The organism is Chloroherpetonaceae bacterium, assembly GCA_025056565.1.
Classification (GTDB): Bacteria; Bacteroidota; Chlorobiia; order Chlorobiales; family Thermochlorobacteraceae; genus Thermochlorobacter.
In genome coordinates, this window is record JANWWA010000005.1 from 64,890 (window position 1) to 121,033 (window position 56,144).

The 56,144-nt window shown below is 49.4% G+C and carries 56 protein-coding genes and 1 tRNA gene (2 of these 57 cut by a window edge); 23 read left to right on the forward strand and 34 right to left on the reverse strand.

Features of this window, described 5'->3' with window-relative positions:
• The 7 genes in view from NZM05_05505 to NZM05_05535 are tightly spaced (at most 40 nt apart) and all read left to right on the forward strand, a layout consistent with a single transcriptional unit that may run on beyond the window.
• Positions 1-672, forward strand: the 3' portion of a protein-coding gene (locus NZM05_05505; protein MCS7013071.1) for a hypothetical protein. It extends 18 nt beyond the left edge of the window; 672 of the gene's 690 nt are visible here — the last part of the coding sequence; its start codon lies off the left edge, out of view; it ends in the stop codon at positions 670-672.
• A gap of 40 nt (positions 673-712) precedes the next feature.
• Entirely contained in the window at positions 713-1,357 is a 645-nt protein-coding gene (locus NZM05_05510) for a hypothetical protein (protein ID MCS7013072.1), read from the forward strand.
• A gap of 28 nt (positions 1,358-1,385) precedes the next feature.
• Entirely contained in the window at positions 1,386-2,393 is a 1,008-nt protein-coding gene (gene gvpN, locus NZM05_05515; GenBank protein ID MCS7013073.1) for a gas vesicle protein GvpN, read from the forward strand.
• Between the two features lie 18 nt (positions 2,394-2,411).
• Positions 2,412-2,666: a hypothetical protein gene (locus NZM05_05520; GenBank protein MCS7013074.1), complete on the forward strand. Its 255-nt coding sequence runs from the start codon at positions 2,412-2,414 to the stop codon at positions 2,664-2,666.
• Positions 2,663-2,989 (forward strand): gas vesicle protein, encoded by a 327-nt coding sequence (locus tag NZM05_05525; protein MCS7013075.1) that lies wholly within the window; start codon positions 2,663-2,665, stop codon positions 2,987-2,989. Before NZM05_05520 ends, NZM05_05525 begins: the two co-directional genes overlap by 4 nt.
• A gap of 7 nt (positions 2,990-2,996) precedes the next feature.
• The gene (locus tag NZM05_05530; protein ID MCS7013076.1) at positions 2,997-3,296 is read left to right on the forward strand and encodes a hypothetical protein; all 300 of its coding nucleotides are present in this window, start codon (positions 2,997-2,999) and stop codon (positions 3,294-3,296) included.
• A gap of 13 nt (positions 3,297-3,309) precedes the next feature.
• Entirely contained in the window at positions 3,310-3,834 is a 525-nt protein-coding gene (locus NZM05_05535) for an Hsp20/alpha crystallin family protein (protein MCS7013077.1), read from the forward strand.
• Between the two features lie 35 nt (positions 3,835-3,869).
• Here NZM05_05535 and ggt read toward each other — a convergent pair whose 3' ends face one another.
• Positions 3,870-5,579 (reverse strand): gamma-glutamyltransferase, encoded by a 1,710-nt coding sequence (ggt, locus tag NZM05_05540; protein MCS7013078.1) that lies wholly within the window; start codon positions 5,577-5,579, stop codon positions 3,870-3,872.
• A 111-nt stretch (positions 5,580-5,690) separates the two neighbouring features.
• Here ggt and NZM05_05545 point away from each other — a divergent pair, with 111 nt between their 5' ends.
• Positions 5,691-5,858, forward strand: coding sequence for a hypothetical protein (locus NZM05_05545; protein MCS7013079.1), 168 nt, complete (start codon positions 5,691-5,693; stop codon positions 5,856-5,858).
• A gap of 12 nt (positions 5,859-5,870) precedes the next feature.
• On the opposite strand, the gene NZM05_05550 is transcribed toward NZM05_05545, so the two are convergent.
• Positions 5,871-6,398, reverse strand: coding sequence for a hypothetical protein (locus NZM05_05550; protein ID MCS7013080.1), 528 nt, complete (start codon positions 6,396-6,398; stop codon positions 5,871-5,873).
• 347 nt (positions 6,399-6,745) lie between these two features.
• Positions 6,746-8,197, reverse strand: coding sequence for a BCD family MFS transporter (locus NZM05_05555; protein MCS7013081.1), 1,452 nt, complete (start codon positions 8,195-8,197; stop codon positions 6,746-6,748).
• 263 nt (positions 8,198-8,460) lie between these two features.
• Between NZM05_05555 and NZM05_05560 the strand changes: the two genes are divergently transcribed.
• Entirely contained in the window at positions 8,461-9,630 is a 1,170-nt protein-coding gene (locus tag NZM05_05560) for a cysteine desulfurase (GenBank protein MCS7013082.1), read from the forward strand.
• Positions 9,631-9,632: 2 nt separating this feature from the next.
• Here NZM05_05560 and chlG read toward each other — a convergent pair whose 3' ends face one another.
• Genes chlG through NZM05_05575 form a run of 3 tightly spaced genes read right to left on the reverse strand, consistent with a single transcriptional unit; the run spans position 9,633 to position 11,819 of the window.
• Entirely contained in the window at positions 9,633-10,640 is a 1,008-nt protein-coding gene (chlG, locus tag NZM05_05565; protein MCS7013083.1) for a chlorophyll synthase ChlG, read from the reverse strand.
• Positions 10,641-10,699: 59 nt separating this feature from the next.
• Complete coding sequence (locus NZM05_05570; GenBank protein ID MCS7013084.1) at positions 10,700-11,617, reverse strand: alpha/beta hydrolase; 918 nt, start codon at positions 11,615-11,617, stop codon at positions 10,700-10,702.
• A gap of 19 nt (positions 11,618-11,636) precedes the next feature.
• On the reverse strand, positions 11,637-11,819 hold the full coding sequence (locus tag NZM05_05575) for a hypothetical protein (GenBank protein ID MCS7013085.1): 183 nt from the start codon (positions 11,817-11,819) through the stop codon (positions 11,637-11,639).
• A gap of 166 nt (positions 11,820-11,985) precedes the next feature.
• On the opposite strand from NZM05_05575, the gene NZM05_05580 reads away from it, so the two are divergent.
• Positions 11,986-12,717 carry a silent information regulator protein Sir2 gene (locus NZM05_05580; GenBank protein ID MCS7013086.1) on the forward strand — a complete coding sequence of 244 codons (732 nt, stop codon included), beginning with the start codon at positions 11,986-11,988 and terminating at the stop codon, positions 12,715-12,717.
• An 85-nt stretch (positions 12,718-12,802) separates the two neighbouring features.
• Here the strand turns inward: NZM05_05580 and NZM05_05585 are convergent, their stop codons facing one another.
• The 9 genes from NZM05_05585 to NZM05_05625 form a co-directional block, all read right to left on the reverse strand.
• Complete coding sequence (locus tag NZM05_05585; GenBank protein ID MCS7013087.1) at positions 12,803-13,756, reverse strand: hypothetical protein; 954 nt, start codon at positions 13,754-13,756, stop codon at positions 12,803-12,805.
• Positions 13,757-13,798: 42 nt separating this feature from the next.
• The gene (locus NZM05_05590) at positions 13,799-14,611 is read right to left on the reverse strand and encodes a dihydroorotate dehydrogenase electron transfer subunit (GenBank protein MCS7013088.1); all 813 of its coding nucleotides are present in this window, start codon (positions 14,609-14,611) and stop codon (positions 13,799-13,801) included.
• Position 14,612: 1 nt separating this feature from the next.
• The gene (locus NZM05_05595) at positions 14,613-16,772 is read right to left on the reverse strand and encodes a tetratricopeptide repeat protein (protein ID MCS7013089.1); all 2,160 of its coding nucleotides are present in this window, start codon (positions 16,770-16,772) and stop codon (positions 14,613-14,615) included.
• A 309-nt stretch (positions 16,773-17,081) separates the two neighbouring features.
• Positions 17,082-17,167 (reverse strand) — tRNA-Ser (locus NZM05_05600).
• A gap of 315 nt (positions 17,168-17,482) precedes the next feature.
• On the reverse strand, positions 17,483-18,460 hold the full coding sequence (locus tag NZM05_05605; GenBank protein ID MCS7013090.1) for a threonine/serine dehydratase: 978 nt from the start codon (positions 18,458-18,460) through the stop codon (positions 17,483-17,485).
• 69 nt (positions 18,461-18,529) lie between these two features.
• Complete coding sequence (locus NZM05_05610) at positions 18,530-20,608, reverse strand: ferrous iron transporter B (protein MCS7013091.1); 2,079 nt, start codon at positions 20,606-20,608, stop codon at positions 18,530-18,532.
• 19 nt (positions 20,609-20,627) lie between these two features.
• The gene (locus tag NZM05_05615; protein ID MCS7013092.1) at positions 20,628-20,855 is read right to left on the reverse strand and encodes a ferrous iron transport protein A; all 228 of its coding nucleotides are present in this window, start codon (positions 20,853-20,855) and stop codon (positions 20,628-20,630) included.
• Positions 20,856-20,938: 83 nt separating this feature from the next.
• Entirely contained in the window at positions 20,939-22,825 is a 1,887-nt protein-coding gene (locus NZM05_05620; protein MCS7013093.1) for a glycoside hydrolase family 3 protein, read from the reverse strand.
• A gap of 166 nt (positions 22,826-22,991) precedes the next feature.
• On the reverse strand, positions 22,992-23,489 hold the full coding sequence (locus NZM05_05625; GenBank protein MCS7013094.1) for a YajQ family cyclic di-GMP-binding protein: 498 nt from the start codon (positions 23,487-23,489) through the stop codon (positions 22,992-22,994).
• Positions 23,490-23,746: 257 nt separating this feature from the next.
• Between NZM05_05625 and NZM05_05630 the strand changes: the two genes are divergently transcribed.
• From NZM05_05630 to NZM05_05640, 3 genes are read left to right on the forward strand one after another with little or no spacing between them, the layout of a single operon-like run.
• On the forward strand, positions 23,747-26,350 hold the full coding sequence (locus NZM05_05630) for a sodium:solute symporter family protein (protein MCS7013095.1): 2,604 nt from the start codon (positions 23,747-23,749) through the stop codon (positions 26,348-26,350).
• A 17-nt stretch (positions 26,351-26,367) separates the two neighbouring features.
• Positions 26,368-27,363 carry a UDP-glucose 4-epimerase GalE gene (gene galE, locus NZM05_05635; protein ID MCS7013096.1) on the forward strand — a complete coding sequence of 332 codons (996 nt, stop codon included), beginning with the start codon at positions 26,368-26,370 and terminating at the stop codon, positions 27,361-27,363.
• 33 nt (positions 27,364-27,396) lie between these two features.
• Positions 27,397-27,840 (forward strand): M67 family metallopeptidase, encoded by a 444-nt coding sequence (locus NZM05_05640; GenBank protein MCS7013097.1) that lies wholly within the window; start codon positions 27,397-27,399, stop codon positions 27,838-27,840.
• A gap of 158 nt (positions 27,841-27,998) precedes the next feature.
• On the opposite strand, the gene NZM05_05645 is transcribed toward NZM05_05640, so the two are convergent.
• The 6 genes from NZM05_05645 to NZM05_05670 all read right to left on the reverse strand — a co-directional run bounded on the left by NZM05_05645 (position 27,999) and on the right by NZM05_05670 (position 33,869).
• On the reverse strand, positions 27,999-28,496 hold the full coding sequence (locus NZM05_05645) for a hypothetical protein (protein ID MCS7013098.1): 498 nt from the start codon (positions 28,494-28,496) through the stop codon (positions 27,999-28,001).
• Positions 28,497-28,638: 142 nt separating this feature from the next.
• Entirely contained in the window at positions 28,639-29,646 is a 1,008-nt protein-coding gene (locus NZM05_05650; protein ID MCS7013099.1) for an ABC transporter six-transmembrane domain-containing protein, read from the reverse strand.
• Between the two features lie 155 nt (positions 29,647-29,801).
• Positions 29,802-31,103 carry an ATP-dependent Clp protease ATP-binding subunit ClpX gene (clpX, locus tag NZM05_05655; GenBank protein MCS7013100.1) on the reverse strand — a complete coding sequence of 434 codons (1,302 nt, stop codon included), beginning with the start codon at positions 31,101-31,103 and terminating at the stop codon, positions 29,802-29,804.
• A 29-nt stretch (positions 31,104-31,132) separates the two neighbouring features.
• Positions 31,133-31,564, reverse strand: coding sequence for a hypothetical protein (locus tag NZM05_05660; protein MCS7013101.1), 432 nt, complete (start codon positions 31,562-31,564; stop codon positions 31,133-31,135).
• A gap of 46 nt (positions 31,565-31,610) precedes the next feature.
• Positions 31,611-32,270, reverse strand: a complete 660-nt coding sequence (locus NZM05_05665; protein MCS7013102.1) for a DUF3299 domain-containing protein — start codon at positions 32,268-32,270, stop codon at positions 31,611-31,613.
• Between the two features lie 15 nt (positions 32,271-32,285).
• Positions 32,286-33,869 carry an ABC transporter permease gene (locus NZM05_05670; GenBank protein MCS7013103.1) on the reverse strand — a complete coding sequence of 528 codons (1,584 nt, stop codon included), beginning with the start codon at positions 33,867-33,869 and terminating at the stop codon, positions 32,286-32,288.
• Between the two features lie 463 nt (positions 33,870-34,332).
• On the opposite strand from NZM05_05670, the gene NZM05_05675 reads away from it, so the two are divergent.
• The 3 genes from NZM05_05675 to NZM05_05685 are packed head-to-tail and all read left to right on the forward strand — an operon-like array spanning position 34,333 to position 37,866.
• Positions 34,333-34,731, forward strand: coding sequence for a cytochrome c maturation protein CcmE (locus tag NZM05_05675; protein ID MCS7013104.1), 399 nt, complete (start codon positions 34,333-34,335; stop codon positions 34,729-34,731).
• Positions 34,732-34,778: 47 nt separating this feature from the next.
• Entirely contained in the window at positions 34,779-37,130 is a 2,352-nt protein-coding gene (ccsA, locus tag NZM05_05680) for a cytochrome c biogenesis protein CcsA (protein ID MCS7013105.1), read from the forward strand.
• On the forward strand, positions 37,108-37,866 hold the full coding sequence (locus NZM05_05685; GenBank protein MCS7013106.1) for a hypothetical protein: 759 nt from the start codon (positions 37,108-37,110) through the stop codon (positions 37,864-37,866). Before ccsA ends, NZM05_05685 begins: the two co-directional genes overlap by 23 nt.
• A 59-nt stretch (positions 37,867-37,925) precedes the next feature.
• Here NZM05_05685 and NZM05_05690 read toward each other — a convergent pair whose 3' ends face one another.
• From NZM05_05690 to NZM05_05700, 3 genes are read right to left on the reverse strand one after another with little or no spacing between them, the layout of a single operon-like run.
• Positions 37,926-39,143: an aspartate aminotransferase family protein gene (locus tag NZM05_05690; GenBank protein ID MCS7013107.1), complete on the reverse strand. Its 1,218-nt coding sequence runs from the start codon at positions 39,141-39,143 to the stop codon at positions 37,926-37,928.
• 5 nt (positions 39,144-39,148) lie between these two features.
• Entirely contained in the window at positions 39,149-39,760 is a 612-nt protein-coding gene (gene coaE / locus NZM05_05695) for a dephospho-CoA kinase (protein ID MCS7013108.1), read from the reverse strand.
• Between the two features lie 2 nt (positions 39,761-39,762).
• Positions 39,763-40,149 (reverse strand): hypothetical protein, encoded by a 387-nt coding sequence (locus NZM05_05700; GenBank protein MCS7013109.1) that lies wholly within the window; start codon positions 40,147-40,149, stop codon positions 39,763-39,765.
• Positions 40,150-40,338: 189 nt separating this feature from the next.
• On the opposite strand from NZM05_05700, the gene NZM05_05705 reads away from it, so the two are divergent.
• Positions 40,339-40,944, forward strand: coding sequence for a superoxide dismutase (locus NZM05_05705; GenBank protein MCS7013110.1), 606 nt, complete (start codon positions 40,339-40,341; stop codon positions 40,942-40,944).
• Between the two features lie 417 nt (positions 40,945-41,361).
• Here NZM05_05705 and NZM05_05710 read toward each other — a convergent pair whose 3' ends face one another.
• From NZM05_05710 to NZM05_05725, 4 genes are all read right to left on the reverse strand, one after another.
• Positions 41,362-42,468 carry a bacteriochlorophyll a protein gene (locus NZM05_05710; GenBank protein ID MCS7013111.1) on the reverse strand — a complete coding sequence of 369 codons (1,107 nt, stop codon included), beginning with the start codon at positions 42,466-42,468 and terminating at the stop codon, positions 41,362-41,364.
• A 283-nt stretch (positions 42,469-42,751) separates the two neighbouring features.
• Positions 42,752-42,949 carry a 30S ribosomal protein S21 gene (gene rpsU, locus NZM05_05715; GenBank protein MCS7013112.1) on the reverse strand — a complete coding sequence of 66 codons (198 nt, stop codon included), beginning with the start codon at positions 42,947-42,949 and terminating at the stop codon, positions 42,752-42,754.
• An 88-nt stretch (positions 42,950-43,037) separates the two neighbouring features.
• A complete protein-coding gene (locus NZM05_05720; protein ID MCS7013113.1) occupies positions 43,038-43,724 on the reverse strand; it encodes a hypothetical protein in 687 nt (228 codons plus the stop codon).
• A gap of 121 nt (positions 43,725-43,845) precedes the next feature.
• Positions 43,846-45,216, reverse strand: coding sequence for a pyridoxal-phosphate dependent enzyme (locus NZM05_05725; GenBank protein ID MCS7013114.1), 1,371 nt, complete (start codon positions 45,214-45,216; stop codon positions 43,846-43,848).
• A 144-nt stretch (positions 45,217-45,360) separates the two neighbouring features.
• On the opposite strand from NZM05_05725, the gene NZM05_05730 reads away from it, so the two are divergent.
• From NZM05_05730 to NZM05_05740, 3 genes are read left to right on the forward strand one after another with little or no spacing between them, the layout of a single operon-like run.
• On the forward strand, positions 45,361-46,065 hold the full coding sequence (locus NZM05_05730; protein MCS7013115.1) for a YggS family pyridoxal phosphate-dependent enzyme: 705 nt from the start codon (positions 45,361-45,363) through the stop codon (positions 46,063-46,065).
• A 12-nt stretch (positions 46,066-46,077) separates the two neighbouring features.
• Positions 46,078-46,656 (forward strand): ribosome biogenesis GTP-binding protein YihA/YsxC, encoded by a 579-nt coding sequence (gene yihA / locus NZM05_05735; GenBank protein ID MCS7013116.1) that lies wholly within the window; start codon positions 46,078-46,080, stop codon positions 46,654-46,656.
• Positions 46,657-46,671: 15 nt separating this feature from the next.
• Positions 46,672-47,961: an adenylosuccinate synthase gene (locus NZM05_05740; GenBank protein ID MCS7013117.1), complete on the forward strand. Its 1,290-nt coding sequence runs from the start codon at positions 46,672-46,674 to the stop codon at positions 47,959-47,961.
• A gap of 141 nt (positions 47,962-48,102) precedes the next feature.
• Here NZM05_05740 and NZM05_05745 read toward each other — a convergent pair whose 3' ends face one another.
• The 3 genes from NZM05_05745 to NZM05_05755 all read right to left on the reverse strand — a co-directional run bounded on the left by NZM05_05745 (position 48,103) and on the right by NZM05_05755 (position 50,231).
• Positions 48,103-48,402 (reverse strand): hypothetical protein, encoded by a 300-nt coding sequence (locus NZM05_05745; protein MCS7013118.1) that lies wholly within the window; start codon positions 48,400-48,402, stop codon positions 48,103-48,105.
• Positions 48,403-48,481: 79 nt separating this feature from the next.
• A complete protein-coding gene (locus NZM05_05750) occupies positions 48,482-48,619 on the reverse strand; it encodes a hypothetical protein (protein MCS7013119.1) in 138 nt (45 codons plus the stop codon).
• Between the two features lie 22 nt (positions 48,620-48,641).
• The gene (locus tag NZM05_05755; protein MCS7013120.1) at positions 48,642-50,231 is read right to left on the reverse strand and encodes an OFA family MFS transporter; all 1,590 of its coding nucleotides are present in this window, start codon (positions 50,229-50,231) and stop codon (positions 48,642-48,644) included.
• A gap of 24 nt (positions 50,232-50,255) precedes the next feature.
• Here NZM05_05755 and NZM05_05760 point away from each other — a divergent pair, with 24 nt between their 5' ends.
• Both NZM05_05760 and NZM05_05765 read left to right on the forward strand, forming a co-directional pair.
• Positions 50,256-50,870, forward strand: a complete 615-nt coding sequence (locus NZM05_05760) for a sulfite oxidase-like oxidoreductase (protein ID MCS7013121.1) — start codon at positions 50,256-50,258, stop codon at positions 50,868-50,870.
• A gap of 31 nt (positions 50,871-50,901) precedes the next feature.
• Positions 50,902-52,116 carry a molybdopterin molybdotransferase MoeA gene (locus tag NZM05_05765; GenBank protein ID MCS7013122.1) on the forward strand — a complete coding sequence of 405 codons (1,215 nt, stop codon included), beginning with the start codon at positions 50,902-50,904 and terminating at the stop codon, positions 52,114-52,116.
• 153 nt (positions 52,117-52,269) lie between these two features.
• Here NZM05_05765 and NZM05_05770 read toward each other — a convergent pair whose 3' ends face one another.
• Genes NZM05_05770 through NZM05_05780 form a run of 3 tightly spaced genes read right to left on the reverse strand, consistent with a single transcriptional unit; the run spans position 52,270 to position 54,110 of the window.
• A complete protein-coding gene (locus tag NZM05_05770) occupies positions 52,270-53,046 on the reverse strand; it encodes a PspA/IM30 family protein (protein MCS7013123.1) in 777 nt (258 codons plus the stop codon).
• A gap of 27 nt (positions 53,047-53,073) precedes the next feature.
• A complete protein-coding gene (locus NZM05_05775) occupies positions 53,074-53,496 on the reverse strand; it encodes a YbjN domain-containing protein (protein MCS7013124.1) in 423 nt (140 codons plus the stop codon).
• A gap of 32 nt (positions 53,497-53,528) precedes the next feature.
• Positions 53,529-54,110, reverse strand: coding sequence for a J domain-containing protein (locus NZM05_05780; protein MCS7013125.1), 582 nt, complete (start codon positions 54,108-54,110; stop codon positions 53,529-53,531).
• Positions 54,111-54,252: 142 nt separating this feature from the next.
• Between NZM05_05780 and NZM05_05785 the strand changes: the two genes are divergently transcribed.
• Positions 54,253-56,144 carry the 5' portion of a carbohydrate binding family 9 domain-containing protein gene (locus NZM05_05785; GenBank protein ID MCS7013126.1) on the forward strand. Its footprint extends 337 nt past the window's final position, so 1,892 of the gene's 2,229 nt are visible here — the first part of the coding sequence; its start codon is at positions 54,253-54,255; its stop codon lies beyond the right edge, outside the window.

The window sequence follows — 56,144 nt, forward strand, 5'->3', positions numbered from 1 at the left end:
CCAGCGTCTATGACTGTACCTATTTCCTCAAGTGAAGCGACGGCATTATATCAAGAAGCTTTGCAGATTCTTCAGAGCGCGCTGTGCTCAACGGGAATGCTTGTGAAAGCATTTGAAGAGACAACCACACAAGCACGCACGATGCATACTGAGTACGATGGAGTGTTGCGTGCGTCCTTAGCCCAGCACTGCTCGGTGCGCTACAAAGATTTTGATCAGATGTTGCAACAGGCGCTGGCAGCGCAGCACCAATGCGAAAAAGAGCTATCGCTATCTTTACAGCAATTTCTGCAGGAGCAAACTGAGATAAGCCAAGAAGTCCTCACTGAGTTGGCGGCTTTGCCAGCAGCTCAGCAATCTGAGCGCCAGCGACGTGCTGAAGAGGTAGCAGCACTCACTAAAAAGTTTGCAGAGTTGCATCAAAGGCGCCGTGAAGAGCTATTAGAAATGCTAAGTGCGTTCAAGGCGGAGCAAGAGGCGTTTTCTATGCGCCTGCGCGAATGCTTGGCAGAGGCAAAGAAAATGCGTCTAAGAGACCTTCGAGAAATGTTCCAAGCTTTTGAGCGTGCGACGGCTGCACGCATTGCGCAAACTAAAGCTCGCCGGCAAGAAGTTGCCGAAATGCTCCAGCGCTTCAGGCAGCAACGCAAGAACAATTCTAAAAACCCGTAACATAATGACTTCGACGATGACCGTTTCAAGCAGCCCAACTATGCACGCCATTGTGGAAGGCATTAAAGTCGCTCGCCAAGAGCGAGCACGCAAAGCAATTGAGCGCGCAGAGTTTGTCAAGCAAATGCAAACAGAGACGGCTCGGCTGCGCAAAACTTTTGCTCACCAGCAAGAACAAGTTCGCAAAGAGAATGCAGCAAGAAAACAGCAAGTTGAAACAATGTTGGCGCAGCATCAAGCTGAGCTAAAAGCCGCCGTCAAGCAGCTCTCACAAAGGCATCAACAGTTAAGAGAGCGTTGCCGAGCTGAGCACAAAACCCTGCAGCTAATGATAAAACAGCAAGCCGTAGCGCTGCGTACCAACCTGAAAACAGCTGAGCAAACACGCCTGCAACAGCAGCAGGTCTTAATGAATCGCATTCACGATGTAATTTGCAGCAAGCAAGAAGAGGTGAAGCGCATTCAGCAAGAAGTTACGAAGCTAAGACAGCGTGCAAGAGAAGTGGTGCAAGCGTTTGCGCAAGAACACAAGCAAAATCAAGCAATTTGGGCTGAGCTATCACAGCAAAAGGCACTGAGTGTGCCAAAATCGACAAAGGTGGCAACAACCAAAGCAATGAATGAACTAAGCGAGCTGGAAAAGCAATTTGCCATCAATATCCCATTTGCAAAGCCAAAAAAATAACCACTAACCTGACTGTCTTGTGAAAACGATGAACGAAGAGATTAGCACCGTTATAGAGGCGTCGCCATTACCAGACTTTGTGGAAACCAAGTATGTCAAAGATTTGACCTACCGTGCTCTGACTTACATTGAGGCAGGTTTCCCAATTCACTTGCGTGGCGCCAGTGGCACAGGGAAAACCACACTAGCAATGCACATTGCAAGCAAGATTGGTCGCCCGATTGTGATGATTCACGGCGATGCAGAATACAAGACAAGCGACCTTGTTGGAGGTGAGTATGGCTACCATAGCCGGCGTGTTGTTGACCGCTTCCAATCACGAGTGCTCAAGGTGGAGGAAGATTTTGCCAAGCGTTGGGTCGACAGCCGCCTCACAGTGGCGTGCAAGTATGGCTTTACGCTGCTTTACGACGAATTTACACGCTCCCGCGCCGAAGCGAACAATGTATTGCTGTCAGTGTTGCAAGAAAAAATTTTAGACATTCCCGCAGCACGTGCAGGGGAAGATGGCTACCTGAAGGTGCACCCAAACTTTGTAGGCATCTTCACTAGCAATCCAGAAGAATACGCAGGGGTGCATAAGGCGGCCGATGCGCTCCGTGACCGAATGATTACCATTGATTTGGACTATCCTGATTTTGAGACCGAAGTGGCAATTGTCATGGCAAAATCTAAGCTCTCGCAAGCTGATGCAGAAGAAATTGTCTCAATTGTGCGGGCGCTACGCGAGAGCGGTCGCTGTGAATTTGCACCAACGGTGCGTGCCGCGATTATGATTTCTAAGACCTTAGCCGTGCAGCGCACCAAAATCTATCAACCGCCTGATTTCTTTTTGCAAATCTGTCAGGATATCTTGGCATCGGAGACTAGCCGCATTGGCTCAAAGACCAATCAAGAAGAAGTTCGTAGCCTTGTAAAAAAACTGGTCGAGCGGTCGCGCCTCTATCGTGAAACCGCTATCGCCAGCAAAGTGCCACTGCCGCGAAGTGCGGAAGCAAACTTGCATGTATTGCGCTCAGAAAAACTCGCTAAGTAACTGCTCGCCAATCGTGCTATGAACTTTGAAGAAGCGGCAAAAAAGGTGATTACATTTGTCGGTGCGATGACGGGTAGCACGGCAAAGCTCATTCGGCTCGAGAAAGTGTCAGATGGTTGGCTGGGTTACGCAGAGGTGTATGAAGAAAGTGCGTTCATCAAATCAATCGGTCTGCCAAGCCGCGTAATGGATCGCAACATTTATGAGGTAAAGCTCAATCCATCGCTGGAAGTGGTCGCCTTTGCGCGCAAAACCGACAGTGAGGTGCTATGAGCAAAGATGGCATCACCTACTCCACTGGCAGCAGCTCACTGGCCGATATTTTGGAGCGCGTCTTAGACAAAGGCGTGGTCATTGCTGGCGACATTAAGGTCAATCTGGCAGATGTAGAGCTGCTTAGCATTAAAATTCGTCTGGTAATTTGCTCCGTCGAGAAAGCAATGCAAATGGGCATCAATTGGTGGCAGAGCGACCCAATGCTGTCCAGCGAAGCACGCACCAAAGAATTAGAGCAAGAAAACATAGAACTCAAAGCGCGGCTTGAAGCGCTCGAGAAGCAACTTTCAACGCTTTTGCCGCCGCAACCTAAACCCTAAGTAGGCAATGGCAACCATGAAGACGATTAGCGCTATTAAGTCAGCTCGCAGCCTCAAGCGCATCCCAAGATCCAAAACTGCAAAGCCTGTCGGTCCTAGCGGCAACTATCTCAATCTTTATGTGCTCTCCACCGAAAAAGAACGCTTGGAAAAGGAACTGGCGGCAGTAGAGCGACGACGCAGTGAAATCATCAAGCAACTAGCGAATGTAATGAAAGAAATCGAGGAGCTGACGAAAAAGCATCTGAAAGAGAGTGAAAAAAAACAGCCTGATAAGCCGTTCAAGACAATGTCGCTAAACTACTAACGAGGATAGAACGATGGCACAAGAAAAGTCCAAGGATCCAGTTAGCACCATTCTGGAAGGCATTGAGCGACTGGCACAGCTGGCAGAAACTCTGCAGCAGAAAGCAGAAACCTTCTCAAGAGAAGGAGAGATTGATTTAAGTGCCCTTAAAGAGGGAATGAAGGCTCGATACAGCATTGCTCTAAAGACGGTTTCAGGAGGAAATGCAGCGCGTGCTGCACGCTTTACCACTAAGTTTACTTCATCGGCAAGCGTGCGCCAGCAGCCAAGTAACTCTGCTTCTGTGCCAAAAACTATTGAGCCTGACACAGACCTCTTCGTAGAAGCGACGGCAATTAAAATCTATGTGCAGTTGCCCGGTGTGCAAGAAAAAGATATTCGGCTCGTGCTGCGAGGTGACATTTTAGAGCTGGAAGCGAAGGGTACACGGCAACATTTTTACAAGGAAATTTTGCTGCCTAAGCCTGTTCAGCCCAGTTCGCTGGAAAAGCATCTACGCAATGGTGTGTTGGAGATTAGCCTGTGGCTGTCGGTCTAATCTCTTTCAAAAACAAAAGGTAGCTCAGTGAGTGACTAATATCCTGCGGCTTGCCCATCTTTGCGTGATTCTGAAGCGCCGTAGTAGACCTTATTTTTCGCATCATACATTATGGCTTGGTAACCGCCATAGCTGCTCAAACCGTAGCCAACACGATGACCGAGCTTCAGAAGCTCGCGTATGGTTTCGTGTGCAAATCCAGTTTCCAGCAGAACCGTGCCGCCATCTGTCATTTTTTCGCCCGTAGGTTCAGAGGAGCCTTCGTGTGCAATGCGAGGAGCATCACCTGCTTCTTGAATGTTCATTCCGTAGTCAATAATGTTCATCAAGATTTGCACATGTCCAAGCGGTTGAAATTCACCGCCCATTACGCCAAAGCTCAGGAAAGGCTCTCCGTCTTTGGTAACGAAAGCAGGAATAATCGTATGGAATGGACGCTTATGAGGGGCATACACGTTTGCATCGCCTTCATTTAGCGAGAACAGTTCTCCACGGTTCTGTAGCATAAAACCAAGTCCATCTGGCACCATACCTGACCCCATGCCACGATAATTGCTCTGAATCAGCGAGACCATATTGCCGTCTTTATCCGCTGTGGTAAGGTAAATGGTGCCACCCTCTTTAAGGGCAGGATTCCCTGCTTCAATGCGGCGTGCTGCACGCTCCATGCTGATGAGTTTGCGCCGTTCATTGGCATACTCTTTCGAAATCAGTGCAGCAACTGGCACCTTGGCAAAGTCAGGGTCAGCGTAATATTTGGCGCGGTCTTCAAACGCAAGTTTCTTTGCTTCTACGAATAAGTGGATATGCTCTTTGCTGCCAAAAGGGATTTTCTGAAAGTCGTATCCTTCCAAGATGTTTAGCATCTGCAAAGCAGCAATGCCTTGACTATTGGGCGGCAGTTCCCAAACCGTATAGCCACGATAAGTGGTAGAAACGGGCTCGACCCACTCAGACTTATGGTCTTCAAAATCTTTTGCGGTCAGAAAGCCACCTTGCGCTTTCATAAAGGTCTCAATGATTTTGGGAATCTCACCCTTGTAGAATGCGTCTCGGCCACCGTTTGCAATTTTCTCGAGCGTATTGGCAAGAAGAGGGTTTTTGAAGATTTCGCCTTTCTTGGGAGTGCGCCCATTAGGGGCATAGACTTCTTTCACATTTGGAAACTGCGCAAGGGCTGCAACATTACGCTCCCAGTAGTAAGCAATCAGCTCTGAGACAGGGAAGCCCTCGCGGGCATACTTGATGGCAGGGGCGAGCAAAGTTTTCATCGGCAGTTTGCCAAACCGCTTATGTAACTCAAACCAGCCATCTACACAACCGGGCACACTCACAGGCAGCGGCCCGACGGAAGGAATTCGCTTTAAGCCACGGTCTTTGAACTCTTTAAGTGTAAGCGCATAAGGGGAGCGACCGCTGGCATTGAGCCCATAGAGTTTTTTGGTTTTGGCATCCCAGACAATTGCAAACAAGTCGCCGCCGATACCACAGCCTGTCGGTTCCATAAGCCCGAGTGCAGCGTTGGCTGCAATCGCCGCATCAACTGCGGTGCCGCCTTGCCGCAAAATATCAAGCCCAATCTGGGTAGCAAGGGGCTGGCTAGTGCAAACCATTCCGTTCTGTGCAATCACTTCTGAGCGTGTGGCAAAGCTCTTGCCTGTGATACGGTCTTGTGCCCAAAGCAAGAGCGAAATGTTAGCAAGCCATATAAAGAGTGCAAACACAGTCAAAAGTAATTTTCTCATCTTGCTTCTTTGCTGGTTTGTTTGATAACCTGAATATAATCCGTGCAGCCTTGAATGCAACTTTTCGTAAAGAAAAAGTGCCCACTGCAACCTAAACGAAAAGGGACAGCTATGGAACTTATTTTGCTAACCGTCTTCGGTTTTCTCGTGCTGCTCTTCTTAGTGCTATTCTTTGGCTGCGAAAGTGTATCGTCACTGTTCAACGACGAAGCGCGGCAAGAGGCACCATCACGGCTGAGAAAGAAGCGGTATGAAGATTTGCACCAAGTGTCGCGGTAAAGAATGTCTGCATCACGCCGTTTGTCGGTTTAGCACATATCGCCGCAGCAGGTAGTCGACACCGAAGAAAAGCGATACGAAAAGCACATCGCCGAGAACTTGATTGCGGAAAAATGGAATCGCAGCCACATAGCAAGCAATAAGCCCTTCTATGGTATAACCATACCACCCACTGAGCCACACGCCAAAGTTTGTAATCACAAAGAAGCTCACTGAAGAGAGAAGAGTGCCCGCTGCCAACCGCCCGTAGCTAAACTGCGCGCGAATCCAGAAGCCTATTGCAGAAACGCAGGCAAAAGCACCATAGACATACCACATGCCGCTATGAATACCCGGAAAAGGCGACAGCCCTATGCGATACATCAGTTCCAAGATACCGTCGGAAAGCAGCATAGCGGCTAGTGGGATAAGGAAAGCTCGCCTCTTATCCGTGATTTTGTTTGCGCCATAGAGTGCTACAGCGGAAATCGCAGTAAAGTTTGCTGGGTGCGGCAGCACGCGTGAGAGCGCGCCCAAAAAAACTAGAATGGATTCCATCATTTTGAGTTTGCGTTTTAGTAAAGTTACAAAGATTTTGATGCCCAGTGCAAGATAGTAGGCAGAAGCGCGAATTGGGGGAGCGTCGAAGGATATCGCAAGGTGTGTGCAGGAGCGAACGCTGTGGCGTCAGCAAAGACGGGTGTATCGAGGATTTCCCAGTAAGAAAGCCGTGCTGCTGAGTCTGAAAAGTTGTGGTGAGCGTCTAGACAATGCGACGGCACGCCACAGTCGCGACTCCTGGTCTTGATGCTCATCAAGACGTTGGCGCAAAGAACAAAGTCTGGCCTTTGGTTCCGACTCGGTCAGAATTGTCTCCTTCAAAAGATGAGGGGTAATTTTGTATCCCTTCAGTCTTCTCTGCCAACAACGGCAACCAATGTCTCAATCGGGCGCGGCGTTTTAAATTCGTTGATGTTAATCACGCGCAGCAGCGCAATAGCAACAAAGAGCAAAATCATTTCAACGGTAAATGCCGTTGCATAACCAACGTAGTGATTGCTCGAGAGCCAGAGTGAAAGGTCACGAATTGCGCCGCCAGTTGTATTAGCGACGAAGTTGGCTAAGGCTTGTGCAGCACCCCACACGCCCATAAAGACACCCGCATTTTCTTTGGTGGTCATATCCATCATAATCGTGAGTGTGCCAACTGTAAGAGCGCCATTACCGATTCCCAAGAGAAAAACCCCTGCCTTGAACATCGCTTCACTAACCAGCGGCGAGAGGCAGATGACCAAGAACCCAACAGCCGAGGCGGCACAGCCTAAGTAGGTTGTGCGCTTCTTGCCAATGCGATTAACAAAAAAGAGACCCAGTGTCAGAATGCCTAACATCGTGCCCATTCCCCAAAGCTGTGTGAGCTTAGCCGTCTCAGAGACGCTCATGCCGAAGAGTTCAGCACCAAAAGGCTCCAGAATGACATCTTGACCCTGAATGGCGACAACAGTAACGAACATAAAGATGAAGAATTCATAGACGGTCTTGTGCGCCAAAAGTGTTTTCATCGCATTCTTAAAGCTCATGTCGCGTTTCGTGTTCAAAACAATTTCGCTTTCTTTGGCAAATCGCTTCTCTGTGCCAAGCATAGCAAGCCAAGTGAAGAGAATAGCAAAGCCGCTGCCTATCCAAAATAGTGATATAAGGCGCTCCGTTGAAAAATCTTTGAGGTAGTTGCTCACTAGCCCAGAGACCAAAATGACACCAAAGATGAGCACAAACCAACCAACTGTTACCGCCTTTGCTTTATGCTTTTCACCAGCACTATCCGCAAGCAGAGCATAAAACATTGTGCCCGTCATATTGATGCCTAAACCGTAGAGCGTGAAAGCAAGAACAATGATAGCTAAGCCGAGCGCATAGTTATCTTTGACCAGCATTAAGCCGTGAACGGAAATCAGCACACCCATAACCAGAATCAAGTTACCCAAAATCACATGGGGTGTGCGGCGATAGCCGAAAAAGAGATGCGTATCGGAGTAGTAGCCAATGATAGGACGAATCCCAGCCATCAGGTTGTGCAGTCCAATCAAGACACCGACAATCCACGCATCAATTTGATATTCCACAATCATCACGCGATTGAGGGTGCTATTGAGCAGAACAAAGACAATCGCTGTTGAGAATTGCAACAGGCAAATCTGCAAGACACGCGGCAGTGGAATTTCCCGTGACAGGGTCTCTAACTCAAAGTTGCTGAGGCGGGTGTCGTCTCTGTGCAAGTCTATGGGTTGCCCCGTTGAGGGTGCAGCCAGTTTTGTGGAACTGGCGCTCAATGTGCTTGAGTTTGACTGCAGGTGCGACATATTTCTCTCCATTCTGTTTGCAAGGCACGGCAAAAACTTTTGACGCTTCAAATTTATACGCGCCTCTCGCACCAGCGTGATGAAATGGGCGTTTTTTGCAAAAAGCAGTGGTCGAGACGGTCGTTTTAGGAGCTAACTCTTTTCAAGTTTTCAGTCTGCATTGGGGATTCCAAATGGTGATTTTATGTTGACGCAGCTAAGGCATAACTCTGTCAGCGCCAGTTTGGCACGCTGAGTGGAACAAACAGTGCTGTGCGAAGACAATGAAAAAAATTTACCTTGACAGCGCTTCAACCACGCCGCTGGAGCCATGTGTGTGGGAAAAGTTGCAGCCGTATCTATCCACGCACTTTGGCAATGCGTCCTCTATTCATTCATTCGGGCAGCTAACAAAAGCAGTGTTGGAAGAAGCACGAAGCGAGCTGGCAAAGCAACTGGGAGCAAAGCCGGCTGAAATTTTCTTCACATCTGGCGGCACGGAAGCCAATAACTTTGCGCTGAAAGGTTTTGTGTTCTCAGCAATCCGAGAAAATGTGCCCGTGCGCATTATCAGTTCACGCTTGGAGCACAAAGCCGTGCTGGAAAGCCTGTCGTGGATTGAGACGGTGTGTCGCGTACCAGTTTGTTTCATCCAGCACGATACAGCTGGGCGACTCGACCTTGACGATTTGCGAAAACAACTGGCTGCTGAACGCACATCAAGAACATTGGTCAGCTTGATGCACGCAAATAATGAGCTGGGTAATCTCAATCCGATTGAACAGATTGCGGCGATGGTAAAAGAGTATGGTGCAGTGCTGCACACCGATGCCGTGCAATCAGTTGGCAAAGTGAAAATTGATGTAAAGCAGCTGGGCGCAGAGATGCTGTCACTTTCAGGGCATAAGTTCCACGCACCAAAAGGCATCGGAGCACTGTTTATTCGGCAAGGCACTCGAGTAGAACCACTCTTGCATGGTGGCAGCCATGAGCGCAATCTGCGAGCAGGCACAGAAAACTACGCCTTTGCTTTTGCACAAAGTGAAGCCCTACGGCGGGCAAACGAATCCATTGAACAGACAACAGCGCACATTGCAAGGCTGCAGCAGCTCTTTCTAAATGAGCTGGAAAAAAGTGAAGTGCCTTTTGAGCGAAACGGTGACAAGGAGAGGGCGTTGCCGCATATTGTCAATCTCACCTTCAAGTTAGCGGGACAAAGGAAACTGGCGCGTGACGTGCTGCTCTTGGCGTTAGATGCGGCAGGTGTGGCGGTGTCCAGCGGTAGTGCTTGCACCAGCGGCACAGAGAAGCCCTCTCATGTGCTGCTTGCGCTTGGAAAGAGCGAAGCAGAGGCACGTGCCAGCATACGTGTCTCTTTTTCAAAGCTCAACACGGCAGAAGAGGTAGTGGAGGCGGCGCAGCGCATTGCGGAGGTGGTGCGCAAACTGCAGTAGCACTATGGGCGAACGCCAATCGCAGAGACCATCATTGAGAGCACATAGAGCAACGTACCGAAAGAGTTATACCAAATAGCGCGCTCTTTGGGGTGGCGAATGAGAATTTGCTGCATAGGTTGCTGAATAAGCAGCAGAACAAAAGCAAATGTGGCGGCCACAAACTGCGCTTTGATAATGAGAATACCTAATGCAATGACTTGGGCAGCATTCATCACCGCACAGGCAAGCATCGCAGCGCGCCGCTCACCGAGCTGCACGGGAATAGAGCGCACCCCACGAATGCGGTCGCCAATGACCGATTTGAAATCGTTGAGCGTCATAATGCCGTGTGCTCCCAGTGAGAAAACGATAGCCAACCCGATAGATTCAGCGCTTGGCATCCCTTTCGTGAGTGAAAAACTGCCCGTTAGCCACGCCACGCCTTCGTAAGCCAGTCCGACCACTAAATTGCCGAACCAGCCATTGTTTTTAGCGCGTAGCGGCGGTCCTGAATAGATGTGCGACATGAGGACACTTGCGAATGAAATCGCTAGCACAAAGGGGTGGATCCAGTAGGAGATAATAAACGCAAGGCCGATGAGCGTAAAGGTTACAATCCAACTGGCCGATTTGGAAATAAGTCCTGCTGGAATCGGTCGGTCAGGCTCGTTGATGGCATCGACTTCGCGGTCAAAATAGTCGTTCATTGTTTGCGACATAGCGCACATAAGAGGGCCAGCCAAGATTAGGCCTGCAACAACAATGTGCCAGTTTGCAAGCAAATCTGCGCCAGTGGAGACTGCGCCACACAGAAAAGCCCACATCGGTGGAAACCATGTAACGGGCTTCATTAAGCGTGGAATGGCGCGAACATCCAAACGAATGCCGGGACGATTAACATTATCCAAAGCGGCTCTGATTTTAGCAAGTTTTGCTTCATCGAGCGAAGCGCGCTGAATTTCCAGCTGTAAAGCCTGACGGGCTTCATCAGATAGCGTTGGGAGCGACTCAATCGTTGGTGAACTCATACTTCCATCACAGAGAGCGGCGTGGTTGAATGAATAAGACTCTTACAAGTTACGCCTTTTTATGCGTTTTGAAAACGTGATGCATGCGTGTCATAGCAATGTGCAGCCGTCTCAGACTGGAGCACATACTGGCGCAAAACCCCTGCAAAGGCAGGCGTATCTTCCAGCATAGGCAAATGCCCAAGTGATGGGAAACGCACAAATGTAGTGGGTGCTGAGGTGTGTAACTGACGCTTTTCAAAAAGCGTAATCATTCCAGCAGGCGGGATTGTGCGGTCTTTGTCGCCAACGATGAGGCACATTGGCGCATTCGCCGTCAGCAGATGCTCCGTGTAGCGAAGTGAAATATCATGGCGCAGCGAGAATGTGCCGACCGCTGTCGCCGCATCATCATCAACCGTCAAGAAGTCTTCAAGAATGATATTGGCATATTCGGTTGGAATCGGGCGAGAAGCGGCTTTGGCAATAAAGGCGTGCCGAAGCGGCGCATACTTGAAGAGCCGTTTAGCGCTCATCGTGGCGCGCAGAAACGTAGCAAGCATCTGCATCTGAAAGCGCAGGTCAGCGGCGCTGTATTCGAAAATGCCACAGGCAATAATTGTAAGCGAGGCAGCGCGTGAAGCATATCGGTGAAAAAGTTCTGCCGCCACCATTGAGCCCATTGAATGCCCAACGATGTGCAGCGGTGCATCGACACCAAGTCGAAGATGCTCAATGAGAGCACTGGCTTCATCAGCAAAGCCCTCAATAGTGAATGAAGGACGATGCTGACGAAATCGCGTGCGCCCTGTGCCACTCTGGTCAAAGGTAACGGTTCGGCAAGCATCGGCAAGTGCCTCAATCGTTGGTTGCCAGTATCGTCCGGAAAGCGCCCAACCGTTGATGAATAAAATCGTGGGCTTCTGGCGGTGATGTGGGTCATGACTGGCGCTATCTTCGTAGTATAAATCACAGCGCGCCGTAGAAAGTATGCTCATAGTCTCCTCCTAAAATGTACTATGCAAAGTGCTCAATGAAGTGCGAAAGCCGACGCAAAATAGGAAAGTCGGCTATCACAAAGTAAAAGTTGACATAGTAAGTTTGCAAAAAGCTTGAATGAGAAATATGAATTGGCAAAAGTGAAAGAAGCGACCGCCAACGCCAATACCAAAAATCCGTGATGTAGAAAAGAAAGCCCATCGCGCAGTGTGCTTAAATTTAAGTGCGCCCAAAAACATACTGCTTCCTGAACTGCTGACTACGACCGTAGAAAAATTTAGCGAAATTCACTGCGTGCTTCAAAAGCAGTGTCTGTATCACAAATCGGTTTTTGTGCAAAACTAAACTTGACCAAAACGACCAAACAATGCCTATAAAACGCAGAGCCGTAATTTTTAGCGGAGCAGGACTTTCTGCCGAAAGCGGCTTAGCGACGTTTCGCGACAGCGGAGGACTGTGGGAAAATCATCGCATTGAAGATGTGGCATCGCCAGAGGGCTGGCAGCGCAATCCAAAGCTGGTGCTGGACTTCTATGCGGAGCGGTTTCGGCGATACCGTGCCTGCCAACCCAATGCGGCACACTATGCAATTGCGCGTCTGCAGGAAAAATTTGAAGTCATTAATATCACGCAAAACATTGATACGCTCTTGGAGCAAGCAGGCTGCCAGACAGTGTGGCATTTGCACGGGCGCGCCGATATGCAAAAGTGTGAGTGGCATTATGACATTTTTGCTGATGGCGACCCACGTTTTCGGTGCGATTTCAAATCACCAATCACTAAGCCGATAGAGTGGGGGGATAGGTGTCCAAAGTGTGGCGGTCAGCTTCGACCCGATGTGGTCTGGTTTGGTGAAGCCGTTGATATGCGCCGCCCATATTTGGAAGAGCTGATTGACACCGCAGAAATCTTTATCGGTGTCGGCACTTCTGCACAGGTCTATCCTGCTGCAGGCTTGCTGACGCTCTTTGCCGATACACCAAGAAAATTTTTCATTGACCCAAATCCAGCTGTAGAAATGCTCTACGGCTTTCAAGTCTTCAAAGGCAAAGCCGCCGAAGAAATGCCAAAGTTGGTAGAGCAGCTGTTGCAAGATTGAGAAAGAGTGTCGAAAGAGCGCTTCTGAGGCAAGCTTGCTCCAAAGAAGGGCTGCAAGTAACAATGCAGAGGTCGTGCAGTCAGCTTCAAAACGAGAAGCGCACGGTGGTCTGCGGAATAAGCTCGCCTGTGAGAGGGTTGGTTGAAAAGTCCAAACCAGCTTTGAAGCGGCGATTGTATTCGCTCGTGGCAAGCACTGCATCAACCACGCTGAGCAGATGATTGAGAATGATGAAGTAAGAGACCACTGTAGCACGGTTCAAAATGTCGTTGAATTCTTGGCGACGAATGCCATAGTTTAGGAAGTGTTGGCTGGCGGGAGGAAAGGCATTGCTCAGCTGGCGCACATCAAAGTCGTCCCAGCCGATTGCATACTCGCTATATTTGCCGATGAGTTCGTAGTATTGTTGCGTGCCGAAAGGCGAGAGCGTGTGTGAGAAGGTTGCCCCATTTGCAAAAACGGCTTGCCGCTCAAAGGCATTGAGAAAACGAAAGTCTTTGTTGCGAATTTCATTGAGTCGTGCTGTGCTGCCAAGCTCAAGTGCCAGATTACGCAGTGTCGCATTAGGGTGATTGCGGAAAATTTGTGAAAGGCGGTCGGCGTAGCGCACTGCACTCCAGCGGGAAAGACCGTCGTTCAACTCAGAAGGGGCATCAGCAAAGTTTTTGTAATCAATTGCAGCACGATTGCCTTGGTCAAGAAATCGGATGTGCAGCGCCCAAAGCACCGCTTCCAGCACTAAAAAGAGTCCAGCCCGCACATAGCTTTCTGCATAAAACTCACCAGCGCCGGGCAATGCAGCTGAGAACACAGCAGCAAGCACAGGCGAGCGCGGTCTTGCATCACGGTCTTGATATGCCTCAAACAACGGCGAAGGAAAGTGCCCTAAGGTCGGAGGGCGTAGGGTCTGCTCAAATCGGTGCTCAGCCTGAAGCAAAGCACAAAGCTGCAGTTCATCTATGAGCTTGACATGCCAACGTGCCTGTGCAAAAAGTGCGCTACTAAAGCTAAGCACGCAAAGAGTAAGGACAATTTTCATGTTCTTTTGACGCTATTTTCGCTGCTTTTTTGTGAGAACCACCTACTCTTCATCAAATACAATTTCTTTGGCATCTACTACACTTCCGTATCGGCAGAGAAGTTTTTGATGCACTTTACCACTACTGTCACGCACACGAATCGGGCAGCCGTAGCAGATGCCAATGCCGCATCCCATCGTCGATTCAATAGAGACTTCACAAGGAATGCCGTGTGAGTTGCAAAGTTTGCACAGCGCACTTAGCATTCGATTCGGACCACACCCAAACACACGCAACCGCTTGCCTTGAAAGGTAGGCAAGACCTGCTCAAACAAAGCAACCACTGTGCCTTTGTAGCCCAGTGAGCCGTCGTCCGTTGCGACTTGCACATTAGAAAGATAACGCGTAACAATGTCTTCAGCAGTGCGCGCACCGACAAAGTTATAGACTTCTTTTTGACGTGCCTCCAAAGCAGCTTGCAGCAGTGCCATCGGAGCAACACCAATTCCACCAGAGACTAAAAGGGCAAGATCGAAATCATCTTTGTCGTAGCCAAACGCATTGCCAAGCGGTGCAAGCGTTTGTAGAGTCTCACCTTCGCGGGCATCATAGAGCTGCTGTGTGCCAATGCCAACAACTTTGACCATAATTTCTACAATGTCGCCTTCAATGCGGTGCACACTAAATGGACGGCGCAGAAGGGGCACCAGTGAATCACTGGTTTTGATTTCAAGAAATTGACCTGCCTTGAGCACTGAGGCCAAGTACGGTGCATGCAAGCCCAGAATGTTAAGGCTGGGTGTCAGGTGCAAATTTCGCACGACGGGTAAGCGCTCATCGCGCACCAAAGTGTGAGCAGTGATTGTGTCAAACATCTTACTTCCCATTTGATGGTTCTTGCAAAATGCCCTTGCTTGAATCGGCGGCAGGCTGAAAAAGGTTTCTCCGTCTCAATTGTGTCTGCATATCCTCTTCGGATTTCTGCTTTGCCAGATTAGATAGAGAGTCGGGTGGCGTAGTCAATTTTTGCGTACCAAGTTTAGCTGCTCGAGCTTCTTCGACAAAAGCAAGTTTGTCTTTGACCGCGCGTGCCTCCTCTGAGTCTGGGTATTTTTTGACCAGTTGTGAATAAGCCTCAATCGCTGAATCAGGTAGGGCTAAGCCTTTTTCAAAAATAAAACCCCGTAGCAATAGAGCTTTGGGACGCAGCGCAGACTGTGGAAAGAAAACAAGAAGGCTGTCAAGAGTCTTCAAGGCAGTATGCGCGTGGTGGTGCTCGAATTGCTCGAGCGCAAGTGTGTAGAGGGCTTCGTCGTCTTCGTTGAGGTCGGTAGGAATAGGCAGTCCGAAGTGCTCACGGATACGCTTGGCATATTTGCTTTTGGGGTAGCGATCTAAAATAAGGCGGTAAATAGAGTCCTGCAGACGGGACTTTCTTTCTAAGCGATAGATTTCTGCAAGGGCATAAAGCAAAGGCGGTTTTTGAGCCTGTAAGTTTTTTTGCAAAGAGTCAGGAAAGGTGTGAAGGCTATCATCAATCATTTTCAGGGTAGCCTGATACCAGCGCGAGGCAGAATCAGGAATCAGCAGTGAAAGCTGGTAGAAGTTAGCAATTTCAGCGGCACGCAGAATGCGGTCGTATCGGTAGCGTGTGTAAGTTGCGCTATCTTGGGCACGCACGAAACTGACTTTCTGGCGCTTCGGCGCAGTGCGTGATTCAGCAGAGTCGCTAAAACTATCAATGCCGCCCAATTCGAGATATACGCTGCGGCGGTAATCGCGGCGGGTGCGAGGCTGAGTGCGTGAGGGGGCATTGAGACTAAGCATTGGCTTTCGTTCTGGCTTGGTCGCTGCGCTGCCAATACCTAACTGAATGACACTATCGAGCGCCTCGACAGTTTCGTAGAGCCGCAAAATTTTTTCCATCTGTTTAGCCGATTCGTCAATGAGTTTGCCTAACTCCCCTTGATTGAACTCAACTTTCGCGCTGTCATAGAAAGCAAGGGCAGCGGAAAAATCGCGTGAGATGTCGCGCTTGATGTGTCCCAAGCGAAGATAGCTGCGAGCCGCAAATTCCGTGCGTTTGTGCCGACGGATGATTTCAACGTAGAGGTCTAAGGCACGACCTAATCGGTCTTGCAGCTCGTAGCATTGAGCAAGTTCGTAGCGCACTTCGGGGAATTTGTCAAGGTATTTGTCATCGGCAAGAATGCGTTGAAAAGCGCGAATGGCATGGTCGTAATCACCTTGCTCACGGAGGTCAAGGGCATAGCTCAGCATCGCCGCATATTGCAGCTCAAAGTCCGGGTCAAGTGAGAGCACCATCTGGTAGTATCGAGCGGCAGACTTGAAGTCGCCCAGTCGGTCATAGATGCGTGCGAGCACAAAGGCTGCACGAGCCTTCTGTTCAATATCCACAGCCAGTGGCAAGCCTTGCTCAATTTGTTTGATGGCTTCTTGGTAATCTTCACGGCGAATCGCCAATTCTGCCAGAGCAAAGTGGGCATCAGAGCGAACGGCATTGGTAGTTTTGGGCGAGGCAATCACAGACCCCAAAACTTCACGTGCTTTTTCAGTTTCCTCTTGCTGAGCAAGACAGCGTCCATACCAAAAAGTAGCGGCATCTAAGACATCGCTGTCAGTATAGTTGGTCAGCACTTCTTTAAACTTGCGTTCTGCAGGCTGAAATTCTCGCTGGTAGTAGTAAGCGCGTCCCATCAACAGCAGTGCATTATCTGCGATAGAGCTATTAGGATGTGCTTTGAGCACGAGGGCGGTTTTTTCAATTACACGGTCAAAAAACTGTTTCCCTTGCGCCGCGTTTTCAAGTGAGACGAAGATTTGCAAGCGAGCGTTTCGGTCGTAGCTCACTGAACCCTTCATGGCTTTCAGACCTTTCTCATACTCGACAGTGGCATTGTAGTAAGCGTTGAAGAAAGCGGTAAATTCGTGGTAAAGGTTTGCAATCGTGCTCTGGTCGTCAGGACTGCACGCAGAAAGAAGGGAGCAGATAAGCAGCAACGCACTCTTTCTCAAAATATCGTGTCGTGTATCTTTCACGCAGTCTGGAAATTGAGTGTTCAGAGCAATGCAAAATCGGATTTTTTCCAAAACCGTGAAAGGACACGGCCGAAACCAATGCGTGGGAAGGTAGCGCGCACAAATCACGCACGAACTCGACGTAAGTGTGTGGTATCAGGTAATAATCAGGCGATGGTCCAAAGGTCTGGCAAAAGCTTAGTTCGGGCTGCACGGCTTTTACGGAGGAGAAAAACTGCGCTTTTGAGCGATTTTCGCAGTTTTTGAGTGAGGTGGCGTGTCAGCGGAGTATTGGGGGATTTTAGGTGGCGGAGGAAGAGGGACTCGAACCCCCACAGGCTTGCGCCCGGCAGTTTTCAAGACTGCTGCCATACCAATTAGGCGATTCCTCCAACTTTTTAGGGTTGCAAATATACGCCAGTCATAATTTTCACGCAACCTGATGCAGAACAAACCTACGGTGTCTGCGCACGAGACACGCTAATCTGCACCGCAGGCTTGGAAGCAGCTTCACCATGGCAAGCACTGCTCTGAAAGCAACCCGTGCACAATTCCGCCAAAGAAAGTTTCGTGGCGCAACGCGGACACTTGGTAATAAAGGGATTCGTAACCTGAAACCCACAAGTCGGACACCGACGCGATAGCTGCTCAGGCAGCATAGACCCCGACGCATGAACTGAACACGATGACATAGTAGGAATTGTGTGTTATGCCACTTTCATCTTTTCAGCTTCATACCACTCCACCACACGTTCCAATGCCACATTTGCTCCACACATAATCGCCACAATGGTCTCGCCTTTCTGTACAGGAATTTTCTTCGTTAGCAGCGCAGCAATGCAGCACGATGCGGCAGGCTCGACCAGCAGTTTCTCTTCTTGCAACAGCTCTAAAAGTGATTGAATTGCCTCCTCATCTGAGACCACCACAAGGTCTTCAACATAGTTGGTGATAATCTCGAACTGTCGCTGTCCAGTCTTGCGCGCGCCTAAACTTTCTGCAACCGATGTAATTGCCGGCAGTTCCACAATCCGACCTGCGGCACGGCTAAGATACAGCCGGTTAGCACCTTCCGTTTCCACACCATAAACTTTTGTATGCGGAGAGAAGTGTCTAACGGCAGAAATAATGCCCGAAATTAGGCCGCCGCCACCAATGGAGACCACAATTGCGTCAATTTTGGGTAGTTGCGTGATAAGTTCCAACACAATAGTGCCTTGCCCTGCCATGACGTGCAAGTGGTCGAAAGCAGGGATGTAGGCTTTGCCCTCTTGCTCAGCGACCGACATAGCCAACGCATTGGCTTCATCCCACGACTCACCATGCAGGATAATTTGGGCGCCCAATCGCTCAATGCGCTCGAGCTTAACCTTGGGGGTTTTCTCAGGCAAATAAATCGTGGCAGAAATGCCTAATTTGTTGGCAGCCAGTGCCACTGCCATGCCGTGATTGCCCGCTGAGGCAGAAATGACGCCTCTCTGACGCTGCGACTCACTTAAAGCCAAAATCGCATTGGTTGCACCGCGCACTTTGAAAGAATTAGTGGGTTGCAAGGTCTCCAACTTCAAAAAAAGCTGAGCCCCTAGCTTTGAAGTAAAATAGCGCGATGGAATGACAGGCGTTGGCAAAAGGTATGGTTTGAGTCGGGCGGCGGCAGCCTCAATTTCCGATTTCTCAATGAGCATAGTTAATTGGATTGGTTTGAGCCGTGAATCTAACACATTGACAAGGGAATGCCAACGCTCCCGCTCAGTTCAAAGCACCCTTGCAACCACGCCGCCGATTGAAAAAGCTAGTCCCCAACTACCAAACCAAATCGTCATTGCTTCACGGAGACCGCGCTCTTTGAGCAGAACCATCAGGCTCGCAATGCACGGCACAAAGAGTGTAATGACCGTGAGCGAGACAACAATCTGCTTTGGCGTCATCGCCAGTTCATAAAGTCCTGCAGCACCAAAATCCCGACGCACCATACCCATTACAAATGCGCGCGCAGCTTCAGCAGGAAGCCCTAACCAATTGGTCGTGATGGGCTCAAAAAGGCTCACCCACGCTTCCAGCAAGCCTGTTACTTGCATTGTCGAGACCAAAAGCGCCCCAATAAAAAACCACGGCGAAGCTTCTTTCATAAAGCTCAGTGTCTTAATCCAAGTTTTCTTCGCTATGTTTTCAATGCGTGGTAGGCGCATCGGCGGCAAATCAATAAGCAGCGCAGACGATTTGCCGGGCAAAATTTTATCAATTGCCGTGCCAATACCAACAAGATTGGCTAAGATGATGAAGAAGAAAATAAGTGTGTACTCGCCGCCTGCTTTGGTAAGAAGAGCCGTAATGACTGCCAGTTGCGCAGAGCAGGGAATAGCAAAGTTGAGAATGGAAGCAGCAATAGTTTTTTCACGCGAGGTATTAAGTAGGCGCGTGGTAATGGTAGCCATTGTAACGCAACCAAAACCCAAAATAATCGGGATAACGGCACGACCGTTTAGCCCCATGGCAGTAAAGAGCCGGTCTACCATTGTGGCAAGTCGTGGCAAATACCCACAGTCTTCCAAAACGGCAAGAAAAAGGTAAAAGCCAATGATAAGCGGCAAAAGCAGGAAAAGTAGATATGTAACGGTCATAGTGATAGCGCCAAACTCACCTGCTAAAATCACCACGATTTTGCCCCAAAGCGTCTCGGTTGAAAAATCGAAGCGTTGCATCACGTCTTTTCCCTCCGTAAAGGTTTGCAAGGCTGTTAGCAGTGCAGGGTCTTGATAAGTGCCCTTTGGAAAATCAAAGACCTGCATCTCAACGGTCTTGTCTTCTCCGGACTCATCTTTTTGCAGCACTTCAACCGTGATGCGCACAGGTGTAATAAGTGCAAAAAGGTGCTTGACCGCTGGCTCCCAGCGCTTATTGCCAAGCTCCACTTCCAAATGTCCCACTACACGCTGCGCAACCAGCACTCCCACCACTTGATAAATCAACCACAGAGCCAAGAGCAAAAAAGGAATACCTGTAACGGGGTTGATGGTCCACTGTCCAAGTTTTTCGCTGAGCTTTGCGCTCCACTTTGCGTCAGACGTTTGGCGATAGACTTTGGTCAGAATTTGATTGACACGATTACGTCGAGCTACATAGATTTCTTCACGCTGGTTAATTGGGGCAAGGCTATGCCGCTCGGCAATGACTTCATCGCCCTCAAGAATCATCAAGGCATCGGCGGCAGGATTGTCAGTAGGTTTAAGCTGCGGCACAATGCGCTGAATGTGTTGCTGCAGGGCAGTGTCAGAGTGTCCAACTCGAGCGTGCGGGAGCGCAGCCTCTAACTGCTCAAACCCCTTTTTCCGAATCGCCACAACAGGCACAACAGGCACACCAAGCAACGCTTCCAATTCAGCAACGTCAATCTCTAAGCCTGCTTGCTCCAGAGCGTCCATCATATTGAGCGCAACGACCAGCTTGAAGCGCATATCAATCAGTTGCAGCGTGAGAAATAAATCGCGCTCGAGGTTAGTCGCATCAACGACATTCAGCACCACATCAGCCGCCAGCACTGTGTCGCGCGCCACGCGCTCTTCATCATTAAAGGAGCTGACGCCGTAGATACCCGGCGTATCAAACACATCGTAATGCTTGTAGCGTCCGTGTGCAATCTCGACCGTTGTGCCCGGATAGTTGGAGACATCGACATATAGACCACTGAAGTGATTAAAGAACACCGATTTCCCCACATTCGGATTGCCTACCAGCACCAGACGAGGGCGTTGCGTGAGTGGCGGTTGGGCGTGCTGGGGCATCTCGGCGGAGACCAGCGATGCCGCAGGTAGTTCAAGTGTCAGTTTCTCCATTGGTTGAAATGTTAAGTTCCTACTGAGCAAGCAACTCTACCCAGATTTTGTCGGCAATCTCTCTACCAAGCGCCACTTCCTGACGCTGATGCTTGATGACAATTGGGCCAGCTGGCAAACGCTCAAAACACTTAGCCGTGCTGCCCTCGCCAAGTCCGAAGCGCAAAAGCTGCGTGCGAATTTGCCTGTCGTCAATGCGCACGACTTTGAAAGTGTCGCCTTTCCTGACTTCTCTGAGTAGAATCACAAGTGTTTATTTAGATTGAATCTAAATGAATGCTCACAAAGAACAAAACGATTTTTTAACACCTGCTGCAGGTCGCATGGCAACTACGGCTGGTTTGGGACAAGGGTGCTGTCGGAAGGCACTGCCGTAAAACTCGTCAGTCCCGCACCGAAAGGAAAGAGGTGAGGAATGGTAACAGGTAGTTTGCCTTTTGGCTCAATTTGTCCAGTAATAACCTTTACAGCGGCAATTTCTGAGACTTTCGCAGGACAGTATGCGCAGAGATAGACTGGCACATCTGGCACATCGACCACTGTGTAGGGCGTACCAAATGAGACCAAAATGAGTGGAATGTGCTTTTCCCGGCAGAGCTTAACAAGTGATTGCAAAAATTTAGTTTGGTCTCTATCCAGTCCAAACTTGCCTTCCCATGCCCGTGTATCGGCATATGAAGAGACAATTACAGCACCGGACTTTTCTGCAGCCTTGAGCGCAAATTTGAAATTTAGTTCATTGCTTTTGGGCAGCAGTTGCACGCGCAGCGTGTTCTGGTAATACTTTTGCAATTCGTCAAAGAAGCCTTTGCCGATGCTAAAGTTTTCAACGGTTTGGAGCGAGATATTCAGAACCCGTTTTTTCGGGTCATTGAGGCGGAGTGGCAAGATGCCACTGTCGTTGCGTAAGAGGGTAATAGAGCAGTCAGCCACCTCCTGCGCCAGCCATTGATGCTCACGAATGCCAACTTTGGTTTCAATGTCGTCAAGGCTGACGAAGCGTGAGCGGTTTAAGCCTAGCCACGCTTTCAGTGCCAGAATTTTGCGCACGGAGGCATTGATGCGCTCAACGCTAATGCGGTTTTCTTGCACAGCGCTGAAAATAGCAGCTTGCGCAGCCTTGATGTCAGGCGACATCAAAATCATATCGTTACCTGCCAACACTGCACGCACAGCCGCTTCGCCGACCTCAAAGTGTTTCCGGACGCCTTGCATACTCATGGCGTCGGTAACGATTAAGCCCTTGAAACCAAGTTCTTCCCGCAAAATTTTGGTGGTAATCTCAGGCGAAAGCGTAGCAGGAATTTTGTGAGACTGACTGATTTTAGGGAGCGCTAAGTGCCCAACCATCACACTGCCAACCCCTTGCTGAACAGCCCACTTGAAGGGTTTGAGTTCCACTGCGTCAAGCCGTGTACGCTCAAAAGGTAAAACAGGCAAATCTTTGTGGCTATCAATGTCGGTGTCTCCGTGTCCGGGAAAGTGCTTCGCCGTGGCAATCAACCCACCAGCTTGCGTGCCTTTGATAAAAGCAGCAGCCATTTGGTTGGTCAATGTCACATTTTCACTAAACGCACGCGTGTTAATGACAGGGTTACTCGGATTGTTGTTAAGGTCGACTGAGGGCGCGTAGTTTTGATGAATGCCCAAAGCACGGGCTTCTTTGGCAATAGCTTGCGCAACTCTGAAAGCATATTCGGGCTTGCGTGTGGCAGCAATAGCCATATTGTAGGGAAACTCTGTGGCGCGGTCAATGCGCATTGAAAGTCCCCATTCCATATCAGCGCTGATAAGAAGGGGCACTTTTGCAAGCCGCTGCAAGCGATTAGCCAGCATCGCCGCTTCGTACACATCGCCTTTGGAAAACATCACGCCACCGACTTTGCCAGTGCGCACCAGTTCAGCAATCGCTTCAAAGTCGGGGTTATCCGCACTCATATAAAGCGTGTATGTGAATGCACTAAACATCTGCCCAATTTTTTCCTCGAGCGAAAGCGTGCTAAGAAGCGAGTCAGCCCAAGCAGAGGGTGTGGTAAAAACTTCTTCGAGACTTGCCGCCACAATATGCTCAGTGGGCAAAGCGCGGTCTTTGCGTGCAACCAAAAGCTCTTTGGAGAGTGCTGTTTCGGAAAAAGGTTGGGCGTAGCCAAGTGCACTGAGATTCAGCACAATCGCTGTAAGCCACCCTGCCAGTGGGGAAAACACTTTGCCTAACATAGCCAATCGAAGTTCATAATACGATTCGTGAGTAAGCTACTGCGATATGTGCGCCTCGTCGGGCTGCGTAAAGCAGCACTGTACATGCTTATACCAAAGTCAGCCCAAATAGGTTTAAAGGTTTTGTTGAAATGACTCAATTGAATCTACCTTGCACCGATAAAACTTAGCGATAGTTTTCAAATTGCAAGGGTACTTCGAAGTCAAGCGACAAAAGATGCTTCTGCACGGCTTGCAGGTCATCAATTTGCTTGCCGCTAACACGAATGGCGTCACCTTGCACCTGCGTTTGCACTTTGAGCTTGAGGTCTTTGATGGCAGCCGTAATTTTTTTGGAAACCTCTTTGCTAAGACCTTGCTTGAGCTTAACCTTCTGGCGTACGCTATTGTGCGAAGCCGGCTCGAGCTTGCCATACTCGAGTGCTTTAATTGAAATGCCACGCTTAATCAGTTTGGATTGCAGCACATCAATCACAGATTTTAGTGTAAATTCGCTGGCAGATTGCAGGGTTAGTTCCATCTCCTTGGGGTTGAAGAGAATTTCTGAGTTTGTATCCTTGAGGTCGTAGCGCTGTTGAATTTCTTTTCTTGCTTGATTAAGGGCATTGTCAAGTTCCTGCATTGGAATTTTCGAGACAATGTCAAAGGAATGCTCCGTTGCCATTGTGCGTTACTGGTTTCCAGTTTTCGGTGAAAGAGTGTTGAGAATATAAGTTTGCACTTTTTGCAAAAAAAGCAGCGTGACAGAGCCGAGCGAACCATACTCCCAAGTGTTGTGGTATCCTTTTGCTGTGCGGGCAGCAGAGGGGGGTGTCACTCTGATGCAAGTCAGAGTTGGAGCAAAGACTTTCACCCACCATGCACAAAGTTTTAGCCAATTTTACCGCGCTTCGCTAACCCTTTCCACTGCAAACGGTAGAGATGAACGCCATTCAGCTTAGCATTTTAGGCTATGTCTTGCTTCAGCTGGCAATTGGATTCTTGCTCTCCCGACGCATTCACACTGAGTCGGATTACCTATTGGCAGGCCGGCGGCTGGGCTTTGGCATTGCAACACTCACGCTATTTGCCACGTGGTTTGGCGCGGAGGCATGCTTAGGAGCGGCTGGGGCAATTTATCAAGAAGGGTTTTCAGGAAGCATCTCTGACCCGTTTGGCTATGCATTATGCTTACTCTTTATGGGACTGTTTTTCGCCGTGCCGCTCTGGACGCGCAATTTTGTAACGCTGGCAGATTTTTTTCGAGTGCGCTACTCGCCTGTTGTGGAGCGCCTAGCAGCCGTGCTGATAATTCCCTCATCGCTAGTTTGGGCATCGTCGCAAATGCGCGCCTTTGGGCAAGTGATTGCGTCGTTCTCACCACTAAGTCCTGAACAGGCTATCACGCTGTCTGCTGTGGTCGTGGTGATTTACACCATATCAGGTGGATTGTGGGCTGATGCTGTCACGGACGTCATTCAAGGTATAATGCTGGTGGTGGGGCTAATCTGCTTGCTGGTAGCCGTGCTGTCGCACACAACCCCTGAGCATTATACGGTGGCACTGACAGCAGAGCGACTAGACTTTTTCCGCAACGGTTCGCTATTACAAACACTGGAAGCGTGGCTCATCCCAATTTGTGGCTCAATGCTCTCGCAAGAGCTGGTGGCGCGTGCCTTAGCGGCAAGATCACCACAAGTTGCAAAACGCTCTGCGCTGGTGGCCAGTGGACTGTATTTCCTGATTGGCTCTATTCCTGCATTCATTGGTCTTGTGGGCATTGCGCTGTTCCCAAATCTCTCTGACCCAGAGTCGCTCTTGCCAGTTGCAGCAAAAGCCTATCTGCCGCCATGGCTCTATGTAATATTTATCGGTGCGCTGTTTTCGGCAATTCTCTCAACGGTCGATAGCGCACTGTTGGCAACGAGTGCGCTCTTCTCGCACAATCTCATCATTCCGTTGTTCCCAAAAATGAGCGAGGAAAGCAAAGTGCGCACCAATCGCTTAGGCGTCGCACTCTTTGGTGCAATTGCCTACTCGGTGGCGCTATACGCAGGCAGTGTGCATGAATTGGTGATACTGGCTTCTGCGATAAGCGGCGCAGGCATTTTTACCGTTGTGGTAATCGGGTTATTTACGCCCTTTGGCAAAGTGCGAAGCGCAGTGGCCACATTGATTGCTGGGTCGCTCGTCTGGGCGCTAGCGACGTTTGTCCTTCACCTTGATTTTGCATACACGTTGGCACTTGTTGTATCTTTCCTAACCTATTTTCTATTTGCACTCTTTGAGACGCCAAGACTCTTTTTACCAAAAAACTTGCTTAGGCATATTCGCTCGCATCGAGAACGATTCATCATACCGACTATGGAACACGCCATTCGCAAGGAGTTCAACCAAAAGTTCCGACGAGAAGTCTATGAAGCCTTCATTGCAGACATCAGTCGATACAATAAAGGTGCAATGGATTTTCGCCTGTGTGAGACACCACTGTTTCTCTCGGAGGCAATGACGACTGACTTGATGAAAGCCGCTCACACTATTGTTGATGAATTGCTCGAGCCGTCGTTGATGAAGAAATTAGACCAAGCCGTGCCCAAGCATCTCTATGTGCCGAATGAAGATGCGCACCCTACATTTTTGCAACTGGACTTTGCGATTGCAGAAATGCCCGATGGCACACTGGCACCGCGTCTCATTGAGCTGCAAGGTTTCCCCACGCTCTATGCCTTTCAGTGGTTGCTGGATAAGAAGATTCGCCAGTTTTTTGACATTCCTGATTCGCTAACGCCGTATTTTAGCGGCTACTCATCGGAGTCGTATCTTCAGCGATTTAGAGAACTGCTGCTAGGCAATTCTGCACCTGAAAACGTCGTGCTCTTGGAGGTGCAGCCCGAGACGCAAAAGACACGCATTGACTTTTACTGCACCGAAGAGCTAACAGGCATTAAGACCATTTGCCTCACCGAAGTCATCAAGCGCCAAAATAGGCTTTACTACAAGCAAAACGGCAAAGAAATCCCAATTGAGCGCATCTACAACCGTGTGGTGTTCGATGAACTCTACAAAAAGCAAATTGAGTTTGGCTTTCGCTTTCAGGACGAGCTGGATGTGGTCTGGCTCAATCACCCGAATTGGTTTATGAAAATCTCAAAATATTGCCTACCGCTGTTCAAAAGCCAATATGTGCCGAAGGCATATTTGCTCTCCGACCTTGAGCGCTACCCAACTGATTTAGAGAATTATGTCTTAAAACCGCTGTTTTCTTTCTCTGGCACAGGCGTTGAGATTGATGTAACACCCGAAATGCTCGACCGCATTGCCGACCGACAAAATTATCTGCTGCAAGAAAAGGTAAAATATGCGCCGCTGGTCGATACCCCCGAAGGAGGCACAAAAGCAGAAGTGCGAATGATGTTCTTCTGGGGCAATAGTGAAAAACCCGAACTGGTCAATAACCTTGTGCGAATGAGTCGAGGCAAAATGTTAGGAGCATCTTACAATAAAAATGCCGAGTGGATTGGCGCAAGTTTAGCATATCACCCGTAATTCCAAGCATCTCTGAAATGAAGGTTCTGGTAACTGGTGGGGCGGGCTACATTGGCTCGCACGGCGTGCGTCAGCTGCAGCGCGCAGGCTATCAAACGCTGGTTGTCGATAACCTCATCTATGGGCATCGCGACTTTCTGGAAAAAAGTGAGCACATGATTGGAGATTTGCAAGACCAAGCATTTGTTGGGAGCATTTTTGCAAAACACACTATTTCAGCGGTGATGCATTTTGCAGCATTTGCATATGTAGGTGAATCGGTGCAAGAGCCTGCAAAGTATTACCGCAACAATTTGGTAGCCACACTGAATTTGCTCGATGCAATGCGTGCTTACGGCGTAAAGTATTTTATTTTCTCCTCTACCTGCGCAACCTACGGTGAGCCGAAGCAAGTCCCCATTCCAGAGACGCACCCGCAGCAGCCAATCAATCCATATGGGCGCTCCAAATTAATGATTGAGCAGATTTTGCGTGACTACGACCATGCCTACGGCATTAAGTCCGTGTCGCTTCGCTATTTCAACGCGGCTGGAGCAGACCCTGAGGGCGACATTGGCGAAGACCATACGCCCGAGACACATTTGATTCCACTGCTGCTTGATGTCGCAATGGGACGACGTCCATTCATTACAATTTATGGTGACGATTATCCCACGCCAGATGGCACTTGCATACGCGATTATATCCACGTAACTGACCTTGCTCAGGCCCATGTCTTGGGCTTGAAGTATCTGGAAGCAGGGGGCAGAAGCGACGCCTTTAACTTGGGCAATGGACAGGGCTTCTCCGTAAGGGAAGTGCACCAGATGGCGGAGAGAGTAACTGGCAAAGCCATCAAAGCCATCGTGGGCAAGCGGCGGCCGGGTGACCCAGCAAAACTGGTGGGCAGCGCCGAAAAAGCCCAACGCACCTTAGGCTGGCAGCCCAGATTTGCAGACCTTGAAACCATCATTCGCACCGCTTGGCAGTGGCATCAGGTGCGCTTTGCAGAAAAGCCCGTGTTGCAGGCCTAATCGCTTATTGAGAACGCTCTTCAAAAGAAAACGATGCTGATTTCGCTGCGCAAATTGGAGCTTATTAAGCGCTATGCACGTGAAGCCTATCCATTTGAATGCTGTGGGCTGCTGGTGGGCAAAGTAGAGCGCTACTATGATGGAAGCTTTGAAAACGTGGTCTATGAGGTAGCACCGTGCACCAACATTTTTCAAGGCGACCGTCGCACAGGCTTTGAAATTTCCGCCTTCGATATCTATGATGTGGAGCTGACAGCTAAGCGTGTGGGACTTCAAATCGTGGGCACCTATCACTCGCATACGCTCACGCCCGCTGTTCCGTCCGCAACGGATTTTGATTTTCTTCCAGCGGAACATTCTTTGATGATTGTGGCGCTCAAGGGTAAAGTCGTCTATGAAGTGCGTTCATTTAGCCGCACGCGCCAAAGCCTAAGCTTTGACGACATTTTCGAAGAAGCCGTACGCTTGCAATTCTAACGCCGCGCAAACCGCAGTGGCGCTAACTTTTCAAAAATCCCCTCTCCTTTCCAAAGGAGAGAAACAGAGGATAGAAAGTGGGGCAAGCGCAGGCTGGACAATAAAATAGAAAGCAGGGTGGGAAGAGCCCCCTGCTGCTATTGGCTTTCCAAGCCAAACTACTTTTCATAAAGGTAAAGCCCCAAACCGAATTTTGCAGCGGCTCGGCGGAAGCACATTGACTCGGCATTGCTGCTGGGGTCGCCATACCCAAAGTCATGCAGGCTTTCCGTGCCTGTAGCTTCCCGATAGAAGACCCCATCAGCAGCGGGGATAGTAAGGCGACCTACGAGAAAGATGCGGTCGGTGGATAGCGCCATCGTTTTAATTTCCCAAGTCCAGCCCGGTGCATATTTATCCAAAATTTTATTCACTGTGTGCCAATCAATGTAAGTGATAAGCACGTTATCCTGTTTGCGTGTTTTCAAAAGAGAGGCAGGTAACTCTCGCTTCAGCGCTGCTTGAATTTCCGCCAGTGTCCAATCGCCGGGCTTTGTGGGGGCTTCCTTGCGTGGTGCATCTTCATGGACGGTCTGGGCGGCAAGAGGCGCAGGATGCCCATTTCGGGGCGTCTCGCGAGTAGTTGCCGATTTCAAGTCTTTTGCAATCGCTCCCATAGTTGAAGCTCCGTTTCGTTAGAAGTGGAAAAAATGAAATAAAACTTTTCTCTTCACTTTCATATACGCTGAACCGTGCCGTGCAAATCGCAGGTGTTATGGAGGAAAGGCAGGAGCAGAGCAGTGTTGCAGTGAAAAGTGTTCAAGATATTTGTCTTGCCCCAGTGCCCTCTGCACGAGAACTGTGATACAGTCTCTCATCAGAGTTTGAGACTTCTGTAAGCGAAGAAGGAATAGTAGCGTCAGCACTGTGCGTGTGCATGAAGGCTTTCATCTCTTCATCGCTAACTTTCATTCTCATTGAGACTTCACGAATAGATGTCCAGCTTTCAAGCAAATCAGGCAAATACTCAGATGAACTGACAAATGTCCATAAATATGCCACAATTGCGTAGATGTCGCCCGTTGTAAAGTTGTCAAGGTCGATAGAAATGTAGAGAACGACAAGAAACACAGCCAGCAAGACGAAGCGCATCAAGCCAAAATTTAAAGCACCCCAATTTGCGATTTTTTGATGTGCTTTTGCCGTGCTCTGAAAATATGAGCGGATAAAGTCAATGTCCTTGGTCTCAAAGACATCGTAGATGCTTTCGAAGCGGTCGTGCAATTCTTTTTGGTAGAAAAAGACATTTCGGCTGTAAATCCGATTGACAAGCAGGAGCGGTAGTACGATTGCGAAGCAAACCAGCGAAATACGCCAATCAAAAAGGTAAAGTGCAATGACGGCGCCCGCAATTGTGAGCAATTGCTCAATGATTTCAGGCAGGCGATACTGCAAGAAAGTAATATACTCTTTTGAAAGTTGCGCACGTGCTGCAATCTTTGAAGTGTTATGCCCTTGTAGCTTAGAAATGCGGGAGACATCTGCAGCAATTTGCACATACATTTTCCAGAAAATGCGCTGGTCAATGATGCGCCGCAAAACGCCTGCACTTGAGTTGAGAGCATAAACGCTAATCCAAATTACAAGGGGGATGAGGCGCTCATGCCAGTTTAATAGCCCACCTTCTGTGGCGGTGTTGATGAACGCATCAATAACAGAGCCAAAAATGCTGGGCTCGACAATCCAAGCAAGGTTTTCGACAACCACCAGAGTGGTTATAGCAAGAATCCCAAACTTGAATCGCTTTAAGAGATCTCTGATTTGCATAGTTCAGTCTCTTGTTTAAGCTCTACGCATCATGCACAAAGCAGGTTCGAGACAGAAGAAAACAAAGCAGCTCAGGCAGCGTTAGGGAGTACCTGAACTTTAGCCGCAGTGCAACAGGCAGGCAGCAGTGCAGATATAGTGGAGAACACAGCCCTTTAGGCGGGAATCTTGCGTCTGCCCGTCTCGCGACCTTCTTCGTAGAGATAAATTGGCGGTGCTTTCTCTGTAATGCACTCGCGAGTGATAATGCAAGTTTTAAGCCCACGCATTGAGGGCAGTTCGAACATAATGTCAAGCATGACATTCTCCAAGATAGCGCGTAGTGCCCGAGCGCCCGTGCCACGCTTAATGGCTTCATCGACTACCGCATCCAGAGCCGCAGGGTCAAAAATCAGTTCGACATTTTCCATCTCAAAAAGCTTGCGGTACTGCTTGGTAATCGCATTTTTAGGATCGACAAGAATGCTCCGCAGTGCGGTGCGGTCAAGTGGCTCTAAGGTGGTAATAACGGGCAAGCGACCAATGAATTCAGGAATTAAACCGAACTCTAATAGGTCTTCGGGCGTAACTTTGCTAAGAATTTCGGGGCTTTCGCGCTCTGCTTTGGTAACTGGCGTGGCACTAAAGCCCATCGCAGACTTAGACAAGCGTCGTGCAATGATGCGATCTAGCCCCTCAAAGGCGCCGCCACAGATGAAAAGAATGTTCTTGGTATTGACATTGATAAGGTGTTGCTCAGGGTGCTTGCGACCGCCTCGAGGTGGCACGCCAGCAATCGTGCCTTCAAGGATTTTCAGCAGGGCTTGCTGGACACCCTCGCCAGAGACATCGCGCGTGATGGAGACATTAGCGCCTTTGCGAGCAATTTTGTCAATTTCATCAATATAGACAATGCCGCGTTCTGCGCGCTCCAAGTTGAAGTCCGCAGCTTGCAAAAGATGCGCTAAAATGCTCTCGACGTCGTCGCCCACGTAGCCAGCTTCTGTGAGTGTAGTAGCATCCGCAATAGTAAAAGGCACATCAATAATTTTAGCCAGCGTTTGCGCAAGCAAAGTCTTGCCCGTGCCAGTGGGACCGATAAGCAAAATGTTGCTCTTCTCCAGCGTTACGTCACTGTCGTCAAAGAGCCAGTCCTCAGTTTCAATGCGCTTGTAGTGGTTGTAGACGGAGACGGCAAGCACCTTTTTGGCACGTTCCTGACCAACCACGTAACTATCCAGCTCTTGCTTAATGGCAGCAGGAGTGAGCAGCTTAGAGCGACGAGACGCGCGGCGGCGTGCTTGAATCGAGGCTAAATCGTTACGAATAATCTCGACTGAGCTTTGAATGCATCGGTCGCAAATGTACGCCTCCTGTCCTGCAACAAGGCTGGTGACTTCATCGCTCGAGCGACCGCAGAATGAGCAGTGAACCGTCAGGTCGTTGTTCTCGTTGGTTGGTTTATTGCCCCGTGCCATACTTGTCGTTCTCCCAGAGATAAATAATGCTACGGCGCCACCTTAGCAGCTGTAGCAGAAAAGATAACCTTGCTGCCTGCGCGATCAAGGGTGTGCCGCAGCCCGATGAGTGCATTTGCACCGTGCTGAGCAGCCTGTGCCTTGAGGTGCAGCAGAGCGTAAAACTTCTTGTAGCCTACATTTTCCGAACTGTCAGGTGATGCGGGAACTTCATAGCGCAGCTCGGAAATGACGGTTGCACCTGCAGGCAAGCTATCCAGAATTCTAATCCCAGCCACACCGAAGCCGCGGCTAAGTTGCTGCGCCGTGTTAGGGGCAAGCAATGCGCTCCCTTGATGACGGGCGCAGGTGCAATAAAAAAGCCCTTGAAGCGCAGAAGTCTGTGTGGATTCAGGTAATGGCATCGGCATCAGTGACACTTGTGCATCAAGCTGCTCTGCCATCATCAGAATCACCGACATACCTGAAAAAAATCGCCAAATCCGCACAGGTTATGCTTCCTTTCAGTTAATTGCGTCCGGGCAAAGGCGTACCGCTCTGGTGCTGTATCACGTCTTTATCGTTTGGTGCGGGCACAACAGAGGTTGCCTCAATTTGATACAAACTGACTACAAAACCATCGATTTTCGTTTCCTGAATGTCAAATTTGCCTGTCACGCGAATGGGAGTATAGACATACTCGGTCTTTTTGCCTTTTGCCATTTTCACCATCACAGTTTCGTTAGGCTCAGGCGGAATTGAATAACAGCAACCAAAAAAGGGAATCTGAACCAGCATAAATTCCGTAACATCCAGCGCTTCGCTCATCGGAATCATATAGCCTGCAATGCTGACTTCTTTGCCCTGCAAGGCTTTGAGCTTTTCAGGAATTGGATAGCGGTCGCGTTTGCTGTAGCGATACTCACGAAGGTCGTTGAATGTCAGACGCACGCCATCAGGCAAGGGTAGAGAGGCAGGTTCAGTAGGCTCTGCAGAAGCATCAGAAGCCGGCTGCGCCATTAGTGCAACCGTATGTGCCGTGCGGGCGCGGTAATCTGCTCGCAGGGCATTTAGAGCATTCTGGAAAGCAATCGCTCTATCGGAGTAAGCTGTAACCATTGCGTTTGTAAGCAGCATGCCGATGCCGATAAGGAAAACTTGCCAGATGCGATTGATACGCTGCTTCATCTTCACAAGAAAGGGTTAGCTAATTGGATTGAGATTTTTCGCTACATCGGTTCGATACGCATTAGCGGCAGGAAGGATTCCGACCAGCGCACCGACTCCTGTAACGACTAAAATTAGAGCGATTTCCCCTGAATTAAAAATCGGAGCAGAAATTTCTACACCTGTGCGTGCCAAGACAAACGGGCGAAGCCCGAGCAGCAAAACTTTGCTGAGCACGATACCGACCAATGCACCAAGCAGAGATACCGTAGCAGCTTCGAGCGTAATCATGGCAAAAATTCGAGCACGGTGTGCGCCTAAGGCTCGCATAATTGCAATGTCGCGCCGCCGCTCACTAAGCGAGTTGTATATCGCCACCATCACGCCAATGAGTGCGACAGCAATCACCAGAGCCGTGATGAACAAAAACGCCCAATTGATATTGCCAACAATGTCAAAGAGGTTTTTGATTTCACGTGTGGGAATGGCAGCTTGTGCCAAAGGCTCGCTGTTGATGATCTTGTAGAGCTGAAGAGCAAATATCGGTGCTTTGGTTTTGAGAATCACTGCTGTAACATCGCCTTCGGTTGGAATCTGATGCGCATGCGAATGCTCAATGTGGTTGCCGCCTGCTTGGTGAGAGGCTTCCTCCGACAGTTGGGGCTCAGCCGTTGGGTGGGTCTTGTCGCTCTTGCGAGGCTCATGTTCATCGTGTTTCACGAGTGCTGTCTCATCGCTGTGGCGAGACAGTGAGCTGGAGGCTTTGTCAGCAGGCTGCTTTTCAGATGGCGGGGTTTGAAATTCAGAAGTTGCTTTCTTTTCGTGCTGATGCGGGTATGATTCAGCCGTAGGCTTTGTGTGCGCTGGATGAGCATCAGAGGGAGAGGCAGACAGTGCGGCTTCAGTTTGCGCATCTTTGCGAATGCGAGCCATTTCATCGTTTCTGACTTCCAAATCCTTTTCTTCTTCTACCTCGTGGATAGCCCAGACTGTCGGAAGCGAGATGTAAATCGCTTTGTCACAAGTCGTGTAGGTAGGCTTTAAGATGCCCACAACGGTCATCGGGTCGTGCTCATGCTTGATAGCCATTTCTGCAGCCACATCTTGCAAGCCATGTGTGGCGATAAACTTATCACCAATTTTGAGCTGAAGCTGACGGGCGACATCGCTGCCCAAAACCGCTGCAAAAGGCTCACTATCTTTGAACGCTCGACCTTCAGCCAGCTCGAAAGTTTGATTGGGTTTGTAGGTGAATTTGGTAAAAATCTCCTCTGTCGTGCCAATAATGCGGTAGCCCTTGTAGTTGTCGCCAAGCCCGAATGGAATCGCCCAACTGACCATTGGATGGTTGCGGTATTTCTGGTAGACCGAGTAAGGAATATTGCCGACAGGGTCGCCAAGCTGATAGACCGTGTTCAGCACAAGTTGCAGCGCACTGCCTTTTGCACCCAAAATCATTTCATAGCCTACGCTGGATTGATTAAAACTCTCCTCAACTTGGCGCTTGAGTTCAAGCGTGGCGCTAATCAGAGCAACCCCCAACGCAATAGAGAGGCCCGTCAGCGTAACCGATAACGCACGCTGGGTGATGCTTCGGAAAACAAGTGAAAAGGTGTTCATAGCTAATCGTGTAGCTTTAACGGCTCACACGTTGCAAAAAGTTACAGTGAAATCGGCAAAGAATCTAATGATGTAGTGATGTCAAAGGGCGAAGCGAATGCTGGTTTCTCAGAGGAAATAGGAAAAACCTAAACGGACAAGGCAATCCCTACGAGCAAAAGCGCATTGATTGTGCGGATTTTACTATCTTAGCTGCTCTTTAACGGTTTCCTGCCATGCAAGACTTCTTCATACAAAGCTCCATCTACGTTGTCTTGGCGATTGTGCTCGTTATTTTTACAGGACTGTTTCTCTACCTAATTCGGCTTGAAAGGAAACTGACCCAGCTTGAGCAAACACTTCTGCAGGAGAAAGACTCGCCGCCGCAGGAAAGCGCACAAAAACGATAGGGAAGCAGCGCTCGTTTATTAGCTTGGAACGAGATTGCGTAACTTTGGAGCAAACTGAAACCATTTCACAAACTATGCTGAAAAATCCCAAAGTGATAGTCGGCAGCGGTGTAGTGGCGGCAGTGCTGCTCTGGCTTGCTTTCACGGCACAGGAGTGGGCTAGTAGCGCAATTGGCTATGCAACCCTCAGTGAAGCAGCCGCTTCCAAGAAAGTGTGTTATGTGAAGGGGTATTGGGTCAAAGAAAAGCCAGCTGACCTAAGTGGTAGCGTGTTTACCTTCTATATGCGAGATGAATCAGGAGCAGAGACGCGCGTCGTCTATCGAAATGGCAAGCCGAACAACTTTGAGGAAGCGACCAGCATCGTGGTGCAAGGCAAGTATGAAAATGGCACGCTTTACGCCAAAGACATTTTGGTAAAGTGCCCATCTAAGTATCAATCTGAAGCAGCGGACAAGGCTAAGAAAATTTGATGAACTGGAAAGCAATAGCCTTTCTTCTGACCTAAACACAACGCAGTATGCCTACTGATAACCTTCTTTTGGAATTCCTCACAGGAAAATTTGTAACAATTGTAGGTTTTGTAGCCGCTATGCTGGCTGTAGCCGCATATTTCAAAGCGGCGCAAACTGAGCACGAGCCACTGATTCAGAAGGAGTGGTTGCGGCTGGCGCGCTATGCCTTTCTGGGAATGTTCGTGGCGATTGTCATCAATGGGCTACACCTCCTCTACCTTATTCTCACGCACCAGTTCCAGTATAACTATGTGAAAAGTTACAGCGACACGACGCTAAACATTTTTTACTTGATTTCCACTTTTTATGCGGGTCAAGAAGGCAGCTTTATGCTCTGGATGTTTTACGGCGCGCTGCTGGGGCTATTTGTCATTCGCATTGCACGTGACTATGAAGCGCCTGTAATGACCGTGCTGACGCTCTCGGAAGCATTTCTATTGTCAATGATTATGGGTATTCAAGTCCCAGGCATTGGTGTCATTGGCAGCGACCCTTTTGCATTGGTGGGAGGGGAAGTGCCAAAAGAAGGAGATGGATTGAACGCATTGCTGCAGAACCCTTGGATGGTCATTCACCCGCCAACGCTTTTCTTAGGTTTCTCATCGCTCATTGTGCCATTTAGCTTTGCCATCGCTGCACTTTGGAAAAATCGCTACGACGACTGGGTGCGTCCAGCTTTGCCCTGGATACTGTTCAGTGCACTAACCTTAGGCACAGGTATTATGATGGGTGGATACTGGGCTTACAAGGTTTTGGGCTGGGGTGGCTACTGGGGATGGGACCCAGTGGAAAATTCCTCACTGGTGCCATGGCTGATGATTGTGGCGCTGCTCCACACAACGCTGGTGCAGAAGAAAAACGGCTCGCTAAAACGGTTTAATCTTTTCCTTGCGATTCTTTCCTATTCAACAATCCTATACAGTGCTTTTCTCACACGCAGCGGCGTTTTAGGGGATACATCAGTTCATTCCTTTACCGACTTAGGGTTATATAACCAACTGGTTGCCTTTTGTGCAGTGTTCTTTCTGGGCGGACTTGGACTTCTACTCTGGCGATTTCCACGCATTCCATCTGCAGGGTCGACTGACTCACTCTACTCGCGTGAGTTTTTCCTGATGAGCGGTTCACTGGTGCTGATGCTGATCGGATTGGTGGTGCTGGCAGGAACATCAGCTCCACTGATTGACCAGATTTTAGGTCGACCAATAAGCAAAATTGAACCGGACTTTTACAACAAGACCACCCTACCGCTTGCAGTGCTTATTGGCTTTCTTTCAGCGATTGGACAACTTATTTGGTGGAAGCGCATTGACCGTGATACGCTCATCAAAAACCTTGCTATCCCAATTTCGCTTGCGATGTTGATGACATCCGTGCTGGTGCTCTTCGGAATGAAAGAGATTGGGATGATTGTCTTAACACTTTCAGCGTCGTTTTCTCTCTTTGCAAATGCACAGGTCTTCTTGAAGATTGCGAAAGGAAACTGGCGCTTTGCTGGAGGCTCGCTAACGCATATAGGGCTTGCCTTAATGCTACTGGGCATTATCGGTTCTGGCAAGTATGATGAGAGCCGATTTGTGGAGCTGCCAGTGGGGCATCCTGTCCAAGTATTTGGCAGAGAGTTGGTATATGCGGGCATTGAAAAAATTGATGGGGCAAAAAATGGTTTCAAGATTCTGGTGCGCGAGGGCACAAAAGAGCATACCGCAATGCCAGTGATGTATGAAACACGCCGAATGACCGTTCAAAACCCCGACGTGATTCATAGCCTCACACAAGATTTCTACCTTGCACCTGTCAATTTGCTGCGCCGTCCATCAGGACATCGCTTTGTGCTGGCAAAAGATGAAGCGCAAACCCATGATGGCTACACGGTCAAGTTCACTGGCTTCAAGATGTATCAAGACCCAAGTGCGCTAAATCCTGCCAGCTCACAGCCTATCAAGATTGGAGCAAATGTAGAGGTTACGAAAGATGGCGTAACGGAGCGAGTAGAGCCAACGCTTACAATTCAGGCAGGTGCGGCGCCAGAGATGGAACCCGCCGCGCTGCAAACCAATCCAGCTGTAAAAGTGCTGCTGGTGAACATTGATGCCAACAACCGCAAGGTGATGCTGGAGCTGCAAGGCTTGCCATCTGCTACAATGGTGCCTACCGAAACGCTTATCGTGGAAGCCAGCATCAAGCCGTTTATCAATGTGCTGTGGGTGGGCACTTATCTGGTGTTTCTGGGCTTTTGTCTCTCAATTTATCGGCGGTGGCAAGAGCGGCATCTGCGCCACACACGCCAAGCCCAAACGCGACCAGCGGCACCGCTGCAAAAAACAGGGTCTAATGAATCACTCGTGGCCTCATAGCATGCGTTGCAGTGCCGTAGTCGGGCACTATCTTTGTGCCTTGTTGCTGCTGACCACCGAATCTGCATTCGGTCAGTATCAAGCCCAGCCTGCAGCCTTGCCAAAGCCGCTCTTAGCAAGGCAAGATTCCGTATTCGCTGATGAGCCTACCGCACTACCAGCTCAAAAATCATCGTTCTTAGCGGTGCTGCTATCATTTGCTTTGCCAGGAATAGGAGAAGTGTATGCGGAGCGCTTTGATGTGGGGCAGTATTTTCTTGCTGCAGATGTAGCACTGCTGGTGGGATTTGTGGCGCTCACCGTATATGGCAATGTGCAGCGAGCGGATTACCAAAGCTATGCAAGGCTGTATGCCAACATTTCTGGCGACAAGAGTGAAGAGTTCTGGCGAGATATTGCCGATTGGCAAAATCGCGAAGCCTTCAACCAATTTCGGCTGCAGCGGCGACAATATGCCCTGATTTACGGTCCTGCCGATGATTGGCAATGGGTCAGCGAGGCACATCGCCTGCGCTACCGTGAGATGCGCATTTCAAGTGAAACTGCATTTCAAGCTGGCTACTATGTGTTGGCAGCAATGGGGCTGAACCGATTGCTGAGTGCCATCAATGCGGCACGGTTAGTGAATGCCGCAAAGGGAGAAATAGGTGCAAATACGCATGTGCAGCCCTGTTTCTCTTCCAGTGTGCAAGCGCTACCTGATGGACTGCTGCTCTCGGTGCGCGCTACCTTCTAACTTTGTTTCTGCATGAGGTGAAAAGCAGGGGCGAAGATGCAAATGCCCTCATCCCCAAGCTATATACTATGCCACTCTGCGCCAAACACCTTATCTAAGGCATGCACGCAGAGTTCTGCTTCCTGTTCAGTAATGGTAAGTGGCGGCAAGAGCCGAATCACGTTTGTATTAGTCGCATTGATGATGACGCCTTCGTTGAGCATTTTCTCCACATAGTAGCTGGCATCGCGCGAGACAGTGACGCCAATCATTAGTCCAAATTGCCGCACAGAGCGAACTTGAATGTGCTTGCGCATCAAATTTTGCAAGGCATTTTTAAGGAACAGTCCGACTCTTGCGGCGTTGTCCATCAGATTTTTTTCAAGCAACTCCTCTATGAGAGCAAGCCCAGCAGCACAGGCAACAGGATTACCGCCAAAGGTTGTGCCGTGATTGCCTTTGGTGAAAGTTTCTGCTACGCGTGCATTGCCGATGATTGCACCTAAGGGCAATCCACCGCCTAAGGGTTTTGCAGCACAGATGACATCTGGCTCTATGCCAAAGTGCATATAGCTGAAAAATTTGCCTGTTCGTCCGCAGCCTGCTTGCACTTCGTCTGCAACAAGAAGAAAATTGTGTTGCGAGCGGAGCGCATTGAGCTTGCTGGCAAAGGCGGGGGAAAGCGCACAAATGCCGCCTTCACCTTGCACGAATTCTACAAATACAGCGGCGGTACGGTCAGAGACTTTTTGCTCCAAGTCTTCAAGGTCATTGAACGTAATGTAGCCTGTCTCAGGCAGGAGGGGTTCAAAACCACTATGGTATTTGGGATTGGCGGTAAGGGTAACAGCGCCAAATGTGCGTCCATGAAAACCGTTGGTCAGTGAAAGAATTTGGCGTTTATGAGGGGAGATAGTGGAAGCCCATTTGCGGGCTAATTTCATTGCGCCTTCAACCGCTTCGGTGCCGCTGTTGCAGAAAAAGACCTTTGAAAAGCCAGTCAATTCCAGAAGTTTTTCAGCCAGCTTGAACTGTGGCTCGAGCAAGAAGAGGTTAGAGGTATGGATATACTTTTTAGCCTGCGTTTCAATTGCTTCAATAATGCGAGGGTGGCGGTAGCCCAGTGCATTGACGCCAATGCCAGAAATCATATCCAGCCAGCGGCGACCATCTTTTGTGTAAAGGTAGACGCCATCGCCGTGTGAAATTTCAAGCGGCAAGCGCGCATATGTGTGGAAAAAAAGCTCGCGCTCTTTTTCTTTGAGAGAAAGTGCGTCGAGTGTAGAAACAGTATGCATTGAAGTTAGCGATTCGAGGTTATGGAGCTAGTGCTTAAAATTTTGTTGAGGATATCCATGGTCTTTGCGCGCAGTTCATCCAGCGAGCCAGTGTTTTCAATGACATAATCAGCGCGAGCACGGAGTTCGTCATCGGAGAGCTGGCGAGCCATGCGGGCTTCAATGTCTTGGCGTGTCATACCGCGCGCTTCCAAGCGACGAATGCGCTCTGTGCGTGGCGCAAGAACCACAATCGTCTCATCAACTTGCTTGTCGCCACCTGACTCGAACAAAATTGCAGCTTCTTTCACCAGTGCCTTTGCACCGTTTGCTTCGGCGGTTTTCCGAGCACGTTCAAACTCGAGGAACACTTTCGGATGAATCAGCTGGCTAAGTGCCTCTAACTTCTGCGCATCACAAAAAGCAATCTCTGCCATTTTTTTGCGATTTGGAACGCCACCCTCATAGATGTCAGCACCAAACAGTTGCTTGATACCTGCGATCACTTCGGAGTCGGTTTCTTGCAACTGCTTGGCGACAAGGTCGGCGTTAAAAATCTCGCAGCCCAGCGTGCGCAAAATATCACAGACCGTGCTTTTGCCGCTACCAATTCCACCCGTTACGCCAATCACTTTCATCTCTACTGCATCATTTGTTTTTGCAGTTGCTGACGGTAAAGTGAGTCTTGCTTTTCTTGGATGACAAGGTTTCGCCGTTCTTCCAAGATTTGCACAGTGCGCAATTGCACCTCTTGCCAGCGCTTAGGGTTAGTGCGATACAGCTCAAAGCGCTCACTAAACTCTCTGGGCGAATAACGATGCGCCGCAAAAATAGCGCTTAGACTGTCGAGTTTGTTAAATCGTGCTTTGAGCGAGTCAGGCGTTGTGGCGTAGCTGCCTTGTAGCGTCAGCACATCTGCATAGACGGCAATAAAACGCTGGTCATCACGGTCTAACTTGACTTTCTCGGCGCAGCCAAAGACCAAGCCAAAGCAAAGCGCAAGAAAGTAACCAAAAGGCGTTTTCATCAAAAGTTGCTAAATTCGTGTTGCAACAAGTTTTCTGAGTGCATATCAAAAGCATCTCAGTGCTGCAAGGTGCGCTTAGGCAAAGTCGCCAGTATGAGCAGATAAAGCCACGCTGCTGGAAACGAAGCGCTGCCTATTTTGGTTTGCTAAGCGTAGTAATTCTCAACAACCAAACACACCGAACCAACTATGCCATTTACGCTTCCAGAACTGCCATATCCCAAAGATGCGCTCGAACCGCATCTTTCTGCAAAAACCTTTGAATTCCATTATGGCAAGCATCATCAAGCATATGTAACCAACTTGAACAACCTGATTCCAAACACCGAGTTCGAGAATGCGTCGCTAGAAGAAATCATTAAGAAGACAGCCAAAGATAGCTCAAAGGCAGCATTCTTCAACAATGCGGCGCAGGTGTGGAATCATACCTTCTACTGGCATTGTATGAAGCCAAAAGGCGGCGGTGAACCGACTGGGGCATTAATGGATAAAATCAAGGAAGATTTTGGCGATTTCGGCAAATTCAAGGAAGCCTTCAAGCAAGCGGCAGTAACGCAGTTTGGCTCTGGTTGGGCGTGGCTGGTGCTGGATAACGGTAAATTGGCAGTGGTTAAAACACCGAATGCTGAAGTGCCTTTCACTGAAGGCAAAACCCCGTTGCTGACAATTGATGTGTGGGAACACGCCTACTACATTGACTACCAAAATCGTCGCCCCGACTACGCACAAGTCTTCATTGACCACCTTATCAACTGGGATTTTGTCAGCCAGAACTTTGCCGCTGCGATGAAATAAACCTGTGCCAGTCTCGCTGAAGTAGGGAAGCGGTCGGACAAAATTAAAAGGGGGGTGATTCCCCCCTTTTGGTCATGATCGCTGCTTGGCAGGTGTGTGCCACTGAGCGATGCTGACAAGTTGTGCATACATACAACCGGTCAAGTATGTATGCGACCGTTACTGCTTACTACTGGTACTGCTTTACTACTGTACTACTGGGCACTACATTACTACTGCTTTACTACTGGTACTACTGGAATACTACACAGGTACTACAAAACACAGTGCTGGCGGCTTGCAGTGAAGGGAAGGTGAGCAAATTAAGGCTTGCAAGTTGACTGCTGTTGCGGCTGTTTTTTTCTTTTTTGCGTCACCTCTTGCAAGCCGCCAGTTTGAGCGGCATTGCACCGCTCATGGTGAAGTTGCGTCCAGCCTCTATTGTGCGTAAAGGACTTCAAACTGACCTGTGCCACCTTTGCAGATGTGCTCGACCCACTTTGCGTAGGTACCGCCATACCACTTGTAGGTTTCATTGTTTTGGTAGCGGTATTGCGGCGCGGCGTAGCGGATCTTGAAGCCTTTTGGCAGCGTGATAGTCAGTTGCGTATCAACCCGGAAATCATTGTATTTGCCGACGATTCCATGATGGATAATCGGAATAAGCGGGTGATTTAGGATACGACGCAACCCGCCGCCTGCATCAATAGAGAGTCCGGGCAATTCACCATCGACTTTCACTTCAATACCCTGTGAGTCGGAACTGAAAGCCCCTTCTATTCTGGCTTCTCTACCCAAGAGCTTTTCAACTGGGAAAAGTTCAACCCAACGTGAGACGGCATCAACCACACCTGACCCTGCATTTGAGAATCGCCAGTTCGAGACTCCGAGCGGTTCTTCAGGGGTGCCTTCTGTGCCAATGCGCACCACTTCCAAGTTCGAGATGCGCTGACCACCTTCATCTAAGGCATTGCGAGCAGGACCGATGAACCAGAAGTCACGAATCCAGTCGCCAAAATTCGGGCCAGAGTTCCGAATGCTGGATAGCGTGGCTTCCCAAGTAGCAATCAAGTCATCGTTTTCAAGTGGGATTTTCATCAAAATGTCGTGGAACTGACGCCCTTGCAAATAGCGTGGGTTTGGAATGTTGCGCCGAATCACATCAGACTTATAGTAGTAGAGATTCACCACAGAACCTTCAAACGAGAACGCATGGCTGAAGTCGCCAACGGTTACGACCCCATCGCCGACGGCAACACGCCGCTCTTCCGTCTCATTGGCGATATCGGCTTCCACTGTGAGTTTCTTTACAGTGCTGTCAACTACTGTTTCAATCAGCACAGAGAGCCGCACCACATCTTTACTATCGCCAATGGGCTTTGCTTTCAGCTTAATGTTAAGGTCAGTGGGTAGCAAGGGAATCGCAGGCGTCACATTGATGGTCGCACGCGCTTTGAGCGTTCCCCAAGTGCTGGTGCCACCTTCCAACGTAACCTCATAGTCTGAACGGGCGATGGTTGCTTCTGCTGCACCAAAGAGCGCCATAGTTTTTCTCCTTCTTCAAAGGTAAGGTTAATGAAGCTCATCTACTCTTTTGCGCTGAGTTGGGCTTGCTCTTAACTCTAAGCGCCTCACCTGACTCATTGCACCTGCTAACTTAGAGCACAAGCAGAGGCTTTGCAACCGCCTGAGGGTATTTTTCAGCAAAAAGCATAGTCGTTTCGGTCGCTTTCAGAGACAAGAAGTTTCTATGGCAATCTTTTGAGCAAAGAGAGAAAACAAAAAAGCGAGCAGATGCTCGCTTCTCAGAAACAGTGCAAATAGCGGTTTAAGAATTCAGTTCTTCGTTCAGACGCTGCGCACGGCGCTTCCTGCGAGACTCTTTCAAGCGCTCTTCAACAGAGGGCTTGGTGTAGTAAGTGCGACGGCGATACTCCTTCAAGATACCAGCGCGTTCATACTTTTTCTTAAAGCGCTTTAGCATCTTATCGATGCTTTCGCCTTCCATGAGTTGTACTCCGACCAATGTTTCACCTCCTCTCTTTTAGATTTTAGTTTAGTGTATGCAAACCTAATTCAGGCAACTTTTATCGCACAGGGAGCGACAAAGTTACTCAGCTCGATTTCTTTGGCTTTCTAACAAGCTTGAGCTTGCCTTTCTTCGTCGTGTCTGAAACCGTGCCATCAGATTCAATTGTAACATTCTCAAGCAACTGACGGAAACCTAAGTTACGAAATTCAACGCTAATTGCGTTCATTCCGCTGGCCGTAACAACTTTGGAGCGTACAATGCCAACTTCTTTCAGCCCTTCGTGGAAAATCGCATCGCCGACCGCATAGATAGATTGTGGCGAGTAGGGAATACACTCTTCTTTGGTAAGTTCTTCTAAGCTTTTCTCGCGCTCAGTTTGAATCTTCCACTCCTCAACAAGCTGCACTGCGCCAACTGCACAATCTGTGCAGCGCAGCCAATACTTGCGCGTGCACTCTTCTTGTGGCTGGTCATCGTCTTTTGGCTTGTCGCTGGGTATCCACTCTCCGACAAACTCTCGCGTGGAGACGCGGTCACAGACTTCACAGTAAAGCGGCTTGATTTTACCAGCTACAATAAGCTCACGCTTGCTAACCGCTTGACCATTCGCCGTAGAAACCTCAGGCGAGATGAACTCCTCAACTTTTACCTTAGGCTCGGCTTTTTTCTTAGCAGACTTTGAAACCGTTGTCTTCGCCGAGCGCTGCTTTTCGGACCGAACTTTTTTCTTCTCTGTCTGTGGCAACTTTGCACTCTCGTTTGGTTGCATTGAAAAGGGCTTTGAATGTAATACCTCTCGTGCAAATAGACAAATTCTGAGACTGCAAGGCCGCTTATCGCCAAACCGAGCGTATGCATTGCCACAAGACTTGAAGTGCTCTTGTAAGTCTTCAAGCCGTGATAGCTGCAATCAGGTCTGATTTGGTGATAATCTCGAACTCTTCGCCGTCGCGACCGATAAGCACTGCATTGTCTCGACTGAGCGTGTCAGAAAGCTGAGCAAGCGAGGCGTCAGGCGGCAAAATTGGGAAAGGCTTTTCCATATACCCAACAACTTTGTTGAATTTGGCATCAGCTTCAGAAAGTAAAGTGTGAAGGATTTTGTTGTCGCTGATACTCCCAATTTCTGCACCGTCGGAAATCACAGGCACTTGAGAAATTTCATACTGCTTCATTAGCTCAAAGGCTTCGTAGAGAGGCGTTTCAGGCATAACGAAGATGAGCTTGCGATGCTTCTTGGTCGCCAAGACATCAGCAGCCGTGAGCTTGGACTTATCGCCACTGAACGATTGTGAAAAGTTGTTTTCTTTCATCCAGAGGTCGTTATACATCTTGCTAATGTAGCGTGCCCCCGTGTCTGTAATCATCACGACGACGACATCGGTTTCTTGAAGTTGCTTTGCGGCATTCATCGCTGCAAAGAGGGCAGCCCCTGACGAGCCACCAGCGAAGATGCCCTCGAGCTTGGAGAGCATCCGTCCAGCCGTGAAGGCATCGCCGTCGCTAACGGGAATGACATCGTCCAGAATATCGAAATCAGCCGTCTTGGGAATGCGACTACCGCCCATTCCTTCTAACTTCCACAGTCCAATTTCAGGTGGCATTTCGCGAGTCTTGAAGTAATGTGTGTAGGCAGAGCCAACCGAGTCAATGCCAATGACTTTGACTTTGGGGTTATACTCTTTAAGGCGTCGGGCAATGCCTGAGACGGTGCCGCCGGTGCCCATCGGGGCAAAAACGTGAGTAACTTTGCCATCTGTTTGTTCCCAGATTTCTTCGGCAGTGGTGCGATAGTGCACGTCGGGATTGGCTTCGTTGACAAACTGGTTAGGGTAGTAAGAGTTGGGGATTGTCTTAGCCAGATGTTCGGCGACGCTGTAGCAACTGCGTGGGTCTTCGGGCTTAACGGCGGTCGGCGTGATGACCACTTCTGAGCCTAAGGCACGCAGGAGGTCAATTTTCTCCTGCGAAACTTTGTCAGGCATCACCATAATGCACTTATAGCCCTTGACCGCAGCAACCAGCGCAAGACCAATTCCTGTGTTGCCCGCTGTCCACTCAATAATCGTGCCACCCGGCTTAATGAGACCATTTTTTTCAGCGTGTTCAATCATACTGAGCGCAATGCGGTCTTTGATGCTGCCGCCCGGGTTCATAAACTCTAACTTAGCCAGCATCACAGGCTTGAGTGATTTGGCAATGCGGTGCAAACGCACCATTGGCGTTTTCCCAATCGTGTCGAGAATGCTCTCGTACCACATAGCACAAAAGTGTTTAAGTTGATAAGGGCAAAAAGTTAATGAACCGAATTGTCAATTTGAAGTAAGTTTGAAGCCCGACACTGACAGCGTTCCCCACCTATGTGGGGATTTTGCGCGGAATTCTCAAACTTTGCAGCAGAAGGTATGCTACTTGGTAAGGCAATGACCATTGCGCAAAACTTGGCGCAGGTGCGCTCACAAATTGAGGCCGCTTGTCAGCAAGCAGGACGTGCGGCAAACACCGTCAAACTCGTTGCAGTCTCAAAGACCAAGCCCGCCGAGATGATTCGGGAAGCCTACGAAGCAGGGCAGCGCATCTTTGGGGAAAATTACGTGCAGGAACTCCTGCAAAAGCAAGCCCACCCCTTGCTACACGGGTTAGATATAGAGTGGCATTTGATTGGGCACTTGCAATCCAACAAGGTCAAATACATTGTGGGCAAGGTATCGATGGTGCAGGCTGTCGACAAAATCTCGCTGGCAGCAGAGCTATCGCGGCGGGCGGGGCGCCAAAACCAGTGCGTAGCAATCTTACTGGAAGTCAATATCTCAGATGAATCAAGCAAGTATGGGTTCAAGCCAGAGGAGGTGTGCGCGGCAGCAAAGGAGATTTTCACGATGCCGCATCTCTCGCTGAAAGGCCTAATGGCGATTGGGTCGCCTGAGTTGGAAAAGGCAGAGAAAGAGTTTGCGAAAATGAAATGCCTCTTTGACGACATAAAGCGGCTTGCCCCTCAGCCAGAGACCTTCACGGAGCTTTCAATGGGAATGAGTGGAGACTTTGCGCAAGCAATCGCAGCAGGAGCCACTATTGTGCGCATTGGCTCTGCCATTTTCGGAGAACGCTAATCAAGTGCCAAGATGCGTATCACATCGGCAGAATTTGTAAGGAGTGTCGTATCACCTGACGCTCTGCCCAAAGATGGCTTACCAGAAATTGCATTTGTGGGACGGTCAAATGTCGGCAAGTCATCGCTGCTCAATCTCCTCATGCAGCGGAAGCTCGCAAGAACCAGTGCAACGCCCGGCAAAACACGAGAGCTAAACTTCTTTCTCATCAATCGCAGGTTTTATTTCGTAGATTTGCCGGGCTATGGCTACGCAAAGGTGCAAAAATCGCTGCAAGCAGAATGGAAAAAACTGTTGGAGTGGTATCTGGAAGCGCGCCCTATGCTTAGACTGGTGCTGCTAATCATTGATGCGCGGCATCCACAAATGGAAAGTGACAAGCAGATGCAAGAATTTTTAGCATTCTACGGACGGCGATATGCACTGGTACGCACAAAAATTGATAAGCTAAGTAAAGCGGAACTGGCAGCCGCACAAGCCGCTTCAGAAGCCTTTTTTGAAGGATATGAATTTGTGGCAGATGTGTCAGCAACAAAAAAAATGGGTCAGCACGAGCTACTCTCAAAACTCAAACCCTATCTTGAGCCTTAAAACCACGCATTGCGAATGACACACCTATCAGAGCGGCGAGCAACGGTCTTAGTTGGCTCGCAATTCGGCGATGAAGGCAAAGGCAAACTGGTCGATTACCTTTCGGCTGAGTATGATATTGTGGTGCGCTATCAGGGTGGCGCAAATGCAGGACACACTATCTGCTTTGAGGACAAAACGATTGTATTGCACCTTATTCCATCAGGTATCTTTCACCCGAACTGTGTGTGCGTCATTGGCAACGGCGTAGTGATTGACCCTGATGCGCTCATGAAGGAAATTCAAACGGTGCGCAACTTAGGCTTCAGTGTAGAAGGGCGACTCTTTATCAGCCACACAGCGCATCTCATTATGCCATACCACAAGCTCTTAGATTCGCTAGCCGAACAAACACGAAACGAGCGCATCGGTACCACGATGCGTGGCATCGGTCCAAGCTATGTCGACAAATTTAGCCGTGTCGGCATCCGAATCGTGGATTTACTTTCGCCAGAAATTTTAGAAGAAAAGCTGCGGCTTAATCTGGAACACAAAAACGCACTGCTGAGAAAAATCTATGACAAAGAGGAACTCAATGTAGAGGAACTGGTTCGGCACTACACCGCCTTTGACCGCACAATTGACAGCTTTGTCAAAAACACGCAGGTTTATCTAAACGAGCAGCTTGCACAAGGCAAGCGCATTTTGCTGGAAGGCGCGCAGGGGAGCTTATTGGATGTTGATCACGGCACGTATCCATTTGTAACTTCATCAAACCCGACAGCAGGAGGAGCATGCACAGGCTCTGGAATTTCACCCACACATATTGGCAAGGTAATTGGTGTGGCAAAAGCTTATATGACACGCGTGGGCAACGGTGCGTTCCCGACCGAACTGCACGATGAAACAGGTAACAGAATCCGACAAATTGGGCAGGAATTTGGCGCAACGACGGGGCGACCGCGCCGCTGCGGCTGGCTGGACTTGGTCTTGCTCCGATACTCCAATCTTATCAACGGTGTGAGTGAACTGGCACTGACAAAGCTCGATGTCTTAGACCACTTCGATGAAATCAAGGTCTGCACCGCATACAAGCTAAACGGAAAAGTGTTGAAAGACTTCCCAACCGACCACCACACCCTCTGCAAAATTGAGCCACACTACGAAACCCTGAAAGGCTGGAAAAGCTCGAACCGACACTGCCGAACATTTGAAGAATTACACCCGAATACCCGAGCCTATATCCACTTCATTGAAGATGCGCTGCAGACAAAAATTTCCTTCATCTCCGTCGGTCCAAAGCGCGATGAGATGATTTTTCGCTAAAAACGCTAAAAGGAAGGTGCAGTTTCCTAAGCAGCATAGAGGGAGTGAGACAAGCAAGGGATTAAACTTGCCTGCTTGTACTGCACAATGCCATTGAAAGAAGAAAAAAGCCAAAAAGCCATCTGTGGAGACCGCCACGACTTAGCGCTGCTCCTTAATGAGAAGATTAAACTCTTCTTCCGAGTTAATAATCTTGAAATCGTCTCCCATCTGCTTGATGAAGACCTGCACCCCATCAAAAGTAAGCGTCTCTGCATCGTCGGCGAAGGGACTCTCAGATGAAGTGCGTAAAAGCTCACTAGCTTGTTGTTGGATTGCGTCAAAGAAAGCAGGACTGAGTGCGATAGCAACCACTAAGCGGCGATTCACTTCATCGAAATACGCTTCGATTTTCTGCTCTTCCGTAAGCTGTTCCGAAAGTTTAAGCTCGAGCTTTTGCATATACTTTCCCTCTGAAAAATTAGGCGAACCGATTAGGCGAACCGAAGTTAGTTCGCCTCTCCAGCTTCCAGTTCCATCTCTACTGAAATAGCACCAGTGTTTTCACCACCACTTGCCAGATTGCCCAAAGCGATGGAATCCCGACAATAGACCAGCTGATAATGAGTTTGATGGTGTTATTCCGACGCATGTGAGCGCCGTTTGTTGTGTCTGCCATATTTTTCTTCCTCCTGTTTTAGTTAGGCTCGTTGCATTTGCATCGTGCCACTGGGTGTGTTTTGTGGCGCTTCGGCGTAGTGATACTTTGGTGAGACTTCCTTGACCAAGTAGTTGGCAATAAACCCAACGACCAACAGGCCGGCCATGATGTACATCGTTACGTTGTAGGCTTCGGCTTTGGGCACGCCATTGTTGATTTGATACTCACGGATGTAATTAACGAGCACTGGCCCTAAGACAGCGGCGGTTGACCATGCCGTAAGAAGGCGACCGTGAATAGCACCGACTTGCATCGTGCCGAACATATCACGCAAATAAGCTGGAATTGTCGCAAAGCCACCGCCATACATACTCATAATGATACCGAAAAGCACGACAAACAAAACGACGCTCCCAATCTGCCCAGTAGTCGGAATGAGCGCATAAAGCACAGTGCCCAAGCCGAGATAAATCATATAGTTTGTCTTACGACCTAAGATGTCAGAAAGCGATGACCAGAAGAAACGACCAACAAGGTTAAAGAGCGAAAGCAGTGCTGCAAAACCGCCTCCTGCTGCGGCAGCCATCTTCGTTACATCTTGCTCACTCAGTCCCATATCACGGAATTTTTTGAACAGGAACATTTCCTGAATCATCGGTGAAGCTTGCCCTAAGACACCAATGCCAGCCGTTACATTCATACAGAGCACAATCCAAAGAAGCCAGAACTGGGGGGTTTTAATTGCTACATCAGCAGTTACATTAGCAGTGGTGACCATCTTCTTTGGCTGTGCATGAGGCTCCCAGCCTTCGGGTTTCCAGTCTGGTGCAGGAACACGAGCCGTAAAAGCTCCAAAGAGCATAAAGACAAGGTAAATGAGCCCCATTGCGACGAAGGTTTCCCAGACACCCATTGAGGTTGGAGTCTTAAAGAAATTCATCAGCTCGACTGCTAACGGTGAGCCAACCATAGCACCGCCCCCGAAACCCATAATTGCAATTCCTGTAGCCATGCCGGGTCGGTCAGGAAACCACTTCATCAGCGTGGAGACGGGCGAAATGTAGCCCAGTCCTAAGCCAATACCGCCAATCACGCCGTAGCCGAAATACACAATCCAGATGTTGTGAATCGCAATGCCAAATGCACTAACCAAAAAGCCCGTCGACCAGCACACTGCAGAGACAAACATTGTTTTGCGAGGCCCAGAGCGTTCCACCCACTTGCCAAACACCGCAGCAGAGATGCCCAGCACCGCCAGAGCGATACTGAAAATCCAGCCAATCTCTGGGATGGTCCAATCAACTCCTTTTTGCGGCTCAGTAATGCCGATAAGTTTCGTCATTGGAATGTTAAAAACAGAAATGCCATACACCTGACCAATGCACAGGTGCACAGCCAGCGCAGACGGTGGAAAGAGCCAGCGGTTGTATCCGGGTTCGGCAATAGATTTCTCTCGGTCTAAAAACGACAGTAACGACATATCTTCGCCTCCTTCTGTTTTGTTGTTGTCATCGTTTTCGGTCACACGCCTGCTGGAAGACAGTTCTGGTTGCCCCTGCGTCAATACCTTGGCGTGCAAGCGTTCATTTTCGATACCACCGTAAATTTTTTTGTAGATTATTTCGTTCATTTTTCACACAACCTTTTAGGAGCTATGTCGCGCATTGAGCTTGAATCAGCCTTGAAAGACCAGCTAAACGCTTTCGGAAAAGCAAAATTACCACCCGGGCAACATCTTACTTTGAAATTCCCTGTACTAACCTACGGCACAACACCCAGAATTGACCTCAAAGACTGGCGACTGACCTTGGATGGCTTAGTAGAAAATCCGCTCACGCTGACTTGGGATGATTTTCTGGCTCTGCCGCAGGTGACGATTACAGCAGATTTTCACTGCGTAACACGCTGGTCAATGCTAGACAAGACATGGACAGGCGTGCCGATAAAGGAAGTGCTCAAACAGATTAAGCCAAAGCCTGAAGCGAGGGCAGTGATGGTCTACTGCTACGGTGGTTACACGACAAACCTCACGCTGGACGCGCTAGACGATGACGATGTATTGCTCTGCCACTCGTGGGAAGGGCAGCCACTTACACCAGAACACGGCGGTCCGTGCCGACTGCTGGTGCCCAAACGCTATGCTTGGAAAAGCGCAAAGTGGATCCATCGTATAGAGTTTCTCGCAGAAGATATGCCTGGCTTTTGGGAGCAAAACGGCTACTCAATGAGCGCTGACCCTTGGAAGGAAGAACGCTATTCCGATGATTGACTTGCACATTTCGGCATTTGTTCGCTCCTAAATGATTACGGTCGCTGAGGCAGATGCAATTCTTCAAGCGCGCTGTCGCGCCTTCGGCATCGCTGAATTGACCTTAGCTGAAGCAGTGGGACGTGTGCTTGCTGAGCCTTTGATAGCCGACCGTGATTTTCCCCCTTTTCACCGAGTTGCAATGGACGGTTTCGCCTTAGATTGGGCAGCGGTGCAAGCAGGGCAGCGACGATTTGAAGTGGTGCACACTCAGCGCGCAGGTATGCCTGCGGTAGCCTTGCCGAAGTCTGGTGTAGCAGTAGAAGTGATGACAGGGGCAGTGCTACCAGTGGGTGCGACCGTCGTTGTGCGTGTGGAAGATGTTGAGTTAGAACAACAGGGTGAGCGGCGATTCATTGCGCTAAAGAGCATCCCTGAAAAAATCTGGCAAAATGTGCATCAGCAGGGAATAGACCGTCGGCAGGGCGAGACGATTGTGCCACAGGGACGAATGCTGTCGCCAGCGGAAATTGCAGTAGCGGCTGCTATTGGCAAGGTAACCGTGCACGTCTATGCCCATCCACGCATTGCGATTGTCTCTACAGGTGATGAGCTGGTAGAAATTTCTGAGACCCCACTGCCACATCAAATTCGTCGCTCCAATGCAGCGATGCTGCAAGCCTTTCTGCGAGCACGTGGCTTGGAATGCAAGCTGTTTCACACTGGCGACGCGTCAGAAGCAATGCACCAATGCTTCGCAGACCTGCTTCAAGACTATGATGTGATAATTTCCACAGGTAGCGTGTCAGCAGGAGAAGTGGATATTTTGCCCAGCGTTCTGCAGGAGCTGGGTGTAGAAGTGCACTTCCACAAGGTTGCACAGCGTCCGGGAAAGCCGATGCTGTTTGGTCAAACGCAAACTTGCACTGTGTTTGCGCTGCCGGGTAATCCTGTTTCTGCGGTGCTATGCTTTTTGCGCTATGTGTGGCGCTGGATATGTGCAGCGCAAGGACAAGAGAAAAGCAAGCCGCTTTTTGCACAACTGACTGAGCCTGTGGTCTTTAAGCCTAAGCTGACCTACTTTTTGCCAGTTCGTCTGGCTGTCTCATCTGAAGCCACATTGCTGGCTGAACCGCTCGCTGGGCACGGCTCAGGTGACTTTGCCAATCTGGTCGACTGCGATGGATTTCTCGAGCTCCCTGCTGAAAAAAGTGAATTTGTAAAAGGTGAAGCCCACCCCGTCTGGCTCTACCGAGATTGGTGCTAAGAAAAAGGTAGGTGTTCTTTGCCTACAAGCATGGTGCGAATCTCTGCGAAGTGTGCATCTTATCCCAGTTCTAACGCAAATCTGTCCCCTCTCCTCCTGAAGGAGAGGGGGTTGAACTAAAGATTGCTAGATGACTAAGAAGCGTAGAAACGCTTAGCTTGCTGAGGCAGTACTGGTGGAGCTGGCAGTGTTGCCTGCAGAGCTTGATGCAGGGTCAGCAGGCGGCAGCATGCCCATTTTGCGCTTCAGTTCCAAAAGCGAGTCCGATGCAGCGCTCTTAGAAGGCGTAGCCAAAATTCGGTTGATTTGCTCGTCGACAGTCGTGGTGGCTTCAGCAATTTGGGCATAGGCTTCAGCTTCAGCTTCGGTTTGCATCACACGCTCTTTCATTTTCTCAAGCATGGCAATCGTGCCTGAGGAGTCGACGCCTGAGAGCTGCTGATTAATCTTCTTAGTGGCTTCGGCAGCTTTGGCACGTCCTTTCAGTGTAATGAGTTCATTTTCGTAGCGCGTAATAGTTGATTGCAGCTTTTGCACTTTGGTTTGGAGGGCATCGGCTTGCTGCTGCTGGAGCTGCGCATCAGTAAGAAGTTGACGCCCTCTGGCTTCAAATTCTTGCTTGCGGTGAAGGGCTTCGGTGGCAAGGCGTTCCGCTTCTGCCATATCTATGTCGCCTGCTTGAGCGCGCTGCAGCAGTGCCATCGCTTTGCGCTCATACTCTTGGGCTTGACGCAGTTGTTCTTCGCCGTCTTTGCGCAAACGCACTGCAACGGCTTTCACCTGTGCCAGCGCTTGGATTGATTTTGCAAGGTCAGCACGCAATTCCCGAATGCCTTGTTCCGTCATCTTGACAGGGTCTTCCATCTTGTCAATGACGGCATGCGCTTCAGACTGCGCGACGCGGAAAATTCTCTTGAATAGGCTTGCCATAAAACCTCCTTCGGCATTAGGTTAGGGTTATGATTTTGCGTATCGCAAAAGCTCTGTGCCGTGCTCAGCCAGTGCCAGCGACAAGGCTTCGATGGAAGCATAAAGCTCGTTGGGGTCAAGATTTTCTAACTGCAAGGTATCACGGAAAATGACTGTCTTGCCTTCCTCATCTAAGACGAAAGCACCGTGCACCAAAGTGCGATTCATCTTGAGCAATTTCTCAAAAAGGTCGCCGGGATTTTTCGGCACAGGCATAATAACCTGCTCAATGACAAGCAGGGTATCTTCGCAGTCAATCACCATATTCTTAATGCCATATTCTTCATCTTCGACGACCAAAATTTCATTTTTCTCATCTTCACTAACAATCTTGAGGTCCATATCCAAGAGCATATTCTTGACGGCTTGAAAGCGATTTTCCACATCGGTGGCGTCAAATGGATTGCGCATAGTCTTTTGGGTTTAGAGTTTTCGCAATTGGGTTATTTTTTGCTTAAATGCTTGGTCAGTTCTTCGTAGGCTCGGTTGATGCCTTTGGTGAGCTCAGTAGCGATGCGCTGCTTTTCTGGGTCGCCTGCGAACTTGTCAGGGTGATAAAGCGCCACCAGTCTCCGCCACGCACGCCGCACCGTTTCCAAGTCCGAACCGTAAGGGATTTCCAAGTTGGCATAGTAGCCTGCGATGTTGGGGTCTATGCTTGCAGCTGTGCCCGACGAGTGCTGCCAGCTCTGATAAGCGCTACTGTTCCAAGCGCCACGATACCCGCTTTGTTGCTGTGAGCCAGCGTAAGTGTGGCTGTAACCTTGACTTGATTGCGCTTGATGCCAATGGGCGTAGGTCTGATAGGATTCGTAGACCTTCTTTCGTGCCCGGCTATATTGTGCCTCAATCTCTTTCAGCAAGGTATCCAAGTCTAATTCTTTCCAGTTCGCTCGCCTAAATTGCGCATTATGGTAGGCTTTCAGAACTTTGACTAAGCGCGATAGAACACTCATTAGGGCTAAAAATGCAGTTTGGTTGAGAATATGCAGAGAGGCTTTCTTGACAAAGCAAGCACTGTGCATCCATTTTGAAGAAAGATAATAAAACTTTTTACTTGTGAGCAACTCAGCGCTCTTAGGGTTTTGCAAAAAAGGGTGGTGATAAGTTTGCTAAACTTGAGCCATCTTGCAGTGACTGTAGCAGCACGCCAAACATAACCAGCCGATGCAGCAGCTGCTCTACGCAATAGTTGGCATCTACGTAGCGCTGTGCGCAACGGAGATTGGGAGTGCGCAGGCTTTTGCCACCTCGACTGCTTTGGTCGATTCACTGCTCGTGCAGCAAAAGAAAGCCCTCTTTATCAAAAGGGCAATAGGGACAATAACAATCGATGGGCGGCTCGATGAACCAGCATGGCAAGAGGCTATGGTAGCAACGGACTTTGTGCAAAACTTTCCCTTCGACACATCACTGGCGCGTGCGCAAACCGAAGTGCGTGCTACTTTCGATGAACGCACGCTCTACATTGCGGCGGTATGCTACGAAGCAGGGACGAGTGCAGAGTTTGTGGTGCAATCGCTGCGACGCGACTTCAACTATGATGAGAGTGATAACTTCACGGTCATCATTGACCCGCTCTCTAATCAAACAACTGGCTTTATGTTCAGCGTCAGTCCGTTTGGCGTGCAGGCGGAGGGGCTTATCTCTGGCGGTGGTGGCTTTGGCACGAGCATGAATTGGGACAATGCTTGGCAAGCTGAAACACACATTGATGCAGACAAGTGGGTGGCAGAAATCGCAATTCCTTTTAACACGCTGCGCTTCAAAAGCGGCATCTCTACATGGCGCATCAACTTTGCACGCAACAATCTCAAGCTACCTGAAAATTCGTCTTGGGTGGCGGTGCCACGCGTGTTCCGCATAACCAATCTTGCCTTTGCAGGAGAACTGCACTGGGAAAAAGCGCCTGAAAATTACAGCGCCAATCTTTCGTTCATTCCCTACACGATTGGGAGCGTTGTGGCAAATTATCAAACTCGCGCTTTCCCCAACCCCACAGCAAATGCAGGGAGCGATGTAAAGCTGGCGCTCACTTCAGCGCTGAATCTTGACCTTACTTTTAATCCTGACTTTTCGCAAGTTGATGTCGACCGACAAATCACTAATCTCGATCGCTTCACGATTTTCTTTCCTGAGCAGCGTCAATTTTTCTTGGAAAACAGTGACCTGTTTTCATCGTTGGGCTTTCGGCGCATTCGCCCGTTTTTTTCGCGACAGATTGGGCTTTTTAACGGTCAGCCAACGACCATTTTAGCGGGCGCACGGCTTTCTGGTAATCTGGATGCAAGCTGGCGCATTGGAGCACTTATGCTGCAAACTGCCCGCAACGACTCTCTGCGATACAGCGGCAATAACTACGCTGTAGCAGTCACACAGCGCTTGCTCTTTGAGCGCTCAAATCTAACTGTGTTTGGCGTCAGCCGTCAAGGCGCAAATTATCGTGGCATTGAAGGCAATGACTTTAATCGTGTGTTAGGCATTGATTTTAATCTTGCCACTTTTGACGGCAGATGGTTAGGCAAGCTCTTCTATCACCATAACTTTACACCTCGCGCTCTGCCACATCAATTCGCCACCGCACTCTTTTTGCGCTACGAACAACCAGAGTTTCGCTTAGAGTGGAATCACGAGTTCATCGGTGAGCATTACAATCCAGAAGTGGGCTTTGTGCCACGTCGAGGGGTCTGGCGCTTTGAGCCACAAGCTGATTATCGCTTCTATCCAAGGTCAGACTTCATCAACAATCACGGCATCAGTTGCCGGCTCGATATGTATCGCTCGCAAGATTTCATCACAGAACTCGACCGCTCACTGGAACTGAGTTACTTTTTCAACTTGCAAAACACTGGTGCATTCGGCATCACATTCAGCGATGTAATGACCCGACTAACTTTCCCGTTTGACCCCACAGGGCGCGGTGAAGCCAACAACGAACTCCCAATCGGCGTCTACGAGTATCGAACTTTTGGTGCATATTTTGAGAGCGATGAGCGCAAGAGAGTTGCCTTTTCTGGCTCTGCGGAATTTGGCGGTTACTTCAATGGTCAGTTATTTAG

Bases quoted from the DNA above. Each gene is read 5' to 3' on its own strand.
- NZM05_05525 (MCS7013075.1), top strand. From the start codon at position 2,663: ATGAGCAAAGATGGCATCACCTACTCCACTGGCAGCAGCTCACTGGCC.
- NZM05_05620 (MCS7013093.1), bottom strand. From the start codon at position 22,825: ATGTTAGGCAAAGTGTTTTCCCCACTGGCAGGGTGGCTTACAGCGATT.
- NZM05_05760 (MCS7013121.1), top strand. From the start codon at position 50,256: ATGTCGCGCATTGAGCTTGAATCAGCCTTGAAAGACCAGCTAAACGCT.
- NZM05_05625 (MCS7013094.1), bottom strand. From the start codon at position 23,489: ATGGCAACGGAGCATTCCTTTGACATTGTCTCGAAAATTCCAATGCAG.
- NZM05_05690 (MCS7013107.1), bottom strand. From the start codon at position 39,143: ATGCATACTGTTTCTACACTCGACGCACTTTCTCTCAAAGAAAAAGAG.
- NZM05_05685 (MCS7013106.1), top strand. From the start codon at position 37,108: ATGAATCACTCGTGGCCTCATAGCATGCGTTGCAGTGCCGTAGTCGGG.
- NZM05_05675 (MCS7013104.1), top strand. From the start codon at position 34,333: ATGCTGAAAAATCCCAAAGTGATAGTCGGCAGCGGTGTAGTGGCGGCA.
- NZM05_05730 (MCS7013115.1), top strand. From the start codon at position 45,361: ATGCTACTTGGTAAGGCAATGACCATTGCGCAAAACTTGGCGCAGGTG.
- NZM05_05580 (MCS7013086.1), top strand. From the start codon at position 11,986: ATGCCTATAAAACGCAGAGCCGTAATTTTTAGCGGAGCAGGACTTTCT.
- NZM05_05530 (MCS7013076.1), top strand. From the start codon at position 2,997: ATGGCAACCATGAAGACGATTAGCGCTATTAAGTCAGCTCGCAGCCTC.
- ggt (MCS7013078.1), bottom strand. From the start codon at position 5,579: ATGAGAAAATTACTTTTGACTGTGTTTGCACTCTTTATATGGCTTGCT.
- NZM05_05700 (MCS7013109.1), bottom strand. From the start codon at position 40,149: ATGAAAACGCCTTTTGGTTACTTTCTTGCGCTTTGCTTTGGCTTGGTC.
- galE (MCS7013096.1), top strand. From the start codon at position 26,368: ATGAAGGTTCTGGTAACTGGTGGGGCGGGCTACATTGGCTCGCACGGC.
- NZM05_05765 (MCS7013122.1), top strand. From the start codon at position 50,902: ATGATTACGGTCGCTGAGGCAGATGCAATTCTTCAAGCGCGCTGTCGC.
- NZM05_05710 (MCS7013111.1), bottom strand. From the start codon at position 42,468: ATGGCGCTCTTTGGTGCAGCAGAAGCAACCATCGCCCGTTCAGACTAT.
- NZM05_05650 (MCS7013099.1), bottom strand. From the start codon at position 29,646: ATGCAAATCAGAGATCTCTTAAAGCGATTCAAGTTTGGGATTCTTGCT.
- NZM05_05555 (MCS7013081.1), bottom strand. From the start codon at position 8,197: ATGTCGCACCTGCAGTCAAACTCAAGCACATTGAGCGCCAGTTCCACA.
- NZM05_05750 (MCS7013119.1), bottom strand. From the start codon at position 48,619: ATGGCAGACACAACAAACGGCGCTCACATGCGTCGGAATAACACCATC.
- NZM05_05550 (MCS7013080.1), bottom strand. From the start codon at position 6,398: ATGATGGAATCCATTCTAGTTTTTTTGGGCGCGCTCTCACGCGTGCTG.
- NZM05_05705 (MCS7013110.1), top strand. From the start codon at position 40,339: ATGCCATTTACGCTTCCAGAACTGCCATATCCCAAAGATGCGCTCGAA.
- NZM05_05780 (MCS7013125.1), bottom strand. From the start codon at position 54,110: ATGCACAGTGCTTGCTTTGTCAAGAAAGCCTCTCTGCATATTCTCAAC.
- NZM05_05740 (MCS7013117.1), top strand. From the start codon at position 46,672: ATGACACACCTATCAGAGCGGCGAGCAACGGTCTTAGTTGGCTCGCAA.
- coaE (MCS7013108.1), bottom strand. From the start codon at position 39,760: ATGAAAGTGATTGGCGTAACGGGTGGAATTGGTAGCGGCAAAAGCACG.
- NZM05_05770 (MCS7013123.1), bottom strand. From the start codon at position 53,046: ATGGCAAGCCTATTCAAGAGAATTTTCCGCGTCGCGCAGTCTGAAGCG.
- NZM05_05590 (MCS7013088.1), bottom strand. From the start codon at position 14,611: ATGTTTGACACAATCACTGCTCACACTTTGGTGCGCGATGAGCGCTTA.
- NZM05_05605 (MCS7013090.1), bottom strand. From the start codon at position 18,460: ATGCTCATTGAGAAATCGGAAATTGAGGCTGCCGCCGCCCGACTCAAA.
- NZM05_05545 (MCS7013079.1), top strand. From the start codon at position 5,691: ATGGAACTTATTTTGCTAACCGTCTTCGGTTTTCTCGTGCTGCTCTTC.
- NZM05_05775 (MCS7013124.1), bottom strand. From the start codon at position 53,496: ATGCGCAATCCATTTGACGCCACCGATGTGGAAAATCGCTTTCAAGCC.
- NZM05_05665 (MCS7013102.1), bottom strand. From the start codon at position 32,270: ATGAAGCAGCGTATCAATCGCATCTGGCAAGTTTTCCTTATCGGCATC.
- NZM05_05535 (MCS7013077.1), top strand. From the start codon at position 3,310: ATGGCACAAGAAAAGTCCAAGGATCCAGTTAGCACCATTCTGGAAGGC.
- clpX (MCS7013100.1), bottom strand. From the start codon at position 31,103: ATGGCACGGGGCAATAAACCAACCAACGAGAACAACGACCTGACGGTT.
- NZM05_05610 (MCS7013091.1), bottom strand. From the start codon at position 20,608: ATGGAGAAACTGACACTTGAACTACCTGCGGCATCGCTGGTCTCCGCC.
- chlG (MCS7013083.1), bottom strand. From the start codon at position 10,640: ATGAGTTCACCAACGATTGAGTCGCTCCCAACGCTATCTGATGAAGCC.
- NZM05_05745 (MCS7013118.1), bottom strand. From the start codon at position 48,402: ATGCAAAAGCTCGAGCTTAAACTTTCGGAACAGCTTACGGAAGAGCAG.
- NZM05_05570 (MCS7013084.1), bottom strand. From the start codon at position 11,617: ATGAGCATACTTTCTACGGCGCGCTGTGATTTATACTACGAAGATAGC.
- NZM05_05640 (MCS7013097.1), top strand. From the start codon at position 27,397: ATGCTGATTTCGCTGCGCAAATTGGAGCTTATTAAGCGCTATGCACGT.
- NZM05_05510 (MCS7013072.1), top strand. From the start codon at position 713: ATGCACGCCATTGTGGAAGGCATTAAAGTCGCTCGCCAAGAGCGAGCA.
- NZM05_05645 (MCS7013098.1), bottom strand. From the start codon at position 28,496: ATGGGAGCGATTGCAAAAGACTTGAAATCGGCAACTACTCGCGAGACG.
- NZM05_05575 (MCS7013085.1), bottom strand. From the start codon at position 11,819: ATGGGCTTTCTTTTCTACATCACGGATTTTTGGTATTGGCGTTGGCGG.
- ccsA (MCS7013105.1), top strand. From the start codon at position 34,779: ATGCCTACTGATAACCTTCTTTTGGAATTCCTCACAGGAAAATTTGTA.
- NZM05_05670 (MCS7013103.1), bottom strand. From the start codon at position 33,869: ATGAACACCTTTTCACTTGTTTTCCGAAGCATCACCCAGCGTGCGTTA.
- NZM05_05560 (MCS7013082.1), top strand. From the start codon at position 8,461: ATGAAAAAAATTTACCTTGACAGCGCTTCAACCACGCCGCTGGAGCCA.
- NZM05_05520 (MCS7013074.1), top strand. From the start codon at position 2,412: ATGAACTTTGAAGAAGCGGCAAAAAAGGTGATTACATTTGTCGGTGCG.
- NZM05_05660 (MCS7013101.1), bottom strand. From the start codon at position 31,564: ATGTCGGTGATTCTGATGATGGCAGAGCAGCTTGATGCACAAGTGTCA.
- NZM05_05585 (MCS7013087.1), bottom strand. From the start codon at position 13,756: ATGAAAATTGTCCTTACTCTTTGCGTGCTTAGCTTTAGTAGCGCACTT.
- NZM05_05720 (MCS7013113.1), bottom strand. From the start codon at position 43,724: ATGCAACCAAACGAGAGTGCAAAGTTGCCACAGACAGAGAAGAAAAAA.
- NZM05_05755 (MCS7013120.1), bottom strand. From the start codon at position 50,231: ATGAACGAAATAATCTACAAAAAAATTTACGGTGGTATCGAAAATGAA.
- NZM05_05725 (MCS7013114.1), bottom strand. From the start codon at position 45,216: ATGTGGTACGAGAGCATTCTCGACACGATTGGGAAAACGCCAATGGTG.
- yihA (MCS7013116.1), top strand. From the start codon at position 46,078: ATGCGTATCACATCGGCAGAATTTGTAAGGAGTGTCGTATCACCTGAC.
- gvpN (MCS7013073.1), top strand. From the start codon at position 1,386: ATGAACGAAGAGATTAGCACCGTTATAGAGGCGTCGCCATTACCAGAC.
- NZM05_05630 (MCS7013095.1), top strand. From the start codon at position 23,747: ATGAACGCCATTCAGCTTAGCATTTTAGGCTATGTCTTGCTTCAGCTG.